Annotated in this window: 52 protein-coding genes (1 of these 52 running past the window's edge); 21 read left to right on the forward strand and 31 right to left on the reverse strand. The window is 32.0% G+C overall.

From position 1 onward, the window contains the following. From HNV10_RS06685 to uvrB, 3 genes are all read left to right on the forward strand, one after another. Positions 1-330, forward strand: a 330-nt coding sequence (locus HNV10_RS06685) for a T9SS type B sorting domain-containing protein (protein ID WP_173300567.1), incomplete at its 5' end; no start/stop codon positions are given. A gap of 73 nt (positions 331-403) precedes the next feature. Next, positions 404-2,752: a T9SS type B sorting domain-containing protein gene (locus HNV10_RS06690; protein ID WP_173300568.1), complete on the forward strand. Its 2,349-nt coding sequence runs from the start codon at positions 404-406 to the stop codon at positions 2,750-2,752. A 35-nt stretch (positions 2,753-2,787) separates the two neighbouring features. Next, entirely contained in the window at positions 2,788-4,791 is a 2,004-nt protein-coding gene (uvrB, locus tag HNV10_RS06695) for an excinuclease ABC subunit UvrB (RefSeq protein WP_173300569.1), read from the forward strand. Positions 4,792-4,882: 91 nt separating this feature from the next. Here the strand turns inward: uvrB and HNV10_RS06700 are convergent, their stop codons facing one another. Then, positions 4,883-5,284, reverse strand: coding sequence for a TerB family tellurite resistance protein (locus tag HNV10_RS06700; RefSeq protein ID WP_155090335.1), 402 nt, complete (start codon positions 5,282-5,284; stop codon positions 4,883-4,885). Positions 5,285-5,425: 141 nt separating this feature from the next. Here HNV10_RS06700 and HNV10_RS06705 point away from each other — a divergent pair, with 141 nt between their 5' ends. The 3 genes from HNV10_RS06705 (at position 5,426) to HNV10_RS06715 (ending at position 7,272) form a co-directional block, all read left to right on the forward strand. Then, positions 5,426-6,235, forward strand: coding sequence for an alpha/beta hydrolase (locus HNV10_RS06705; RefSeq protein WP_173300570.1), 810 nt, complete (start codon positions 5,426-5,428; stop codon positions 6,233-6,235). A 9-nt stretch (positions 6,236-6,244) separates the two neighbouring features. Further along, complete coding sequence (locus tag HNV10_RS06710) at positions 6,245-6,487, forward strand: DUF1456 family protein (RefSeq protein WP_173300571.1); 243 nt, start codon at positions 6,245-6,247, stop codon at positions 6,485-6,487. Positions 6,488-6,570: 83 nt separating this feature from the next. Next, positions 6,571-7,272, forward strand: coding sequence for a phosphoadenylyl-sulfate reductase (locus HNV10_RS06715; RefSeq protein WP_173300572.1), 702 nt, complete (start codon positions 6,571-6,573; stop codon positions 7,270-7,272). A 76-nt stretch (positions 7,273-7,348) separates the two neighbouring features. Here the strand turns inward: HNV10_RS06715 and sucC are convergent, their stop codons facing one another. Both sucC and HNV10_RS06725 read right to left on the reverse strand, forming a co-directional pair. Next, positions 7,349-8,539, reverse strand: coding sequence for an ADP-forming succinate--CoA ligase subunit beta (gene sucC, locus HNV10_RS06720; protein WP_173300573.1), 1,191 nt, complete (start codon positions 8,537-8,539; stop codon positions 7,349-7,351). 99 nt (positions 8,540-8,638) lie between these two features. Beyond that, positions 8,639-9,295, reverse strand: a complete 657-nt coding sequence (locus tag HNV10_RS06725; protein ID WP_173300574.1) for a hypothetical protein — start codon at positions 9,293-9,295, stop codon at positions 8,639-8,641. Positions 9,296-9,414: 119 nt separating this feature from the next. Here HNV10_RS06725 and lysA point away from each other — a divergent pair, with 119 nt between their 5' ends. Both lysA and HNV10_RS06735 read left to right on the forward strand, forming a co-directional pair. Then, complete coding sequence (gene lysA, locus HNV10_RS06730; RefSeq protein ID WP_173300575.1) at positions 9,415-10,620, forward strand: diaminopimelate decarboxylase; 1,206 nt, start codon at positions 9,415-9,417, stop codon at positions 10,618-10,620. A gap of 100 nt (positions 10,621-10,720) precedes the next feature. Continuing rightward, positions 10,721-11,746 carry an AI-2E family transporter gene (locus tag HNV10_RS06735; RefSeq protein WP_173300576.1) on the forward strand — a complete coding sequence of 342 codons (1,026 nt, stop codon included), beginning with the start codon at positions 10,721-10,723 and terminating at the stop codon, positions 11,744-11,746. Between the two features lie 46 nt (positions 11,747-11,792). On the opposite strand, the gene HNV10_RS06740 is transcribed toward HNV10_RS06735, so the two are convergent. The 11 genes from HNV10_RS06740 to HNV10_RS06790 all read right to left on the reverse strand — a co-directional run bounded on the left by HNV10_RS06740 (position 11,793) and on the right by HNV10_RS06790 (position 27,224). Next, on the reverse strand, positions 11,793-13,412 hold the full coding sequence (locus tag HNV10_RS06740; RefSeq protein ID WP_173300577.1) for a carboxypeptidase-like regulatory domain-containing protein: 1,620 nt from the start codon (positions 13,410-13,412) through the stop codon (positions 11,793-11,795). Positions 13,413-13,424: 12 nt separating this feature from the next. Next, a complete protein-coding gene (locus HNV10_RS06745; protein ID WP_206675990.1) occupies positions 13,425-13,994 on the reverse strand; it encodes a hypothetical protein in 570 nt (189 codons plus the stop codon). A gap of 10 nt (positions 13,995-14,004) precedes the next feature. Further along, positions 14,005-14,883, reverse strand: a complete 879-nt coding sequence (locus HNV10_RS06750; protein ID WP_173300579.1) for a PPK2 family polyphosphate kinase — start codon at positions 14,881-14,883, stop codon at positions 14,005-14,007. A 158-nt stretch (positions 14,884-15,041) separates the two neighbouring features. After that, positions 15,042-19,322 carry a T9SS type A sorting domain-containing protein gene (locus tag HNV10_RS06755; RefSeq protein ID WP_173300580.1) on the reverse strand — a complete coding sequence of 1,427 codons (4,281 nt, stop codon included), beginning with the start codon at positions 19,320-19,322 and terminating at the stop codon, positions 15,042-15,044. A gap of 631 nt (positions 19,323-19,953) precedes the next feature. Then, positions 19,954-21,117: a sigma-54-dependent transcriptional regulator gene (locus HNV10_RS06760; protein ID WP_173300581.1), complete on the reverse strand. Its 1,164-nt coding sequence runs from the start codon at positions 21,115-21,117 to the stop codon at positions 19,954-19,956. Between the two features lie 2 nt (positions 21,118-21,119). Continuing rightward, a complete protein-coding gene (locus HNV10_RS06765; RefSeq protein WP_241695467.1) occupies positions 21,120-22,010 on the reverse strand; it encodes a DUF6268 family outer membrane beta-barrel protein in 891 nt (296 codons plus the stop codon). A gap of 12 nt (positions 22,011-22,022) precedes the next feature. Then, positions 22,023-22,898 carry a mechanosensitive ion channel family protein gene (locus HNV10_RS06770; RefSeq protein WP_173300582.1) on the reverse strand — a complete coding sequence of 292 codons (876 nt, stop codon included), beginning with the start codon at positions 22,896-22,898 and terminating at the stop codon, positions 22,023-22,025. A 3-nt stretch (positions 22,899-22,901) separates the two neighbouring features. Next, complete coding sequence (locus tag HNV10_RS06775) at positions 22,902-24,215, reverse strand: ABC transporter permease (protein WP_173300583.1); 1,314 nt, start codon at positions 24,213-24,215, stop codon at positions 22,902-22,904. Positions 24,216-24,217: 2 nt separating this feature from the next. Further along, positions 24,218-25,144 carry an ABC transporter ATP-binding protein gene (locus HNV10_RS06780; RefSeq protein WP_173300584.1) on the reverse strand — a complete coding sequence of 309 codons (927 nt, stop codon included), beginning with the start codon at positions 25,142-25,144 and terminating at the stop codon, positions 24,218-24,220. A 360-nt stretch (positions 25,145-25,504) separates the two neighbouring features. Beyond that, on the reverse strand, positions 25,505-26,623 hold the full coding sequence (gene dnaJ / locus HNV10_RS06785) for a molecular chaperone DnaJ (protein WP_173300585.1): 1,119 nt from the start codon (positions 26,621-26,623) through the stop codon (positions 25,505-25,507). 49 nt (positions 26,624-26,672) lie between these two features. Further along, positions 26,673-27,224, reverse strand: coding sequence for a nucleotide exchange factor GrpE (locus HNV10_RS06790; protein ID WP_173300586.1), 552 nt, complete (start codon positions 27,222-27,224; stop codon positions 26,673-26,675). Positions 27,225-27,375: 151 nt separating this feature from the next. Here HNV10_RS06790 and HNV10_RS06795 point away from each other — a divergent pair, with 151 nt between their 5' ends. Both HNV10_RS06795 and HNV10_RS06800 read left to right on the forward strand, forming a co-directional pair. Continuing rightward, complete coding sequence (locus tag HNV10_RS06795; protein WP_173300587.1) at positions 27,376-28,029, forward strand: YceI family protein; 654 nt, start codon at positions 27,376-27,378, stop codon at positions 28,027-28,029. Positions 28,030-28,345: 316 nt separating this feature from the next. Continuing rightward, complete coding sequence (locus HNV10_RS06800; protein ID WP_173300588.1) at positions 28,346-28,732, forward strand: pyrophosphohydrolase domain-containing protein; 387 nt, start codon at positions 28,346-28,348, stop codon at positions 28,730-28,732. A 57-nt stretch (positions 28,733-28,789) separates the two neighbouring features. Here the strand turns inward: HNV10_RS06800 and HNV10_RS06805 are convergent, their stop codons facing one another. After that, the gene (locus HNV10_RS06805; RefSeq protein ID WP_173300589.1) at positions 28,790-29,857 is read right to left on the reverse strand and encodes a branched-chain amino acid aminotransferase; all 1,068 of its coding nucleotides are present in this window, start codon (positions 29,855-29,857) and stop codon (positions 28,790-28,792) included. Between the two features lie 117 nt (positions 29,858-29,974). On the opposite strand from HNV10_RS06805, the gene HNV10_RS06810 reads away from it, so the two are divergent. The 4 genes from HNV10_RS06810 (at position 29,975) to HNV10_RS06825 (ending at position 33,047) form a co-directional block, all read left to right on the forward strand. Continuing rightward, entirely contained in the window at positions 29,975-30,478 is a 504-nt protein-coding gene (locus tag HNV10_RS06810; protein ID WP_173300590.1) for a DUF4920 domain-containing protein, read from the forward strand. Further along, on the forward strand, positions 30,456-30,914 hold the full coding sequence (locus HNV10_RS06815) for a hypothetical protein (protein WP_173300591.1): 459 nt from the start codon (positions 30,456-30,458) through the stop codon (positions 30,912-30,914). Before HNV10_RS06810 ends, HNV10_RS06815 begins: the two co-directional genes overlap by 23 nt. A 1-nt stretch (position 30,915) precedes the next feature. Further along, positions 30,916-31,602, forward strand: a complete 687-nt coding sequence (mnmD, locus tag HNV10_RS06820; protein WP_173300592.1) for a tRNA (5-methylaminomethyl-2-thiouridine)(34)-methyltransferase MnmD — start codon at positions 30,916-30,918, stop codon at positions 31,600-31,602. A 539-nt stretch (positions 31,603-32,141) separates the two neighbouring features. Next, positions 32,142-33,047 carry a TIGR01777 family oxidoreductase gene (locus HNV10_RS06825; protein ID WP_173300593.1) on the forward strand — a complete coding sequence of 302 codons (906 nt, stop codon included), beginning with the start codon at positions 32,142-32,144 and terminating at the stop codon, positions 33,045-33,047. 260 nt (positions 33,048-33,307) lie between these two features. On the opposite strand, the gene HNV10_RS06830 is transcribed toward HNV10_RS06825, so the two are convergent. From HNV10_RS06830 to HNV10_RS06875, 10 genes are all read right to left on the reverse strand, one after another. After that, a complete protein-coding gene (locus HNV10_RS06830) occupies positions 33,308-37,504 on the reverse strand; it encodes a phosphodiester glycosidase family protein (protein ID WP_173300594.1) in 4,197 nt (1,398 codons plus the stop codon). Between the two features lie 9 nt (positions 37,505-37,513). Continuing rightward, positions 37,514-38,758 carry a glycosyltransferase family 4 protein gene (locus tag HNV10_RS06835; protein WP_173300595.1) on the reverse strand — a complete coding sequence of 415 codons (1,245 nt, stop codon included), beginning with the start codon at positions 38,756-38,758 and terminating at the stop codon, positions 37,514-37,516. A 226-nt stretch (positions 38,759-38,984) separates the two neighbouring features. Beyond that, positions 38,985-39,473 (reverse strand): AAA family ATPase, encoded by a 489-nt coding sequence (locus HNV10_RS06840; protein WP_173300596.1) that lies wholly within the window; start codon positions 39,471-39,473, stop codon positions 38,985-38,987. Positions 39,474-39,485: 12 nt separating this feature from the next. Next, positions 39,486-39,710 carry a hypothetical protein gene (locus tag HNV10_RS06845; protein WP_173300597.1) on the reverse strand — a complete coding sequence of 75 codons (225 nt, stop codon included), beginning with the start codon at positions 39,708-39,710 and terminating at the stop codon, positions 39,486-39,488. Positions 39,711-39,718: 8 nt separating this feature from the next. Then, entirely contained in the window at positions 39,719-40,234 is a 516-nt protein-coding gene (locus HNV10_RS06850; protein ID WP_173300598.1) for a hypothetical protein, read from the reverse strand. A gap of 68 nt (positions 40,235-40,302) precedes the next feature. Next, positions 40,303-41,028, reverse strand: a complete 726-nt coding sequence (locus HNV10_RS06855) for a tRNA-uridine aminocarboxypropyltransferase (protein WP_262887129.1) — start codon at positions 41,026-41,028, stop codon at positions 40,303-40,305. A 261-nt stretch (positions 41,029-41,289) separates the two neighbouring features. Continuing rightward, positions 41,290-41,577, reverse strand: coding sequence for a type II toxin-antitoxin system RelE/ParE family toxin (locus HNV10_RS06860; protein ID WP_173300600.1), 288 nt, complete (start codon positions 41,575-41,577; stop codon positions 41,290-41,292). After that, positions 41,570-41,809 carry a ribbon-helix-helix domain-containing protein gene (locus HNV10_RS06865; protein ID WP_173300601.1) on the reverse strand — a complete coding sequence of 80 codons (240 nt, stop codon included), beginning with the start codon at positions 41,807-41,809 and terminating at the stop codon, positions 41,570-41,572. Before HNV10_RS06865 ends, HNV10_RS06860 begins: the two co-directional genes overlap by 8 nt. A gap of 176 nt (positions 41,810-41,985) precedes the next feature. After that, positions 41,986-43,551: a phospholipase D family protein gene (locus tag HNV10_RS06870; protein WP_241695469.1), complete on the reverse strand. Its 1,566-nt coding sequence runs from the start codon at positions 43,549-43,551 to the stop codon at positions 41,986-41,988. Positions 43,552-43,801: 250 nt separating this feature from the next. After that, positions 43,802-45,838: a dipeptidyl-peptidase 3 family protein gene (locus HNV10_RS06875; RefSeq protein WP_173300602.1), complete on the reverse strand. Its 2,037-nt coding sequence runs from the start codon at positions 45,836-45,838 to the stop codon at positions 43,802-43,804. 89 nt (positions 45,839-45,927) lie between these two features. On the opposite strand from HNV10_RS06875, the gene HNV10_RS06880 reads away from it, so the two are divergent. Together HNV10_RS06880 and crcB are read left to right on the forward strand one after the other, a co-directional pair. Continuing rightward, positions 45,928-46,956 carry an SRPBCC family protein gene (locus tag HNV10_RS06880; RefSeq protein ID WP_173300603.1) on the forward strand — a complete coding sequence of 343 codons (1,029 nt, stop codon included), beginning with the start codon at positions 45,928-45,930 and terminating at the stop codon, positions 46,954-46,956. Between the two features lie 77 nt (positions 46,957-47,033). After that, positions 47,034-47,399: a fluoride efflux transporter CrcB gene (gene crcB, locus HNV10_RS06885; protein ID WP_173300604.1), complete on the forward strand. Its 366-nt coding sequence runs from the start codon at positions 47,034-47,036 to the stop codon at positions 47,397-47,399. Positions 47,400-47,448: 49 nt separating this feature from the next. Here crcB and HNV10_RS06890 read toward each other — a convergent pair whose 3' ends face one another. Next, positions 47,449-48,048 (reverse strand): DUF1684 domain-containing protein, encoded by a 600-nt coding sequence (locus HNV10_RS06890; protein ID WP_173300605.1) that lies wholly within the window; start codon positions 48,046-48,048, stop codon positions 47,449-47,451. 236 nt (positions 48,049-48,284) lie between these two features. Between HNV10_RS06890 and HNV10_RS06895 the strand changes: the two genes are divergently transcribed. The 3 genes from HNV10_RS06895 to HNV10_RS06905 are packed head-to-tail and all read left to right on the forward strand — an operon-like array spanning position 48,285 to position 50,857. After that, positions 48,285-49,496 (forward strand): MDR family MFS transporter, encoded by a 1,212-nt coding sequence (locus HNV10_RS06895; RefSeq protein ID WP_173300606.1) that lies wholly within the window; start codon positions 48,285-48,287, stop codon positions 49,494-49,496. After that, complete coding sequence (locus HNV10_RS06900) at positions 49,496-49,873, forward strand: VOC family protein (protein ID WP_173300607.1); 378 nt, start codon at positions 49,496-49,498, stop codon at positions 49,871-49,873. The genes HNV10_RS06895 and HNV10_RS06900 overlap by 1 nt, the downstream gene beginning before the upstream one ends. A 9-nt stretch (positions 49,874-49,882) precedes the next feature. Further along, on the forward strand, positions 49,883-50,857 hold the full coding sequence (locus HNV10_RS06905) for a YpdA family putative bacillithiol disulfide reductase (protein ID WP_173300608.1): 975 nt from the start codon (positions 49,883-49,885) through the stop codon (positions 50,855-50,857). Here the strand turns inward: HNV10_RS06905 and HNV10_RS06910 are convergent, their stop codons facing one another. Then, complete coding sequence (locus HNV10_RS06910) at positions 50,858-51,301, reverse strand: Lrp/AsnC family transcriptional regulator (protein ID WP_173300609.1); 444 nt, start codon at positions 51,299-51,301, stop codon at positions 50,858-50,860. A 118-nt stretch (positions 51,302-51,419) separates the two neighbouring features. Between HNV10_RS06910 and HNV10_RS06915 the strand changes: the two genes are divergently transcribed. After that, positions 51,420-51,815 (forward strand): hypothetical protein, encoded by a 396-nt coding sequence (locus HNV10_RS06915; protein ID WP_173300610.1) that lies wholly within the window; start codon positions 51,420-51,422, stop codon positions 51,813-51,815. Between the two features lie 4 nt (positions 51,816-51,819). Here the strand turns inward: HNV10_RS06915 and HNV10_RS06920 are convergent, their stop codons facing one another. The 4 genes from HNV10_RS06920 to HNV10_RS06935 all read right to left on the reverse strand — a co-directional run bounded on the left by HNV10_RS06920 (position 51,820) and on the right by HNV10_RS06935 (position 57,335). Beyond that, positions 51,820-52,434 carry a DEAD/DEAH box helicase gene (locus HNV10_RS06920; protein WP_173300611.1) on the reverse strand — a complete coding sequence of 205 codons (615 nt, stop codon included), beginning with the start codon at positions 52,432-52,434 and terminating at the stop codon, positions 51,820-51,822. Positions 52,435-52,492: 58 nt separating this feature from the next. After that, positions 52,493-53,032 carry a sigma-70 family RNA polymerase sigma factor gene (locus tag HNV10_RS06925; protein ID WP_173300612.1) on the reverse strand — a complete coding sequence of 180 codons (540 nt, stop codon included), beginning with the start codon at positions 53,030-53,032 and terminating at the stop codon, positions 52,493-52,495. A 243-nt stretch (positions 53,033-53,275) separates the two neighbouring features. After that, the gene (locus HNV10_RS06930) at positions 53,276-53,749 is read right to left on the reverse strand and encodes an OsmC family protein (protein WP_173300613.1); all 474 of its coding nucleotides are present in this window, start codon (positions 53,747-53,749) and stop codon (positions 53,276-53,278) included. Between the two features lie 148 nt (positions 53,750-53,897). Further along, entirely contained in the window at positions 53,898-57,335 is a 3,438-nt protein-coding gene (locus tag HNV10_RS06935; protein ID WP_173300614.1) for a methylmalonyl-CoA mutase family protein, read from the reverse strand. Between the two features lie 145 nt (positions 57,336-57,480). Between HNV10_RS06935 and purU the strand changes: the two genes are divergently transcribed. Then, positions 57,481-57,671 carry the beginning of a formyltetrahydrofolate deformylase gene (gene purU, locus HNV10_RS06940; protein WP_173300615.1) on the forward strand. It continues 664 nt past the right edge of the window, so only the first 191 of its 855 coding nucleotides appear in the window; its start codon is at positions 57,481-57,483; the stop codon falls past the right edge of the window.

Here is a 57,671-nt window from a genome sequence, read left to right on the forward strand (position 1 = left end):
TATAACTCCGTAACAATTATAGACCAAAACGGTTGTGCTGAGGTAACAAGAACTGTATTAGTCATTGATGCTCCAAAACACATGTCTCCTAACAATGATGGTGATTTTGATACTTGGCACATTGCTGGCGTAGAAACTCTTCCTGGTACTATTGTCAATATTTTTGACCGTAAAGGCAAACTAATTAAACAATTAAATCACGATAGTTTAGGTTGGGACGGCACCTATAATGGTAATAATATGCCTGCCAGTGATTATTGGTTTGTTGCTACAATTGTTCAAAATGGTAGAACTTTTGAGGTGACTGGTCATTTTGCACTACGTCGTTAAGATTATACGTTTAACATCTTTTATAATTTCACAATAGCTGAGTTGCTTATCTTTGCTAACCCTAAAATTAGAAATGAAACAAATTATACTTTTAGTTTTCACAATATTTTTCATAAGCGCAACTGCTCAGAATATAACAGTAGATAGCCAAAGCTATACTCCACAACAATTAGTAGAGAATATTTTAATAGATAGTGATTGTATTAACAATATCACAGTAACAAATGTTGTTGGAGGTGATTTTGGTGGTACTGATCAAAGCTATGGTTATTTTGATGCTACTGGTACCTCATTTCCTTTTCAAAGTGGTATTGTTTTAAGCACAGGAAGATTGAACAATGTACCTGGCCCAAATACAAGTTTAAGTGACGACAATGCTTCTAATTGGTCTGGTGATGCAGATTTAGAAGGCGCACTTAGCGAATCTGGAACCATTAATGCTACCATTTTAGAATTCGAATTCACCTCAGTTGCTCAACAAGTAAGTTTCAATTATATATTTGCTTCAGAAGAATACCAAGAAAACAATTCTAATACCTGTCAATATTCAGACTTATTTGGTTTTTTAATTAGACGTGTCAATAGCCAAGATCAATATGATAACATTGCTATTGTGCCCAATACCAACACTCCTGTAAAAGTAACAACAGTTACACCAGGTGTTACTGGTAGTTGTCCTCCTGTTAACGAAACCTATTTTGGTAGTTTTAACGACTCTAATGCTCCAATAAATTTTAATGGACAAACGGCTGTTTTAACTGCAACAGCTAATGTTATACCTTATGAAACATACCACGTAAAACTCGTAATTGCAGATGAGTTTAATTACAGATATGATTCTGCAGTTTTTTTAGAAGCAGGCAGTTTTGAATTATCATCAGACATCGGACCAAACAGACTTATAGCAACAGCAAATGCACTTTGCGAAGGCGAATCCACTATTTTAAATGCCTATCAAGAAGGAATGAATGCCTACGATTGGTTTAAAGATGATGTTTTAGTACAATCTGACCCAATGGGTTGTACAGACTGTGGAATATACACAGTAACTGAAGCAGGAAATTACAAAGTTGAAGTTTCATTAGCGGACGGTTGTATTGCCTATGGAGAAGCTATTATTGAATACGCTCAACTCCCAATAGTTGCAAATTCTGTTTTAGTAGAATGCGACCTTAATCAAGACGGTTTAACTACTTATGATTTATTTGAAGCATCAGGCGATTTAACCAACCAAAATCAAGATTTATCTATTGAAGCTTTTTTTGTTTTAGAAACCGATGCCATAGATAATATTAATCCCATTTCAAATCCCAATGCATTTGAAAACACAACACCTTTTCAAACTGTTTTTGCTCGGATTAAAAACTCGGCAAATTGTACTGATATTGCAGAATTAGAACTTCAAACATCAAATAACATAATTACTATTCCAGATTTAAAAGGTTGTGATGGCGATATTGTAGACGGCTATGCTACTTTTGATTTATCTGAAATTGAAACTTCAATTCTAGACCAAATTCCAACTGGTGCGGAAGTTAGTTATTTTGAAACTGAAGATGATGCCTTTTTTGAAACCAATGCCCTTGCTAATACTTTTATTAATACTATAGCTGATTCCCAAACACTTTACGTAAAAGTAAGTAGCAACAATCAATGTTTTAGCATTTCTACGGTAAATCTAAATGTACTTTACACTCCTTTACTAGAAGATGATGAAACCATTATTTATTGTATAACTGAGCCACAAGTACCATTAACTATTTTTGGAGGTGTACTGAATGACCTACCTAATAACTATTACTACCAATGGCAACTTAATGGCACTACAACAGATATAAACACCTTATTTTATGAAGTTACTGAAGCTGGCACTTACAATGTTATAGTTACAGACCCAAATGGTTGTTCTTCTAGTAGAATAATTACAGTTATAGCCTCAGAACCTGCTATTATTGAAAGTATTAATATTGAAGGCATAGCACCAAACAATACGGTAACCGTTACAATTCCTGATAATAGCAATTATGAAATTGCTATCGATGATGAAAATGGTATCTATCAAGATAATTTTGAATTTACAAATATTACCCAAGGGTTTCATACCATTTACATTAAAGACAAAAATGGCTGCAGCATTGTTGAAGAAACCATTTCCGTTTTAGGATTTCCAAAATTCTTTACACCAAATGGAGATGATGATAATCCTATTTGGATAGTTTCTGGTACAGAAGAACAATTTCAACAAATAACATCTATTGAAATCTATAATAGATATGGTAAATTAGTCAAACAACAACTATCTTATTACGATGGTTGGGATGGTCAACTCGATGGCATACCACAACCTAGTGACGATTATTGGTATGTAGCAAATTTTATAGATGGCACAACTTATACTGGGCATTTTGCCTTGAGACGTTAATTGTCTTACGTTAATCTTTATCGTAACTTTGTAAAATGCGATTTAAAATTGAGTCAGAATTTAAACCAACAGGTGATCAGCCACAAGCCATAAAAAAACTTGCTAAAGGCATTACTGATAACGAAAAGTACCAAACACTTTTGGGTGTTACAGGTTCTGGAAAAACCTTTACCGTTGCTAACGTTATTGAAGAAGTACAACGACCAACCTTGGTTTTAGCGCACAACAAAACTTTAGCAGCACAACTCTATTCTGAATTTAAACAATTCTTCCCAGAAAATGCTGTAGAATATTTTGTATCCTATTATGACTATTACCAACCCGAAGCCTACATTCCGGTTTCTGGTGTTTATATAGAAAAAGATTTATCTATAAATGAAGAAATTGAGAAGATGCGACTCAGCACTACCTCTTCCCTATTATCTGGTAGACGCGATGTAATTGTTATTGCTTCAGTTTCTTGTTTATATGGTATTGGCAATCCTGTAGAATTTCAGAAAAACGTAATTACATTAGAACGGGACCAAGTTATTTCGCGTACTAAACTACTACATCAATTAGTTCAAAGTTTGTATTCTAGAACCGAAGCTGAATTTAAAAATGGAAGCTTCAGAATTAAAGGTGATACTGTAGATGTATTTCCTGGCTATTCTGACCACGCTTATAGAATTCACTTTTTTGGTGATGAAATTGAAGAAATTGAAGCATTCGATTCTAGATCCAATGAAGTTATAGAACGTTATGATCGTCTAAATATTTATCCTGCAAACATGTTTGTTACCTCTCCAGATGTTTTGAATGGTGCAATAAAAAACATCCAAGATGATTTAGTAAAACAACACGATTATTTTAAAGAAATAGGAAAACACCTTGAAGCCAAAAGACTTAAAGAACGTACAGAATTCGATTTAGAAATGATACGTGAGTTGGGCTATTGCTCCGGAATTGAAAACTACTCAAGATACTTAGATGGTAGAGCACCAGGCACAAGACCTTTCTGTTTATTAGATTATTTTCCGGATGATTTTTTAATGGTTGTAGATGAAAGTCACGTAACCATTTCACAAGTTCATGCTATGTATGGAGGCGATAGAAGTAGAAAAGTAAATTTGGTAGATTACGGTTTTCGGTTACCTGCTGCCATGGATAACAGACCTTTAAAGTTTGAAGAATTTGAAGCGCTACAAAACCAAGTTATCTATGTATCTGCAACTCCTGCAGATTACGAAATGCAAAAAACAGATGGTGTTTATGTAGAACAAATTATTAGACCAACAGGTTTATTAGACCCTATTATTGAGGTTAGACCAAGTTTAAACCAGATAGATGATTTAATCGAAGAAATCCAAGATCGTGTTGAAAAAGATGAACGTACATTAGTAACAACACTTACTAAACGAATGGCAGAAGAACTAACAAAATATTTAACAAGAATTTCTGTTAGAACCAGATATATACATAGTGATGTAGACACTTTAGAACGTGTTGAAATTATGCAAGATTTAAGAAAAGGTGTTTTTGACGTTTTAGTAGGTGTCAACCTTTTACGTGAAGGATTAGATTTACCAGAAGTTTCGCTTGTTGCTATTTTAGATGCTGACAAAGAAGGATTTTTACGGTCGGCTCGTTCATTAACACAAACAGTTGGTAGAGCTGCAAGAAACCTAAATGGTAAAGCAATAATGTATGCAGATAAAATTACTAAAAGCATGCAAAAAACAATTGATGAAACCGAATACCGACGAGAAAAACAAATTGCGTACAACACTAAAAACAACCTTGTACCAAAAGCTTTAAATAAAAGTTTAGACAGCGCATTATCTAAAAATTCTGTGAGTACCTATCGTACCGAATTAGATGCACAAATTGCAGCGGAACCAGAAAGTGAATATTTAACTAAAGCCGAACTAGAAAAGAAAATTAGAGAGCGACGTAAGTTAATGGAACAGGCAGCAAAAGCTTTAGATTTTTTAGAAGCAGCCCGTTTTAGAGATGAAATTACAGCTTACCAAAATAAATTAGAGAAACTGAAATTATAATAAACAGAATTCAGTTTATTTATTGTATTATCTAATTAGTTAACATAACAATTTACTTCGCTACAAGTAATTTATAAATTTGGTGATTAACTTAATTATACTGAACCTTAAAAATATCTATTAAGAAATCTGGTGGTACAATTTTATTTGGAAAACTATCCATTAAATCTAACACACGATTGATAGACTCATGACTCAATCCCATTCTTAACCCAAAGTTATGAATTTTCACCAGTTGTTTTGGAGCTACTTTATGATCTAAATTCATGAGCAACACCAATCTATGAAACTGCACAATTCGCTCACTATGCGATTTTAAATGCACATAAGTTACAGGATGCTCAAAAAGATATTCAAAATCTTCTTTAGAAATATCTAATTGTTTAGCTATACTGAATAAAAAGTTATATTCAATAGATTTAATGTTTTCATCTGTTTGAGCAAAAGCAATCATTTCTGATAATAAGCTCAATTTTTCAGCACGATTAATCATGGTTGAGGGGAATTAATTTACATTGTAAAGTTAATAAGGTTGTTTATTTTATTGTCGTTGATATAATGTATCTTGTCGAAAAATTAAATGTACTTAGTCGGAAAATAATAACGTTTGTCATTAAACTTATTCTGTTATAGCATGAAAATTACGCTCATATATTTATTACTTTCTATATTTTTACTCAACAACGCAACAGCACAAAGCACTGCATCTAAACAAGTTACAACACTAAAGATTGCCGCTCCACAACTTGATACCGTAAAAACTATTTGGGTGTATTTACCAAGTGAATACCAAAACACAGAAAAAAGATTCCCTGTAATTTATATGCATGATGCGCAAAATTTATTTGATGCAGAAACTTCTTATGTTGGTGAGTGGGAAATAGATGAATATATGGACAGATTAACTAATAATAAGAGTATAATTATTGGTATAGAACATGGAAATGAGAAAAGAATTGATGAATTGACACCATTTATGCACGAAAAATATGGTGGAGGAAGCGGTGATTCTTATATAAGTTTTATAAAAAACACATTAAAACCAAAGATTGATTCTATCTACCGAACAAAACCAGAAGCCAAGGACACTAGCATTTTTGGATCTTCATTAGGTGGGTTAATCTCATTTTATAGTGTTATAAAATATCCTGAAACTTTTAGTAAAGCTGGTGTATTTTCGCCTGCATTTTGGATAAATCCAGAAATTTTTGATTTTGTAAAAACATCCGATATACCCGAAAGTTCAAAATTTTACTTTTTAGCTGGTACTGATGAAGGAGAAACCATGATACCAAAATTAGAAGAAATGATAACACTATTGAAATCTAAAGGTGTCAAAGAAACGCAATATAAAAAGCATCTAGTTAAAGATGGAAAACACAATGAGCAACTTTGGGCATCTAATTTTGGTAATGCCTATCAATATTTAACAACTAACGATTAATATTTTAATATGACAAACAATGATATTTTCAAAAAATTAAGAGTAGCACATAAGCTTAGAGATGACGATATTGTAAAAATCCTAGAATTGGTGGATTTCAGAATTTCAAAAAGTGAGCTTAACGCTATGTTTAGAAATGAAGACCATCCAAAATTTATGGAATGTGGTGATCAAATTCTTAGAAATTTTCTTAATGGATTAATCATTCATTTAAGAGGTCCAATGCCAAAACCTCAAAAAAAGAAGACCTAGTTTACAAAGTTCGCAAAACTTTTACACTTATTTTTTTGTTAATAGATAACCTAGTAAATTTGTTATCTTGAATAGATTAATCTATGTTTGAAACTACTTCAAAAATAAAACCTCAACCCAGTTTTTCTGCCGAAGAAATAAAATCTTTAAACAAAAAATACAAATCGCTTACGGCAAGAGAGCGCATTACACAGTTGTATACAGATTTTAATGAAAAAGACGTAATGCTTACAAGTTCTTTTGGTGCAACCTCTGCTTTTTTGCTAAAGTTAGTTTCAGATATAAATAAAAATCAAGAAATTCTTTTTATAGATACAGGTAATCATTTTGATGAAACCATGAACTATAAAAACGAACTTACCAAAAAATATGGTATTAAGGTTTCGTCGATATCAGCTACCAAAGAAGAGCGAGATTTCATCACAAAAGATGAAACTTGGAAGAAAAATCCTGAGTTTTGTTGTTCAATTAACAAAGTAAAACCATTGGAGTTAGTTAAACAAAACTATAAAATCTGGATGTCTGGTTTAATGGAATGGCAATCAGACCATAGAGCAACATTAGATGTTTTTGAACTAAGAGGTGATATTTTAAAATTTTATCCATTATTAGATGTTTCTAAAGAAAATAGAGAAGCCTATTTTAAAGAACATCAATTACCGCTTCATCCATTAGTTTCAAAGGGCTATAGTTCAATTGGATGTAAACATTGCACTGTACCTGGTGATGATAGAAATGGTAGATGGAATAATAGTCCTAAAACAGAATGTGGATTACATTTGTAAAAAAAATAAATATATCTATATAATAAAAAAGCTCTCAAATTGAGAGCTTTTTTTATTGGTATTTACTAAAAAGATTTTATCCTAAAACCTCTTGAACTTTATCTGCTGCTTCTTGGAATTCAGTAGCACTCATTACATCTAATCCAGAATTATCAATTAATTCTTTTGCAATGTCAGCATTTGTACCTTGTAAACGTACAATGATTGGTACATTAATATTACCCATGTTTTTGTAAGCATCTATAACCCCTTGTGCTACACGATCACATCTTACAATTCCACCAAAAATATTAATTAAGATAGCTTTTACTGCTGGATCTTTTAATATAATCTTAAAAGCTGCTTCTACTCTAGCTGCATCTGCAGTACCACCAACATCTAAAAAGTTAGCTGGCTCACCACCTGCTTGCTTAATTAAATCCATAGTTGCCATTGCTAAACCAGCTCCATTTACCATACAACCAACGTTACCGTCTAAATCTACATAGTTCAAACCTAAAGCACCTGCTTCAACCTCAATAGGATTTTCTTCACGTAAGTCACGTAATTCTGCTAAGTCTCTGTGTCTGTACAATGCATTTGCATCTAAAGTTACCTTAGCATCTACAGCCATTATTTTACTATCACTAGTTTTTAAAACTGGATTGATTTCAAATAAAGAGGCATCCGATTTGTCATATGCTGTATATAAAGCAGTTACAAATTTTGTCATTTCTTTAAATGCTGTACCAGATAACCCAAGGTTAAACGCTATACGACGCGCTTGAAAAGGTAAAATACCTGTTGCTGGGTCTATCTCCTCATTATGTATTAAATGTGGTGTTTCTTCAGCTACTGTTTCAATATCCATTCCACCTTCAGTAGAATAAACAATCATGTTTCTACCATTAGCACGATTTAATAGTACAGACATGTAGTATTCGTTTGGTTCTTCAGCACCAGGATAATAAACATCTTCAGCAACTAAAACTTGGTGTACACGTTTTCCTGCTGCAGAAGTTTGTGGTGTTACCAAATCCATTCCTATGATTTGTCCTGCAATTTCTTCAACTTCTTTAAGGTTTTTGGCTAATTTAACACCGCCACCTTTTCCACGTCCACCTGCATGAACCTGTGCTTTAATTACATGCCAACCTGTTTCGGTTTCAGCTGTTAATTGCTTTGCTGCATCAACAGCTTCTTTAGCACTTTGAGCTACAATTCCGCGTTGGATTCGTACTCCAAAACTGCTTAATAATTCTTTTCCTTGATATTCGTGTAAATTCATTTTTAATCAGAAGTTTATTAGTGAAACAAAAATAAGCATACTAATAGTTTCTACCAATTGTTTTTATTATTGATTTAACTAACCGCTATTAAAATCAATTTATTCAATTAATCTTTTTATAGCAGAAAACGCCTTATCTACTAAGTAATCTTCCACCACTATGGTAAACTCATTGGTAGTAGAAACCACTTCATATAAGGTAATATTTTCCCAAGCTAAACGTTTAAATATTTGATAATATAAACCTACAATTTTAGAATTTCCTTTAGGTAAGTATATACTTATAGCAGATAATTTTTCTTGCAAACCTATTTGAGTTTCGTCTTTAAATGCCCTTAAAATACTATCCCGTTCTGATGTAGATATAATAATATTACTCTCAAACATACCACGTGTAAAGGCATAAAAAATCTGATGATTGCTACTAATTTTATCTAATATTTGAGCGTGACTATCTATTAAGGTTTTAGAGTTTTGAAACGTAAAATCACTTAAGTTTGAACGAACTGTAATATCACCCAATTGATTAAATGCTTGCTTTAAATTTTTAGAATTCTCTAGTTTTAAAGGCTGCTCGTATCGACGTAAGGCCATCATAATGGCACCTTCTTTTACTGGTTTTCGTAACATTTTTGAAATTGGCTCATTTAAATCCTTAGCCAAAGCAGAAAAATTAATAATCTGACGAGACAAGCCTTCTTCTAAAAAAGGACTAGCAACAATAATCTCTTGAACGCATGATGCAATAGTTTTCATATTGTTAATTATTTAACATTTTGTGTAAAAATAACAATTTTTTTACATTTATATGTTTATTATTAGGATTACATCTATTTTCGAACCTTGAATTAAAAATAAACTTTAAGAATAAAAAAATGACAGAAAACACCTTATTAAAAATAGCTAAAGATTTTGGAAGTCCTGTATATGTTTATGATGCTGATAAAATTGAATTTCAGTATAAACGATTAACGAAAGCTTTTGGTAAGGTTAAACAATTAAAATTGAACTATGCTGTAAAAGCACTTTCAAACATATCAATTTTAAAATTGTTTAATAAATTAGGTTCTGGCATTGACACTGTTTCCATACAAGAAGTACAGTTAGGTATTAAAGCTGGTTTTAAACCAGAAAACATCATATTTACTCCAAATGGTGTATCGCTTGAAGAAATTGAGAAAGCCGCAAAATTAGGTGTACAAATTAACATAGACAATCTTTCTATATTAGAGCAATTTGGCACAAAACACCCAAAAGTTCCTGTTTGCATTAGAATTAATCCACATGTAATGGCAGGAGGAAATACTAATATTTCTGTAGGACATATTGATAGTAAATTTGGAATTTCAATTCATCAAATCCCTCTATTACTGCGTATTGTAGAAAACACAAAAATGAATATTAATGGTATTCATATGCACACAGGAAGCGATATTTTGGACATTGATGTATTTTTATATGCGAGTGAAATTTTATTTGAAACGGCAAAGAATTTTAAAGACCTTGAATTTATAGATTTTGGCTCAGGGTTTAAAGTGCCTTACAAAGCTGGAGATATTGAAACAAATATTGAAGAATTGGGTGAAAAATTATCGAAACGATTTAACGAATTCTGTAAAGAATATGGTAAAGACTTAACCTTAGCTTTTGAACCTGGAAAATTCTTAGTGAGTGAAGCTGGTGTATTTTTAGCTAAAGTTAATGTTGTAAAACAAACCACCTCAACCATTTTTGCTCAGATAGATTCTGGTTTTAATCATTTAATTAGACCAATGCTATATGGTTCTCAACATGATATTATTAATATATCTAACCCTAAAGGACGCGAGCGTTTCTACTCTGTTGTTGGCTATATCTGTGAAACTGATACTTTTGCAAATAATAGAAGAATTTCTGAAATAAATGAAGGCGATATTTTATGCTTTAAAAATGCAGGAGCCTATTGCTACTCTATGTCTAGCAACTACAACTCGCGCTACAGACCTGCAGAAGTTTTGGTTTATAAAGGAAAAGCACATCTTATTAGAAAGCGTGAAGTTTTTGAAGATATATTACATAACCAAGTTGAGATTGCTTTGTAGTATATTAGAAATTTTGATGTAAATGAGTTAACCTTTTAAGTGATAGTAGCAACTTAATAAAGTGATGACTATTATTTTTGACAAGTAATAAAAACTTAAAATGACTCAAATTGCACCTAAAATAATTCGTCAAATATTTGTTTTACTATTAATTATACTCTTTGGAAGTTTGATTTTTAGTGAAATGTTACCTTATTTGAGCGGAGTCTTAGGTGCAATTACGTTTTATATTCTTCTAAGAAAACCAATGAAATATTTGGTCAATAAGTATAAATGGAAATCTAGTGTAGCTGCTTTATCGCTAATGTTAGGTTCTTTTATTGTTGTTATGATTCCGCTTACAGGATTTGGGTTTATGTTAGGAAACAAAGTTTCTGATGCTGCAGCTAACAGCGAAAAAGTAATTGATGCTTTTAAAGATCAAATTGGCAAAATAAAATTTAAAACAGGTATTGATATCAACTCCCAAATTGATACCGCCTCTATAACCTCTTGGCTTTCTGAAAGTATGCAAAGCATGGCCGGAAACACTTTTAACTTACTCATCGCTATAGGTTTAATGTATTTTATGCTCTATTTTATGTTAACTAACCGTAAAGAATTAAGGCAATCTCTACGCGATTATATTCCTATGGACAATGAAAATATCAATAAAATAGGAAAAGAAGTGCAAACCATGGTAAAGTCTAATGCTATAGGAATCCCGTTAGTAGCATTAGCCCAAGGACTAATTGCTTTAATCGGTTTCTTAATTTTTGGTATTGAAGACCCTTTATTTTGGTTTGTAATTGTAACCATTGGCTCTATGATTCCGTTTGTTGGTACTTTGGTTGGCATTCTGCCTGTTTTTATTTTAACTTTATCTACTGGTAATAGTTTTCAGGCTTGGGGAATTTTAATTTATGGTTTTGTTGTAGTAGGCTCTACGGATAACTTAATTAGATTATTCATCCTAAAGAAATTAGATAATGTTCATCCATTAATTACCCTTATAGGTGTAATTGTTGGTGTACCTCTTTTTGGGTTTATTGGATTGGTTTTTGGACCTTTACTGGTAAGTATGTTTATGGCTTTGACAAAAATATATAAAGAGGAATATGGAAAATCCTCGGAATTTTCATCTTAAGATTACACCTTATAATTCACTATATACTACTAAATACTAATTTTCACTAACGCTTAACCTCTTCAGTTTGCTGTAATGGAGAATTAACCCAATATTTATTAGCATCGAAGTTTTTACTATTTAATTTACTTGAATACAACGGTAACGTTTTATTTACAAATATAACATCTTGAGGTAGAGATTTATTTTCAAAAATTTCTTGAGTAAAAAACTCTCTAAACTGAAATCCTAAAAGTTTAGACGCCTTATAAATAGTCATTCCTGAAATATCTTTTATTCGCTTTAATTTATAGGTAAAGTCCTCTGGTTTAGTATCAGCTATTTCTGTTTTAGTACCAGCTGCCCAATCTAAAACACTAACTTTAATAGTCTTTTCATCTATTAACTTAATATTTCTTATAATTAATTTATTAGTTCTAAAATATAATTTAAATCTACTTTTCCTTTTAATTGAACTTTCGTCAACAGGCTTATTAAATGTAAAATAAAATGCGTTTGTATCTGAATCTAAATCAAAAGTTTCTTCCTTAAAAGGATTAGGTTCTTTTATTATAAATCGATTATTAAATGTCATATAATTCAAATACATTTTTCCAGCAACTTCTTTATATTCAATATTAATTTTAAAAAGGGTATTAGACTCATTATCAGCTTGCTCATTAGAACCAAAACTCATTTTCCTTTTTCTATTTACAATATAATTTTCGTTTTCGTAGACACGATAGTCTAATTTATAAATAGCATAATTAGATTTTGAAACGTAAATTTTTCCTTTAGCTTTAAATTTTGATTGTATATCCTCCTTGGTTTTAAACTCAATTTCATACAAAAGTATGTCATCCAGAAAAATACCTTTAGGTATCATAAAGTCATGATTATTAATAAAATCATCTTTTAATACATAAATAAACGAAAAGCTAGATTTATTGTAATTCCTTATTGGATTATGAATATTTAAAATCTCTAATTCATTTCTAATATCTGTTTCCAACTTTGCATCTCCAAAAGCATCTAAAACTTTAGATTTTCCATATATACTATTGAGCAACAATGTATCTTGGTTAAAATTATTATTTTGACTGTATGAATAAAGTACAGTTTGATTATCCTTATACTTTATCTTATTGGTTTGAAAGCCAGAATCAAAATCCTCTAAAATTCCTTCGTTAAGGTTATAATATTGCCCATTTACAATTTGATAATCTCTGTAATAACCCATATAAGCATGAGGTTGATTAGGATAATTTAACGGTATCTTACTTATAGCTTTATTTATAATGGTTAGCGAAGACTCCTTAGTAATTTGATTTGTTTTACCTGATGTTATAAAAACAGCATCTAAATTTTCTATTTTTGGTTTTAAATAAATGATATTTATTGCTTTATAAGAAAACGTATTAACTTCAATAATTTGTGTTTCATACCCAATTGAAGAAATTATAATTTGTTTGTTTTTTTGTTTAAACATTGCTGGAAGCCTAAAACTTCCCTCAGCATTGGCAACAAGTCCATTTGCCTCACCTTTAAACTGAACAGTTGCAAAAGATACAGGGTATTTATTTTCACTATCCACTATTCTGCACTCTAACTGATCAGCACCTTGAGCGCAAATCACAGCAGTACAAAAAAATAAAATCAAATAAGTAACAGTAAGTTTTTTAGACATAAATTTTATAAGTTATAAGCTAACTTTCCCCGTAAAATGATTCACTTTTGGGTTTATTGGGTTACCAGTATTACGACGATAAATCACCAATTGTCCACAATGCCAAATTGAATCTGCTATTGGACCATTAATCTGATTCCAAAACGGAATTTCACGATCTCCAAAAATAATTTTGTACTCAGAAACATCTTCACTTTCCCTCAAAATATCTGCTGCTATTTTTAGATTATGCAGCGTTTTTACTCTTAATTCAATGTAACTTAATTCTTCTTTTTTATTTGAATTTGGCTGCTTTAATGTAGAATTTACTATGATTTTAGATAAGTTATAAATATGCTGAATCGTTTCTAGTGAAGTTCTACCAGCTTCATTAGCTTTATATGCTAAATCTTTTTCTGTTAAACTATCGGAAGCCCAATAAAACCTAAAACCTAAAGCATCAACCATCCTAGCTGCCATTGTACCAGCAGTAAATTTTTCGGAATACTCAGGAACTTCATAATACGGAAGTTTCTCTTCATTTAGAGATTGAGCAGAGGAAGAAAATCCAATTGAGAGTATAAACACAAGTTTTAATGACATTAATTTAATCTTATTCATTTTCTAATTGAGCCTTGTATAAATCTATATTTGCCTTTTGCTTAGCAGGTAATTCTGGTTCTTTTATATCCTTATATTCTTTTAAAGTATCATATAGTATTTTTGCCACAACATATCTCGCGGTTGGTTTATCATCTGCAGGAATATTATACCATGGCGCATGCGCTTTGGAAGTTCTGTTTAAGGCGTCTTCATAATACGTTTGGTAATCATCCCAACATTTACGCTCGTCTAAATCGTCTGGTGAAAATTTCCAGTTTTTACTTGGTTTATTAAGTCTGCGTAATAATCTATTTTTTTGTTCGTCTTTAGAAATATTAAGAAAAAACTTAAATACAATAGTTCCGTTATCGGCAATGTGCTTTTCAAAATTATTGATTTCGTTAAATCGTTTGTCCCAAAAAGCGTCATCAATATCATCTAGACTATTAACATTTGGCATGTTCTCATACATTAAATATTCTGGATGCACTCTTGTAACCAACACATTTTCGTAATGAGTTCTGTTAAAAATCCCGAATTTTCCTCTTGCAGGCAAAGCAATAACATGCCTCCAAAGGTAATCGTGTTTTAATTCTAATTCCGTTGGTTTTTTAAAACTATGCGCAACAATTCCTCTTACATTAAATTCTTTAAAAACCTCTCTTATTAAACTGTCTTTGCCTGCTGTATCCATGCCTTGAATACACATTAAGACTGCATATTTTCCATGTGCATACATGGTGTTTTGTATGTCTGCCAAGTTTTCACTCACAGTTCTTAACTCACGTTCAATGCTTTTTTTATTAACACCTAAATCTATTGAGGTTGGTAAATCCTTAATCTTAATTTGCGAAGAAATTTTAAAATCTTCTATCGTAATTTTTTTCATATTATTATTTATCTTCTAAAGATAGTAAAGATTTTATATTTTTTATAAAGACCGAGTTCTATCTTCAAATTCAATAAACATTTTTTCATTTTTGCTAATTATGTTAAAAAATAAAGGCTGACACAAAGCCAGCCTTTTATTCATATTATAATTAACTACTAATTATTATAAAAAATCACTTTTTGAACTTTTGACACATTAGCACTTGTAATTTTAGTGACAAAAATGCCAGACTTAAAATTGCTAAATTCAATTTCTTGAGAATTTACATTTAGCTTTAATTCTTTAGTTTCAACTAGTCTTCCCTGAACGTCATATAAATCTAAAGTGGTCATTTCACTAAGCAATCCATTTAGTTGTAAAACATTTGAATTTGGGTTATTATATAGCACCAACTCATTTAATTCTGGATTTTTAATAGACAATGCACTAGCTTGTATGTTTAAGTAAAAACGACCAGTACCGCTAATATTAGAACTAGGTGTAATTATATAGTCTGCATTATTTAATAACGTAGTTGTATTTGTTTCGGTATCTTGTAAATATACTTCTATACCATTTGGCAATGTAGACTCCTCTATACTTAAAGTCAATGTTTCACCTGCATTAGCATGTACACCAAGAGGTATAGTTACATTATTTAAATCTGTATCATTTAAAGACTGAATTGCCATTGGTTTTCCTTCATTATTTTCTACCAAATTAGAATATAAAGAGAAACTAGGTGTTTCATTGTTCCATGTTGTAGAATCATATCCATAATCTAAACCTAATGTTGAATTAGAATTGAAATAAAAATCAGTATGATAAGAATTATCCGATGCACTAGCTTTTAGTTTTAAGTACGTTAATTCAGTAGTGCTGCTTCTGCCTGCAATAAAATCATCAGAACTTCCAACAGTACGCATTGCTGGTGTAAACTTTATAGTTGCAGATACATTTGGATCAGTTGCTACAAAGAATCCTTGACCAGGAGTTATTAAGGTAGAAGCTGTGGTATTGGCTAAGTTATAAATAACCCAATCATCATGAGCAGTACCATCATAGCCATAGATTCCGAAATAAAATCCACTATTCATTGCATCTATATTGCTAGTTTCATTAAAAAACTCTTGTACACTTATATATGAAGGATAAGGGTTTCCAATTAAATTCCAAATATCACCATTAGATACAATAGGCGTTATTACTTCTGAGGTTTCAACATTTCCTGTAAATGTATATGTACCGTTATCTGTAGAACCTGTTCTATAACCAATACCTGCATCTAAAGTAGAAGTATCATCACTTGGACTATAGATAGTGTATGAAAAAGTACTGTTTTTAAAAGGACCAAATAAAAAAGCTGGACTACCTCCTATTGTACCAGACAATATATTAGGGTTTGCTGCTCTAAAATCTCCAAACGTTTGGCCAGTTAATGGCGCACTAATAAGGTCATTAGCTGCAGTTGATTGACCAGATGGTGCCGCTTCATTAATATGTCTGTCATAAAATACATCACCAATAATTGAACCATCTAAAATTAAACTTGAATAACTTGTAGATATAGATTCTAATTGCACCTTACAATTTGCTGTTAATGTTGCAACAGCATCAATATACAGACTAGCACCTGCTTTTACTGTAATACTATTTGCTTTAGCACTACTCGTGGTAATAGACATGTTAATACCTGTTGGAATAGTTACATTATCTGTTGCACTTGGTACACCAGCTGGAGACCAACTTGCCGCTGCATCCCAATCTGTACCAACTGCTAATTTAGTTGAACTTAATCCTATAAAAGTAAAGTAAGTACCATCTGCAAAATCTATACCTGCTGGTAATTCCCAATTTGTACCATTTAAAGTTAATGGTATTTCTGTTGCATCTATTGAAAAATCGGCATCACTGCTTTTTGTAATTAAGCTTAAATCAGTAATACTTGCTGGTAATTTACTATTTGCTGTACTACTGTAATCTGGAATAGAAAGATATACTGTACCTACTGTCCCAGTCTCATCTATACGCCAAACTCTATCTAAAATTTGCTTGTCACAAGAATCAGAATCATATGAAGACCATTGTATGGTTTCATTATTATTTCCCCATGTCATAAAACTTAAATCGGCACTATGCTCTGTACTTCTTGTTGTATAATCTGTATTTAATGCTTCAAAATCATTATCTAGCGCAAAAGCGATTAAAGCATCATCATTTCTAGATTTTGAAATACGTTGGTCTAAACCTGTCTTTGTATCTAAGCCAATACCTGCAATATCATTATTGTAACCTACATTTTCAGTAGCATCCCAAGAAACACTTCCTGTTGCTCCGTTCCAATTACTTGCGTAATAATTTGTTGGAGTAACATCTTGATTTAAGGTAATTCCGTATTTTAAAGCAAGGTAAGATTCTATAGTTTCAATTTTAGAAGGCTCTAAAGTGACATTTTCAAAATAAATAACTTCAGAAATATCACCTGAATAGTATATGTTATTTCCGGCAGAATTAAAACTACCAGCTTCAGAACCGTCACCTAAATACCCATAACGTCTAGTAGAACTATTTAAAGCAACATTGGTTAAGTCTGCGCTAATTTCTTCTGTTCCGTTTAATCTTATTGTTGTTTCATTTACCTCAGAAGTATTAAACACATAACCTCCAATTTGAGGAATTCCGGTATTGGTTACTGTTGTTCCTTTTACATCTACGATATTTGAACCCGATGGATGATAAGAAAAACCTAAAGTTCCGTCTCCTCCAACAGATGTACTAAACCATTCGCTTCTATCAAAATCTAAAAATGCCCAGTTTTTATTATCATAAGAACTTGAAGTACCCGATAAATCCGTATATGATGTAGAATATACTGTCCATACGTACACTTGGTTTAAATTATCTGAACTCGTGTAGTTTAAATTTTCAATTGGCAATCTATCATTAGTTCCATCAAAAGTAAATGTTGGATTATAGTTCATTGCGTTAGCAGCAGAAGGACGATTATCAGCACTAGCTTGTGTCATTTGATAACCATTACCTGCCTGATTAGTTACATTCTCTACGCTACCATCTGTTTGTGTAACACCTTGGTCTGCTTTATACCATAGTTTAGAACCAAAAACACCACCTGGAGTTACTGGATTTTTTTCAATAAATGTTACACGGTCGCCATCAGTTAAGTTTAAAGAAATGTAAAAATGAGTTGAATCTTGGTTTAAAGTGTAACGTACATCACTTGCATCAAAAGTATCATCATTACTTACTATTACATCTACTTCATTACTTATAAAATTAGATTTAGGCATTGCTAAATACACAGTACCTGTTTCTCCTATTTCTTGAAAATACCATTTTCTTTTATTGATATATTCATTGTTTGCAACATCATATTCTTCTACTTCAAAATCATTTCCATTATGACCAAACATTAAAGAAGTTCCTAGCGGAAAATCTGTTCTTGTGGCATCGTTATTAAGTGACGTATAATCATTGCTTGAAGAGATAATTAACCCATTATTACTGTTTGATTGTGCAACCTTTTGATTAATTGCTCCTACGCTACTATCATTTATTACACCTGCAACATCATTCCAATATGCTGTATTGTTCCAAATTACTGTATTAGAAGAATTTACATAACTACCAATATTTTGATTTAACGTAATTCCATATTTTACAGCTAAATAAGATTCAATCTTATGAATTTCTTCAGCTGTTAAACTATTTTCTTCGTAAAAAATAATCTCAGCAATTTCACCATCGTAATTAACATTGTTAGCAGTACCATTTTCTGTTGCTGCCTCTGAACCATCACCAACAAAACCATACCTATTACTTGTTGTTAAAATAGGGTTAGTTGTAACATCTTCTGAGTAATCTACATTTCCATCTAAACGCATTACAGACTCATTGGTCTCTAGATTATTAAAAATAAATGTTCCTATGTGAGCCGAATTATCGTTAGATGCAGTATTAGCTACTAAATCTTGTATACCATCAGATTGATAGGACATTGCTAATCTTCCATCGCCATGCACATAGAAATTAAATGATTCACTTCTGTCAAAATCAACAAAAGACCAATTCCCATTAAAACTAGAAGAATTAACATCTGTTTTATAAATAACAAAACCATAAAGCTGATTTATAGTTGTATTAGATGCATAATTTAAATTTGATATTGCTAAACGATCATCTGCACCATCAAAAGTAAATGTGCTATTAAAATTAATTGCACTACTTTGAGTAGGTTTAGAGTCTGCAGTAGATTGATAGAGCTCATTTCCGAGACCACTATCATCTGCCCAAGTTAATGTGCCATTATCATTGACACCAAAGTCTCCTCTTACCCACATTGACATGTCGGATTTACCAACACCTCCTGGTGATTGTGAAAAACTGATTATACTGCAGCTTATAAATAAAGAACAGAAGATTAAGGTTTTTAAATTCATAATGATTTAGGGGTTTTAATTTATTAAAGGTTTTTATTTGCTGCTTATAGAATATCATCTATATCTATAACCAACAGTTAGATTATTATGGCTCAAAGGTACCAGCAAATTGAAGCTACTTTTCTCTAATTCGATGAGCTTCTATCTACATAAGTTGAATTACTTTTAAGTGTCGATGAATGGTTTTTACCTTACCGCAAAGGCATATTAGCGTATTGCATTACACCGAGATTTTCTTTAAATCATCGACATAAGTCCACGCTCGGTAAAACATTTAAAAATGTTTAGCAATGGTGTTTATAAAGCAATTTTAGAATTGACACTTAAGAGACAAAGTATCTTCTAGTAAGGAGAAATATAATCTATAAAAACAATTTGCATGAAGAAAATAAACCTTTTACATTTAATTAGGCTGATTAAAACTGAGGTAAAAAACAGCATTAAAAGCTAATGACATGACTATCATAATTCTTAAGGGTTGAATATGAAACTAAGGTTTAAGTTTTTTTTAAACACATACTTTATCCGATAAAAAATACGATTTATCGGATAAAATTATAATTTAATCTAATTAATTAGTTTGAAGGTATCCTCAAAAAACATAAAGTTAACCTATATTAATCAGTTAATTCTATTTTGTAGCAAAGGCTTTAACATCACTTTCACTCACTTCTTTTTCACCTAAAATAATTAAACGTTCAACAACATTACGTAACTCACGTATGTTCCCTGTCCAATCATAATTTTGAAGTAATTTTATGGCCTTGGTAGAAAATGCTTTTTTTGCATTGCCTTGTTCTTTAGAAATCTTTTCGGCAAAATAGTTAATTAACAAAGGTATATCTTCTCGTCTATCATTTAGTGCTGGCACTTTAATTAAAATAACAGCTAATCTATGGTATAAATCCTCTCTAAATTTACCCTCTTCAATTTCCTTTTTTAGATTTTTATTAGTGGCTGCGACAACTCTTACGTTTACTTTTATGTCTTTATCACTTCCTACACGCTGAATTCTGCTCTCTTGCAAAGCACGCAATACTTTAGCTTGTGCAGATAAACTCATATCTCCTATTTCATCTAAAAATATGGTTCCTCCATTTGCGGCTTCAAACTTACCAGCTCTATCTTTGGCTGCAGATGTAAAAGCACCTTTAACGTGTCCAAATAATTCACTTTCAATTAATTCTGAAGGAATTGCAGCACAATTCACCTCAATCATTGGTCCTTTAGAACGTTCGCTTTTTTGATGTAACCAATGCGCAACAAGCTCTTTACCTGTGCCGTTTGGCCCAGTAATTAATACACGTGCATCTGTTGGCGCAACTTTATTAATCATATCTTTTATACGAGCAATGCCCTCACTATCACCAATCATCTCATAGTTTTTGCTAACTTTCTTTTTTAGCATTTTGTTTTCGACTACGAGTTCTTTTCTATCTAAGGCAATTCTAACTGTATTTAACAATCGGTTTAAATCTGGTGGTTTAGAGATATAATCAAAAGCACCTAAACGCATTGTATTAACAGCTGTATCTAAATCTCCATGACCAGAAATCATTACCATTGGTATTTCTGGTTTTATCTTTTTTACAGCTTCTAAAACCTCAACACCATCCATTTTTGGCATTTTAATATCACAAAGTACTAAATCAAAATCGTCTTTTTTTATTTTTTCAATTCCTACTAATCCGTCTTCAGCTTCTTCAACTTCATAGGTATCATTTTCTTCAGAAAGTATTTTAACTAATACTCTTCGGATTGCAGCTTCATCTTCTATTATTAATATTTTTGGCATAATTATATTTTAAATTTTATTCCACTTCTAAAATAGAAAGCGTTTAAATCATTTAGACTATATATATCATCTCTATTATCATCTCTTAAGTGATTACTTAACCTAATTGTATAGCCAATATAAGAATAAGCAATTAAATGTTTTGTAAAACAATACTCATATCCAATTCCTCCTATTACAGCAGAAAGCGAAATATTGTCTGCAACTTGTCCGTTAACAACCATTGCTTTTTGAACATTTGCAAAGTAACCATCGAGACCTGCAAAGGTTTGCAATATACTATTTTCACTTAAAAAGTACTTTAGATTAGATTTTGGCACGCCAAGACTAAATGACCATTTATCATTAACTCGTCTGTAGTAACTTATAAATGGCAGTGGAAACGGTACACCTGTAGTTGTATTATAGGTAAGTCCTAAAATTAATCGATAAGGTCTATCTATATCTGTTGCTACAGTTCTGTCCTTTATAGCAAAAACACCACCATTTATAAAAAAATCATCTCCAGAAAGCTTACCCGTTAAGGTTGATGCTATTCTTGGTGTTATTTTTAATCCTAACCTCCAAGTATCACTTGCTTTAAACGTATAACCTAAATTTAGATCAATGACGTGTAATTTTCTTAAAGAACTAGTATTAAATGGGTATTCATCTTCTAAATTAAGTATAATTCTATTGTATTCTCCTCCTAGAATAAAGTACTGTTTGTTTTTAATTTTAATAGGATAATTTACCGTGGCTTTCAGTCTTGTATATTGATCTTCTGATTTACTACTTGGAATAAATGAATATTCTAGTCTTGCTAAATCTGTAAGCTGAGCATGCAAAGTATGACCACAACTTACAAGTGATATAACTATAATTGTAAAACATTTTGAAAACGATAAGGTCATACAATTAAATTTCTATTTTTTAATAATATGAATATCGCGTTGTGGAAAAGGAATTGAAATATTATTTTCTCTAAAAAGTCGATCTATTTCAAAACGAATTTCACTTTTTGGGAATTGAGCTCTAAAACTATCACCAATTGTAAACACCAATTTAAAATTTAATGAACTCTCACCAAAGTCGGTAAATATAACAACTGCTTCTGGACTATGTAAAACGTCTTCATTAGTACTTGCGGCTTGCAAGAGCAACTTTTTAACTAATTGTACATCACTACCATAAGCCACTCCAACCTCAACGCTCTCCCTTGTAGACATTCCGTTTTGAGTCCAATTATACAGGCTATTCTCTAAATATAAATGATTAGGAATTACTAAAACTTTATTATCAATTGTAACAGCTCTAGTCGTTCTCAACTTTATCTCTTCTACCCTACCAACTTTACCATTTATTTCAATAATATCGCCTACATGTACTGATTGATCTATTAATATAAATATACCTGAAATAATGTCTTGAAATAAGGTTTGAAGCGCCAGACCAACACCTATTAATAAAGCCGCAGATGCTGCAAAAACTGCAGTAATATTAACACCTACACTATGAAGGGTAATAAGTAAAATAATGATATAAACTAACCATCTAAAATAACCATACACTACACTAAACTTACCTTTATCTTCATTTGGTAATTTTCTTGTAATAACTTTAAAAATAACTCTTAAAATAATAGTTGTTATAAAAATAGACGTTATTACAACGAGTATATCTAAAATAGATATACTAATGTCATTACCAATGTCCATATGTAAGCTCAAGAAATCCTTAGATTTCTCCCATACTGAACTTTCAGTAATTGTATCTTCTATTTCACTAAAATCTTGAATCATTAATTAATACTTCAACCATTTAAAAAGTTCTTTATAAGTTGGTTTTTTACCATACATTAAAATACCGACTCTATAAATTTTAGCAGCAAACCAAACAGCAAAAATAAATGTCCCAATAAGCAATAATAACGATAATCCTTGCTGCCAAAGTGGAACACCAAAAGGAATTCTCATCAACATAACTACTGGAGATGTTAAAGGAACAAATGAAAACACAGTTGAAACCGTACCATGAGGGTCCTCAATTACGGTAAATACTCCAACATAAACTGCCAATATTAAAGGCATTAAAATTGGTAGCATAAACTGCTGTGTATCTGTTTCGTTATCTACTGCTGCACCAATCGCTGCGTATAATGAACTGTAAAGTAAATAACCTCCAATAAAGAAAAATATAAATGCAATAATTAAATTAGTTAGAGGTAAATTTCCTATTGCTGTAATTAAATTCTCAGCCATAGCTTGTGCACCTTCTGCTTGCATAGCTTGATTCATCATTTCTTGTTGTGGTGTTTTTACCTGAGTTAAATCAATACCAAAAATCGTAGAAACAATAATCATTAATATACCTCCTAAAATTACCCATATTACAAACTGGGTAATTCCGGCGAGTGATGTACCTATAATTTTTCCCATCATTAACTGAATAGGTTTTACAGACGAAATAATAACCTCAATGATTCTGCTTGTTTTTTCTTCTATAACACTTCGCATTATCATATTGCCATAAATAATAATAAACATAAACAACAAATAACCTGCTGAACCACCAAATGCCAGTTTTACTATGTTATCTATTTTAGAGCTCTTTTCACCATCAAAACTTTCTTGTTGTATTTCAATATTTGTTTTTGAAGCTTCAATTTGGGCAATAGTAACACCATCTTTTTGAAGTTTCATTTCCCTCAAACGTTTTTCAATTTTTTGCTCTAAACCTGTCATTATAGTTAATGATGGTGATTCTTCAGAATAAAATTTAACATTATCAGAAAATAAATCAAGAGAATCAACTGCAGAAATATATAATAAACCATAATCCTTTTTATCCTTAACCAAAGCTATTGCCTTATCAAATTCTAATCCACTTAAATTGGTATAAGTTGTATTATCTGTATTTTGAAAGATGTCTTTTAAGTATCCCGTTTCATCTAAAATTGAAATTGTACGCTGTTTATCATTATTCAATTGAGACAAATATGCAACAACAGCAATCAAGGCAATCATTATTAACGGACTTAAAAATGTCATTATCACAAAAGACTTATTCTTCACTTTTGTAAAATATTCACGCTTTATGATTAGTGGTAAATGATTCATTTTTAGTTATTTTTTATAGTTTGAATAAAAATATCGCTAGCCGAAGGTATAACTTCTACAAAGTGATGTACTTCTGCTTTTGATGTTAAAAATGAAAGCAAATCGTTAGGAGATGTTTGATCGCTTAGTTTAATATTTAACTTAATATCATCATTTAAGTTTTTAAAGGTTGCCGGAAGCACTTCAAATCTATCTTTAATTTCGGCAAACACTTTATCTTTATTTAATGACTCTAATCCTACCTCAAATGTATTAGTCTTGTATTGACGCTTAATATCATTTAGCTTTCCGTCTAACACTTTATTTGATTTATGAATTAACGCTATATGATCACATAATTCCTCAACAGATTCCATTCTATGTGTAGAAAAAATAACAGTTGCGCCTTCTTCTCTTAGCTGTAAAATTTCGTCTTTAATTAAGTTGGCATTTATTGGATCAAACCCAGAAAATGGCTCATCAAAAATCAACAATTTAGGTTTATGCAGCACAGTAACAATAAATTGTATTTTTTGAGCTTGCCCTTTACTTAATTCTTGAATTTTTTTATTCCACCAATCACCAATCTCTAACTTATCAAACCAATATTTTAATCGATTTCTTGCTTCTGTTTTAGTAAGCCCTTTTAGTTGTGCTAAGTATAAACATTGCTCGCCAACTTTCATAGATTTATATAAGCCTCGTTCTTCTGGTAAATAACCAATGTCTCTTATATGCTCTGCCTTTAATGGCTGACCATCTAAATGCACAGAACCTTCATCTGGCATTGTTATTTGGTTAATAATACGTATTAATGTAGTTTTACCTGCTCCATTGGGACCAAGCAAACCAAAAATACTACCTTTTGGGACAGCTATAGATACTTGATTTAGTGCTTTAAATTTTCCGAAATTTTTAGAAACGGAATTAGCAACTAATAAGTCATTCATAAAAAACGATATTTAAGTGTTTGGGATATTACGTAAAGATATTAAATGTAATAGATTTTAAATAAATAAACCATACTATTTCTGCGAAATAGAATTATTAAAAAAAATTGATAATTAACTCTAGTATGATTAACATTTATTTGAGCTAAAAATTGCGAATATCAATCAAAAAAATAGTAATGTCACTAGCTACAAAAAATGTTTTATTATCATCTATTAAGTTTACAATCAACCTAAAAAACAAAACCCACCCTTATGGTTAGACAAGGATGGGAAAAAATTGCTATGAAAAAGAAAAATTATCGCTAATTAGAATTAACGATAATTCAAATATAGTATTTTTTATTAAAAATAACGTCTTTATGAAAACATATCTTTTACTTTTTCAAAAAAAGATTTATCCGAGCTTTCTGGTTTAGGTTCAAAATGTTCATCCTCTTTCATACTTTCAAAAAAGGCCTTTTGTTTTTTATTTAAAGTCTTTGGTGTCCAAACATTTACATGCACCAACAAATCACCTTTACCATAACCATTAATACTAGGAATACCTTTACCTCTCAATCTTAAAATTTTACCAGATTGTACACCTGGTTCAATTTTAATTCTCACTTTTCCGGTAACTGTATCTATTTCTTTTGAGTTTCCTAAAACAGCATCTGGCAAACTCACATACATGTCATAATGTAAATTATCACCTTCTCGTTTTAGCGTTGCATGCTCTTCTTCTTGGATGGCAACTAATAAATCACCAGCAATTCCATTTCCTGGTGCATCGTTTCCTTTTCCTGTAACTTTAAGCTGCATACCATCAACTACACCTGCTGGTATTTTTACAGTTACAGTTTCTTCTGCTATTTTTAAACCTTGCGCATCTGCATCAGATGGTTTTTTATCAATTATTTGTCCTGCTCCACCACAAGTTGGACAAGCTGCAGATGTTTGCATACGACCTAAAATGGTATTTGTTACACGTGTAACTTGGCCTGCTCCATTACATGTTGTACATGTTTTATAAGTTGTACCTGGCGCCTGTATTTTACGTTTAACTTTAATCTTCTTTTCTACACCATTAGCAATATCTTCTAGAGATAAAGTGACACGAATACGCAGATTACTTCCCTTTACCACACGTTGTCTACCGCCTCCGCCAAAGCCGCTAAATCCACCTCCACCGAAGCCTCCTCCAAATATATCTCCAAATTGGCTGAAGATGTCGTCCATATTCATTCCACCTCCACCGAAGCCTCCTCCATTGCCATCAAAAGCTTGTTGACCAAACTGATCGTAACGAGCTCTCTTATCTGCATTACTTAAAACTTCATAAGCTTCAGCTGCTTTTTTAAATTTTTCTTCAGCACTTTTATCATCAGGATTTTTATCTGGATGATATTTTAAAGCCATCTTACGATATGCTTTCTTTATTTCTGCTTCAGTAGCTCCTTTGCTTATACCTAGTACTTCGTAATAATCTTCTTTCATCAACTTTATATTGTTCGTTTCACAAAACTCGAAACTTGCATTCTAATTTTTATTGCCCTATCACTACTTTAGGAAAACGAATTACTTTGTCTCCTAGTTTATAACCTCGTTCTACAACATCAATAATTTTACCTTTTAAATCATCAGATGGTGCTGGTATTTGTGTTATAGCTTCATGATCGTCTGCATTAAAAGTATCTCCTTTATTTACCTCAATTTTTGATAATCCTTTTTGTTCTAAGGTATTTACTAATTTATTATAAATTAACAACACTCCTTTTCTTAATTCTTCTGCTTCTTTGTCATCTTCTATATACATTAGGGAACGTTCAAAATCATCTAAAACTGGCAGTAGAGAAACCATTACATCTTGACTTGCTGTTTTAAATAGCTCTATACGCTCTTTAGTTGTTCGTTTTTTATAATTTTCAAATTCTGCAAACAAACGCATAAATTTATCTTTCTCAGCAACCAATTGATCTTGCAACTGCTCTTCTGGTGTTTTTGTTTCTTGCGTCTCTACCTCTGCCTCTGTTGTTGCGGCAGCCTGATCTTCAACTTGAGGATCTTCAACTTTTGTATTCTTATTTTTTTTACTCATTTTGAGTTCTTTTTAAATCTTTGATTTAGAATTGGCAAAAGTACTGCCATTATTATAAAAATGTCAAAATGTCATTAACATTTTTTTATCATTCTTTAATCGATGTATTACTTACCTTTACAAACATAAATTAAACTCTAAAAACACTAACATGAAAACGAAATTTTTAAAAACATTTACTCTAGTTGCATTGGTTACTTTTGCAAGCTGTGGAGACAAAGCAAAAGAAGCTGAAACCAAAGAAGCTGAAACAGCCGCTGTTGCTGAAGTCAGTGCAGTTACCTATAATGTAAATACAGACAACTCTACTTTAGAATGGAAAGGTTTTAAACCAACAGGTTCTCATACAGGAACTATTGCAATTAAAGAAGGAAGCTTAAGTATTAACGATGGTGTTATTGAAAGTGGAAATTTTGTAATTGACATGAATAGCATTGTGGTTACAGACATTCCTGCAGAAGAGGAAGGTAACGGAAAACTAGTTGGCCACCTTAAAGATCCTGACTTTTTTAATGTAGAAGCACATCCAACAGCTACTTTTGAAGTGACAGGTGTAGAAACGACGGAAGGTAAAACAATGCTTTCTGGTAACTTAACGATTAAAGAAAAAACAAATAATATCAGTTTCCCTGTTGCTCTAGACATTAAGGTTGATAATGTTACATTAACAAGCGAAACGTTTACAATTGACCGTTCTAAATGGAATATTGAATATGGTTCTAAATCATTTTTTGATAACTTAGGTGATAAATTTATTAATGATGAAATTGAAATGAAAGTTTCATTAACAGCAAGTAAAGCCTAAATTGAAACAAAAAATAAATTTAAAAAGCAGTCAAATTTTGGCTGCTTTTTTTATTAGAATAGCCAATAATAAAAGTCATTAAACTTATATTACATAAAAATAAATTTTATAGCAGCAATCATACCTATAAAGCCAATAAATGCAATAAGAATCCAAATAGTACCTTTATAGTATTTTTTATGAAGTTTTAAGTCTCTTCGGTACTGATAGGTAATAACAATTACGAAAGCGATAAAAAATAATATTCCAAAAATCAATTGACCAGTACTAAACATCTTCTTATTTTTATGCAAAAATAAGGATTAAAACAAGAACTATGCAAGACAAAATCAATGCTGTAAAAGCATTTCATACAGCTTTTAAAATAGGACATCGAGAAACACCTAAAGCCAACCTGGGAATAGAAAAAAATATGCTACGCTATAAATTGATGCGCGAAGAAAATGAAGAATATCTTGAAGCAGCAAATGATAATGATTTAGTTGAAGTAGCTGATGCCTTAGGTGATATGTTATACATATTATGTGGCACCATTATAGAACACGGTATGCAGCACAAAATTGAAGAAGTTTTTGAAGAAATACAACGCAGTAATATGAGTAAACTAGGTGCAGATGGCGAACCTATTTACAGAGAAGACGGTAAGGTTTTAAAAGGTCCAAACTATTTTAAACCACATATAAAAGAAATTTTAGAATCATAAAAAAAGCAGCCAATTGGCTGCTTTTTTATTACTATATAAATCTTAATTTCGTATTAATTACTTCACTTCATGTCTCCAGCCATGTACATCTTCAGAAACATTATACTGAATATTCAGTAACGTTTGTTTAAACAATTTTGCATAAGAATCCTCCGCTCCAGAAATCTCAAACAGCTCATCTTTATGCTGAAAAGCAGAAATTTCACTTATTACTGCAGCCGTACCTGCTCCAAAAACTTCCTTTAGACTACCATCTTTTGCAGCCTTTTTAATTTCTTCGACTTTAACAGGTCTAACTTCACATGTAATTCCTAAATCTTCAGCCAATTGAATTATACTTTTACGGGTAATTCCATCTAAAATACGATCACTAACAGGAGCTGTAATTAACGTATCATTCACTCTAAAAAATACATTCATTGTTCCTGCTTCTTCTAAGTAGGTATGCGTATCAGCATCGGTCCAAATAATTTGCTGAAATCCTTCTTTTTGAGCCAAGCTTGTCGGATAAAATTGCGCTGCATAATTACCAGCCGCTTTAGCCGCACCAACGCCTCCATTAGCAGACCTACTATAATGCTCCGCTACTAAAACTCGAACTGGAGAATTATAATAAGATTGTGCTGGCGAACAAATAATCATAAATCGGTATGTATTTGCAGGCGAAGCAGAAATTGCAGGTTCAGTAGCAATTACAAAAGGACGTATATATAAAGAATTCCCTAAACCTGGCTTAATCCAATCGTTATCTAATTTTAATAAATTTTCTAATCCTGTAAAGAAGTAATCTTCAGGAAAAGCAGGCATCGATAATCGCTCGGCAGACTTATTGATTCTTTCAAAATTCTGTTTTGGTCTAAACAGAAACACTTTACCTTCATCATCTTTATAAGCCTTCATACCTTCAAAAACAGCCTGTCCATAATGAAAAACACGAGCCGAAGGTTCAAATGTCATTGCTTGGTATGGCATAATTTTAGGTGCTTGCCATTGGCCATTTTCATAATCGCAGACAAACATATGATCAGTAAAAACTTTTCCAAAGTCTAACTTACTAAAATCTACACTGTTAATTTTTGTAGATTCAGATTTTTCAATACTGATTTTCTCGGTTGGTTTAGCCATAATTGCATGATATTTCTAGACAAAAGTACATAAACGGTAGCTTTAAAAAAAAGTAATATTCCTTAAAATTGTGTAAATTTGCAATTCAACAATAATTCAATTCAAAAACTATCAATAATGAAAAAATCCATTTTACTTTTAGCAATTAGCTTGGTTGTATTTTCTTGTAAAAACGAGAGTCAAACTACTGAAGACAAAGCTCCAGAAGCAAAACAAGAAATTGCTTATGCAAATTTCGGAAAAGAAATAAATGATACTGATGCTATAGATGCTAAGGAAATGATGGATCAATACCTATCAATGAAAGCTGGTGATACTATCAATTCTAAAGTAAGAGGTAAAATCATTGAAGTATGTTCTGCAAAAGGGTGTTGGATGACTTTAGACATGGATGGTAATAATGAAGTGATGGTAAAATTTAAAGATTACGGATTCTTTATGCCTTTAAATGCTGAAGGAGAAGTTGTAATTAACGGTAAAGCATTTGTATCTGAAACTTCAGTTGACGAACTTAGACATTATGCAGAAGATGCAGGAAAATCTGAAGAAGAAATTGCAGCAATTATAGAACCAAAACGCACCTATTCTTTTGAAGCTGATGGAGTTTTACTTAAACAATAAATATCTAAGCATTATTGCTTTATCATTTTTATGCCTTACAGGTTGTAAAAACGAAGAAAAAACAACTGAAGAACCCATTAAGACAGTTGCTGAATACGACATGTATCAACCTTCTGAAATGGCGAATTTCATGAATGCTATGTATGCCTATAATTTACAGATTAAAAAGGAAATTTTGGCAGGTAAAACTCCAGCTACATTGCCTTTAGATTTAATGACCTTGCATTCTGCCGAAATGACCAAAGAAAACGGGAGAACACCAGCTTGGAATAGTTTTGTAAATGTTTTTATTGAATCCCAAAAAACAGTAATTGATACACTTTCTAATATAGAATTAAAAGAGCGTTATAATGCTGCAATTAATAATTGTTTAGGATGTCATAAAACTGAATGCACAGGACCAATTCCTAAAATTAAGAAACTACTTATTCAATAATTTGAAACGAAAAATAATTACCACCTCAGATGGTTCTAAAACCATTCAAATTGAAGAATGGAACGAGCAATACCATTCTATTCATGGTGCTATACAAGAAGCAAACCACGTGTTTTTAAAACATGGTTTGCTTTTTTATTCTGAATTTGTTTCAGAATCTAAACCCATTTCCATTTTAGAAATTGGTTTCGGTACAGGTCTTAATGCGTTTTTAACCTTAATTGAAGCCGAAAAATTGAATTTAAAACTCAATTATACAGGTGTAGAGGCCTATCCTGTTCAACTTGAAGAAATCAATCAACTTAATTATGTGGAGTTAATTTCTAAACCTCACGAAGCTGTTTTTAATACTTTACATAGCACGTCTTGGGAAACACCACACGATATCACTCCAGATTTTAAATTAGAAAAACAGGAAAAATTCTTCAAAGATATAACAGCTGTTAATGCTTACAATATCATTTATTTTGATGCTTTTGGTGCTCGCGTTCAACCCGATTTATGGACTGAAGATATTTTTAAAATAATGTATAACGCCTTACAAGACAATGGTATTTTAGTAACCTATTCTGCCAAAGGAAGCGTAAGACGTGCCATGCAAGCCGTCGGATTTATTGTTGAACGTTTACCTGGACCTCCTGGAAAACGTGAAATGTTGAGAGCAACGAAACATTCAATGAACGAATAGTGAATTAAATGTTGAGAGCAACGAAACATTCAATGAACGAATAGTGAATTAAATGTTGAGAGCAACGAAACATTCAATGAACGAATAGTGAATTAAATGTTGAGAGCAACGAAACATTCAGTGAACGAATAGTGAATTAAATGCTGAGAGCAACGAAACATTCAGTGAACGAATAGTGAACTAAATGTTACGAGCCCAAAAAAAAGTGCGAGTAACATTCGGCTTCATCACTTCACGTGGAATTCCCTTTTTAAAATTCTGTAACGACAAGTAAATCGATTAAGAAGGTTCTAGATACAATTTTTTCGTGCCTCTAAAATCACAAGAACTGACGTTAGAGGTATATCAAAAACAGCTTTCTTTTTCAAGTTAAAAACTTTTCAACCTTTCAACCTTTTAACTTCGCAACTTCGCATCTTTGCATCTTTGAAACTTTCAGACTTTCCAACTTCCCAACAACATTAACACCCAAACGTTAAATCCTATCTAAATCTTACTCAGAACCTTTACGCCTTTCGTATCTTTACATAAAAAAGAAGATGACCGTTTTAATAACAGGTGCAACAGGGTTAATAGGACAAGAAATTGTAAAAAAGTGTCATACTGAAGGCATTAATGTACATTACTTAACGACTTCAAAATCTAAACTCAGTACAGAAGACAATTACAAAGGTTTTTATTGGAATCCGAATAATAACGAGATAGACCATAATTGTTTTGAAGGTGTTTCTGCCATTATTAATATGGTTGGTGCTTCTATTTCTAAACGTTGGACAGAGGATTACAAAACACAAATCTTAGAAAGCAGAACGAAAACTGCAAAGCTGCTTCAAGACACAATAAAAACACATAATTATAAAATTGACCACGTGGTTTCTGCCAGTGCTATTGGCATTTACCCAACAAGTTTGGTTAACTATTACGAGGAAACAACTACTGAAATATCAGATACCTTTTTAGGAAAAGTGGTAAAAGAATGGGAAGCTGCAGTGGATGGATTTAAAGCTTTAGGTTGTAAGGTTGCTAAAATAAGAATTGGCTTAGTTTTAGCAAAAGATGGTGGTGCTTTACCCGAAATTGTAAAACCTATAAAGTTTGGTGCTGGTGCTGCTTTTGGTAGCGGAAAACAATGGCAAAGTTGGATTCACGTTAAAGACTTAGCGTCACTCTTTGTCTTTGCGGTACAACAAAATTTAGAAGGTATTTATAATGGTGTCGCGCCTAATGCGGTTACTAATAAGGAACTGACTAAGGTTGCTGCTAAAGTGTTACATCGTCCGTTGATTTTACCTAATATTCCAAAATTCGCTATGAAATTAGTTTTAGGCGAAATGCATATTCTTTTATTTGAAAGTCAACGTGTCAGTTCTCAAAAAATAGAAAGTGAAGGTTTTAATTTTCAGTTTGCTAATTTGAAACCTGCATTAGAGGATTTGTTGGGATAGATGGTTGATGGTTGATAAGTTTCAAAGTGGCAAAGTTTCAAAGATGCAGAGAAGCCTGTTTTTAATTTACCTCTAGCGTCTGTTCGAGTGATTTTTGAGACACGAAAAAATTGTATCGAGAACCTTGGTTAGTAATAAAGCTTCTTGATACAAAATTTCTAAAAAACGAAATTTCACTCGAAGTGACGTTGAGGAATAAATTGAATATAAAAAGAGGCAAATAGTAATATTCACCTCTTTTTAGTAATTAGTATTTCAGGTTAATCTTCAATCCAACCCATAATGGCATTGGCTACAAATCTAGGTTCTGGTGGTAAAGCATAAATGTCTTTTTCGTAATTTTTATTGTATGGTGAAATATTCATAATATTTCCATCAACAACCAAAGTACTACTTCCTCCTGGGTCAAAGCCCATTGCTTTATCCATTCCGTATTTTAGTAAAATATCTACCATATCAAAATGTGTAGCGCCTACAGATTCTCTAATACGACCGTTTACCATCAATACCATTAATTTACCTTCTTTGGTAATACCAACCGCAATTTTTGGACCTCGCATATCTGTAAAATCTAATCGTGCTGCTTGTGTTTTAATAGAGTTTGTGGTTTTCCAACCTTCGTCTTCCATGTTTAGAATTTGCTTGCCTTTGTCAATTAACATTGGTCCTGCTTCAATAGCATAAGAAATCTCATTCCATTTATAAGGATTCGCTTCTGGCTCTAATAATTGAATTGATAATGGCTTACCTTCTTCAAACATGATGTCTGAAAATAAAGCTTCAGGAATAGATAATGTAATTCCAACAGGAATCACTTTCACATCTACTTTAGGCTTTGTTTTTATAATTTCTTTTACCGTATTGCCTGCAATTCTTACAATCACATTGCCGTCGCCAACATAAGATTCTTCAGTATATGACAAATCATAAAAACATGGTTCTGTTTCGCTATGTGTATTATAATTGGTACTCGTAAATGTTAGGTCTTTTGTTTTTCCTTTAACGGTTAAACCTGCTTTACTATTCACTTTTCTAATATCTACATCGCCATTTTTATAAATGATAAAAGCAGGTTTATTAAAAAGTGGCGGACAAAACACTTTGTTGTCCATAATTAGTAAACCTAAAGGCGAACCAATATAGGTTTCTGGCAGTCCGAGTTTACCAACCAATTCCGGATTTAAAATATAACCGCCATTCCAAGCCAATTCAATTTTATTCGGGTTTTTACTTTTCTTCTTGTACTCTTTTACAAGCGCTGGTACATTTTTAGGTTCTTTATTGGCAATATGTGCTGCGAATTTCCAATGGTGTTTCTTCGTATCAATTTCAGCTAAAACACCACTCCAAGGCAAACCATCTTCATAGACGCCTCCTGCATACGATGATTTTACTTTCTCTTCAGATTTAGTAAGTTTTAAATCTTCTTTTATTTGAAGCAATAGCTTTTCAATTGGTGTGCCGTTTTCAATAGCATCTTTAGTGATAATACTTAACAATTCTTTTTCGCTTAACGTGTCTTTTAAATCTTGATACAAATCACTTTTTAGAATGATATCAAAATCTTTAGCGGTTTGTATTGGTGTAGGATAAGCTAAGGTTGTGCGCACACCTGCTGGCACAAACTGAATGAAGCCACTACCTTTAGGAATTCCCATGATTTTAGCTGTCATTCCATATAACACTTTTCCGATATGGAAATGGTCTATTTCAATAATATCTGTCATCATTGCAGCCGATTCTCCATTGGTAATTAAGAAGCCATTCGCTTCTTTAATATCACGTAAAATCTTAATGGCTTTTGGTCCCATTTGTGGAAAATGTACACCTTCTGACCATTGTTTCGTTTCTATAATCTGAACAACACCTGCTTTATACAACAAGCCTAATTCTGGCTCTTTTCCGCTTTCTAAATACTCTTTAATATCTGCACTAGAGAACCATTTTGTAATTCGTGGTTCGTGAATAAAAATGTAGATTTTTTCTAACTTATCTACATTGGCTTCCAATATTTCTGATGTTAACTCTTGTTGTATGGTTAAATTTAATTGTGCACGTATTGGTTGTAGTACAAAATACTCTAATTCATGTTTAATATAACGACCAGGAAAATACCCTTTAGGCACATTCTTTTTTAAATTTTTGGTTAATATTTTACGGTCATCAATACCTAAATATTTACTATTGGTTAATTGAAAAAGGGCTAATTCCCAATCGGCAAAAAACTGTGGTGCCAAGGTTAAATCTGGTAAATGTTCTGGTTTAAAAACATCTGTATAAATCATATTTACCAAACCTGTAATCTCCTGAAGTGTAAAGGCCTGATAAGCATACGACTTTTTATTTCTATGACGATACGCCAAAGCATGGTCGTGACGAATAGAAATTTCGCCATCTACATATTTAAAAATATCATCAATGGCATTGTAGTATTTATGAATCACTTCAAGATTGGTATTTACCAAATCTGGAATATCATTTTCCATGGATCTGGCATAACGCATCACACGACCTTTAACCAATTGTTCTTCAACTCTAAAGAAACTTGGGTCTATCAGCGATTTTAAATAATGCATAAAAGACAAACGGCCATAACCAGGTAAATAATGTCTTGTTTTTTTATTGAGAATCGCATTAAGGTCGTCGTTTTCAAAATCTACAGACGCTTTATATTGTTTCAATAAATTAATCACTTGCGGATTATCTTCAATAGAAACCGACACCAATTGATAATACATACGTTGTAAAATATAGCGTATATTTTTCTCTAAAGCTTCTAGGCTGTATCGCTTTTTAATAACGCTTCTATTATGCGTTACATCTACCATTCTGTTCTGTGGATAAAAGACGTGGTCGCAAATACGCTCTGCCAGTTTCTTTGGTACTTTAGAACCTTTAAATTCTAAAACATTAAGACGAAGCGATTCATCTAAGTGTCTACCAATAACCTCATCATACACTTCTCGTGGCTCATATTGTCTACAGAAAATTGGTGTTCCACATGCAGCGGCTTCTATAATTGGCAGTCCACGTCCTTCGGTTTGACTTGGCAATAAAATAAGTGACGCTACATCAAAAAGTTGTTTGATATCTAATGGCTTTTTATGCTTCTTTTTAAAATCGTTTTTATCGAATTCACTAAATAAAAACCCAAGTAACACGCGCGATTTAAATTCTTTAGGAAGGTCTTTTAAGAATTTTTTGAAATCCTTTTTTAAGTCGTGATAATAGTTTTGTTGACCATGCGGAATTGGTCCTGAAACTATTAAGGATAACTTTAATTGTGGATTAGTGATGAATTTTTCAGCAAAAGAATCATAGGAAAATAATCGTTTAATAAGTTTAAAATTCAACTCAATAGACTTTCTACTAATAACACGTGTTGGTTGTAAGAAGACAATGTTGTTGTTTACAAAATCGAATTTCTTAATGGTTTTATGACCTAATAAAATAGGTTTTAAAGAGCGTTTACTTTCTGTATGATGTGCCGCTGTGTGTACTGTAATCGTCTCTTTTTTATTGGCAAAAATCGTTGAGACTTGCATAAACGCTTTAATAATATCGCGCTTACTCATAGCATGTAACTTGGTATCTACTGCTGTACCTAATAAGGCGACGTTTGCAGGATTATGACCATTAACATTGATTAAATGGTCTTGCTGAATTCTGTTGATATTCACGTTCATCCAAGAGCGACTTTCCCATGGATAAATGGTTTCTATAATTGAGAAAAATTCGCCAACATGTGCGTTATGAAAAAAGAAATCTCTTGGTCCCTTTTTAAGGCCTTTCTTTTTAATTTCTACTTCTCTATTACCACCTTCCCAATAAAAATCGTGATTATTATTAATAACAGGAATGCCTAAATATTCTGAAATTAAAACTGTTGCTAACGCCAAAGAGACGTTACCAGGATTAGAACAGACATTAATAAGGTATAACATAGAAATGTTATTCTCCTCAATATAACTTCCTAATTTTTCTACAAGCACTAAAACCTCAGCCCAAAACTTACCAATAAGATTATTGTAAGCTTCACTACCACGTTCCATTTTAATTTTGAAGAAATCCTCGTACAATGGCCAAGCATCAAAAGCTTCCATTTCTGGAATTACTTTTTTGAAGGCCGTTTTTGGAATTAACTCATCTGCTTCCTCTTTTATTTCGCCTGCAATAAAATGTACCGGAATATTAGGATAGATATTTTTGAAGGTTTTGGCATACTTTTCGGTTTCTACCGTAATACCATCTATGGTAAAATAGAAGGTTAAGAATGCGATACCTCCTTTTTCTATATGTGTATCAAAAGTGGACGCATTGCCTTTAAAAGCAGCTGTTTTTTTCTGCTCTTTAAATTTATCCATGAATAACCCTAAATCAAACCAGGTATTTATTTTTTCATTTTTAAGCGTATTTAAAATCGTTGTAATTTTTGTTGTTTTCTTATCAGTCGTCATGTTTTAATTTTAAAATGTAAATAATTGGCTTAACTTTTCTTCTAATACTTCATATGAAAAGTGTTTTTTTCCAATTTCAAAATTGTATTCTCCAATCTCTAAACAGCGTTTTGGGTTATAAATAATATCAGACATTTGCTGTACACTTTCTGGTGTAAGATTGCTATCTGAAATCATTACAGTTTCAAAGCCTTTGTTACCAATATCTTGACTATAAACCGGTTTATAATCATTCACAAAAATTGGTTTTTTAGCTAAAACGGTTTCCACAAAGGCATTACCAAAACCTTCATAAGTACTAAAGTATGTAGCAGCTCTTCCATGCGCATAAACATCAGATAAATCTTTATGATCTAAAACTTTATGCGCTGCAAATATGATCTGACTAGAGAGGTTTAATGCGTGTATTTGGTCTATTAACTCATTGTAATACTCCTTGTTCTCATCGTCATTATTATTACCTGTAATAACTAATTTCAGTTTCTTATCATTTAATTGATCTATTAAAGAAATAGCGGTTTCAATACCTTTACGCCTTACAATACGTGTTACTTGCAGTAAAGCAATTTCATCTTCTAAGACACCAACATCTCTAAGAAAAAACTCATTCTCTGGTGTTGGCACGCCATACACACGATTAAAATCCATAACATTGGGCACCAACGTAGCATCAATATCAAAACGATTCTTAAAGGTTTCTACTCCAAACGTATTAATAACAGCATGTCTAACATCTGGAAGCAATAAGGGGAAATTATCATCTACATACTTATTTATTTCTGGATGCACAGAGACGTAACGTTGACCGCGTTCCCAATGAAAATCGTGATCATGGGTTACAATTGGTAAACCTGTAGATTTTATTAATTTTTTAATTGCAACACCCATTGATAAATGGCATGGTAACGCTGAAGCATTTTCTGAAAGCACAACTTCTATGCGCTTTTCTAAAACCCAAGCTTCCATGGCTTTATGAATCATATTAGAAGCCTCCTCAACATGCTCGAGCAAAGGGTATGGTTCTTTATCTGGCTCGTAAAAAGCTTTGCGTTGTCCCCATTCTGCTTCTACGGAAAAGAAAGATAGTGGTGGATACAAATAATGATGTTCGTAATCCATTTCCCAGGATTCAAATTCACCAGACATAATAAAGACTTCATGTCCAAGTTTTTTTAATACATCTATCCATTTTTCGGTTTCGAGAGCTACACCATCTACACCTCCAATTCTTCCAATAATAATTCCTATTCGCATATGATATCTAAAGTTTTGAGTTCTTTAAATATAGAGAATAGAAAAGTGTATTGAAAGATTTTGAAGTGCTGTATTTGCAGATTTATGACTTCAAAAATTTAAACGATATTAAATTATGTGTAATATAATTTATGCTGTAATTCTTAACGAAATGATAATACAAGAATATATTGACAAGGCCAATTTAGGCTTTAATTGTGATTAAAAGCTAGATTTAATTCTTATTTTATTCTGAAATTACAAAAGCGTCTTTCAGTTCTTTTTGCGTTGGTTTCTCAAACCAAGTTTCCATAAAATCGAAGTTTTCTTTAGTGACTTCAAACTCAAAAGTAGCGCCTTTTTCTTCGTTACGTTTCATTACACGTTCTAAGCGTTTGGCTTTAGGCACGTCTAGAAAATGTAATTTTATCTCATAGTTATTTATCTCTGCGAATTTTCTAAACTTTTCTCGATGGCCAATTTTAGCCAATCCTAAATCTAAGATAGCGTCAATCTTAGACGCTTCGAGTTGATGAATTAAATCTAACATTACACGCTCTGAACGTTCTATGCGCTCTAAAAACCAATCTAAACCATCCGTTACTTTTTTGTCTGGCATAAACAGTACGTTATTCCACACATCAATAGAAAATACCAAACCGTTAATTCTTCTTTTTAACTCGTTAGCATAAGTGGTTTTACCAGAACCTGTATTACCTACAATCAGATGAATCATTTTGTGTGTGTTTTAGTCTATGATTTCGTAATCAATATCTAATTTACGTAAGGCTCTTAATGCCGAACCCGAATTTTTATCGCCTACCTCAATATCTACAGCATCGCCTTCTAAAAGGATTTCTGTGAGCTCATTAGACAAAGACGAATTTCCTGTTAAAGAAATTTCAGTAATACAGTTTGCAATGGCTCTTTTGTCTGGTCGTTGTGCATCGCAGGATAATAAGTTAAGTTTCATGATACAATTTATTTTAATTGATCAGCAACCCACTCATTCAATTCAGATGCATCCATTTTTATTAATTTCTCAATACGTTTATCCTTTTTTAAGCCATCACCCTTATTATCCGAATATACCTTAATAATACTATTAATACCAGAAATATTACCAGCTTCAACATTGTCTTTATCATCTGGATTTTCGATAGCATATTTTATCCAGCCACCTATAAAAACAATTAAAAGCTCAGGATTTTTAGTCGTTAAATCTACCTGAAATGATTGCATAGAAATTGTAACCGTTGGTGTACCAGTTGCCCATTTCATTAAATAAGCATTTGCCATAAGCCTTTTATCCGCTTCCTCACTCATTGGTGTATTTTCTAACCAATTGATACACTCTAAAATGCGTTGCTCGTGTTTTACGTAGTCTTCTGCAACTTCTAATTTTACATTATCTGGAATTTCAAAAGTTTGAGACCCACTTAATTGTGCAACAAAAATGGAAAATACGAATGTGAAAATGATGTTTTTTAATTTCATGATATTGGGTTTAGTTAAATTATAAATTTCTTTTTAATTAATATTTTACTGTATGCTACAAAACACTGTTAATACTCTTGCTCAAAAATGGTATTTCTTTCCGTGTTTTTCTTGTACATAGTCTTTTCTGCAAGCTCAAAATTTACTTGAGAACTGTAATTTTTATGGTTTGGATTGCGCATATAATCTAATTGATATGCTATCATTTTTTGAAATGGCAACAAGAAATTAGAAGTGTCGCAATCTTCTAATTCGCCTTCTTTAAGTAAGTTTAAAACCGTGTAAACCGACTCAATAGTGCTTAAACAAAGTGGCTCTGGTTGTTGTTTAATGATAAATTCTGATTTAATGGTGTTATCAAAACTCACGCGTTTTAAGGCTTGTAAATTTTTACTCAATTTAAGCATTTTGCGTGCACAAGGCCAAGTACCATCTAAAATAAAGATGTGTGAACTTTTGCCTAAACCTATCTTAATCTCAGCAGTACTCCTAACCGATAAATTGAAACTTGCTTTACCTGGATACAATAAAAAACAATTTTCTTGCGTGGTTAAAATCTCATTAACTCGTTTATGTGTTGTAAAATCGACGCCAACTATAATTTCTGAATTTTGAAGCTGAAGCTTCGTCATGTGGCCTGTTCCGTTTTTCTCTTTTTTGTACTCCTTTGGATGCATCAAAATAATAAAACGGGTTTGCGTTTGTACAGAATTTATATGACTACAAATACAAGTGCTTTTAGGACTCATACAGTTGTAGCAGGTTAGTCTTGGGTTTATTGTTTTTGGTTGCAAATTGAGGGTTTATGTGCTTTTCTAAGGTTAGCGTACATCAATTAATATTTAAAAGTACAATAATACGCTTATTGTTGTGCGCAAATAACGAAAAGAATTAGTTGTTAGATGTTCATACTCTTATCACATGTTTAGTACACGTGCCTAGTTGTGTGGATTAAGCACTAAAAATCGAATAGAAAATCAGAAAGGATTTTTGTAACCAGGCTTAAACTCTCAATAATATACATACCATATTGTTAACAGTTTTTATTATACAGATTAAAGTATTTCGTTTAAATCTTGTCTTCCAACAATTGCCATTATTTCAACGACGTTGTTATTTATTTTATAGAAAATACTATCTATTCCACAAACACATCTCCTGTAGTCTTTTCTTATATAATCAACTGACTCGAATGAAAAAGGTCTTTGGGTAATAATTTCAAAATATTTAAAGAATGATTCAAAATATTTATCCGCTTGAGTCATTCCAAATTTTTTAACTCCATAGTGATGAATTCGGATTAAGTCATTTTTAGCTTCATTACTTAAGCGATATTTAGCCATTTAGTTGAGTTTTAGATTGGGCTAAAATTTCATTTTTTGATTCGCTTGTAAATCCGCTATTTTCAGCTTTTTCCAGCTTAGTTCGTACCCAATCAATTTCGACTTGTTGTTTTCTAGCTTGTCTAATTAAATCGTTTACTAATTCGCTTTTGCTTGAATATTCTTTTGAATTGACTTGGGCTTTCAGCCATTCATCGTTAGGTTCTGTAAATGATATACTTTGTCTTGACATAATTTAATTTTTTGGTGTAAATATACATCAATTACGAATCATTTCCAAATTGTTGCTAACTGCTTATATCGTTATCAAACTTGTTCAAATTCCAAAATTAATTCAGAATATGAACAACAAAAGTTATCTTTTACATTTTATAAATTCAAAATATTTGAAAGAAGAAACAAATTGCATTACAAAATAGAATTAGGTAGAATTTTCCGTGTCCACGTTTTTAAACGTTTGTAGTTACCTACCTCAGCATCTGGATTAAAATCTATTGTGGTTTCCCATGAATTTTCAGGTTTAAACTCTATTTCCATACCTTTTAAAACGCCTTCTGCTATTTGTGGTGAGTTAACAATTACAACACATTCGGTATTTAAATTGGCACTTCTTGGATCTAAATTGAAAGTACCGACTACTGTAATTCTGTTATCTACAACCATGGATTTGGCGTGTAAGCCAAAAATGGGTTTGTGCTCTAAAGTGGCTTGCAATTCGCCTGTCATTATTTTAGTGCGCTCTTCTGCATCTGGTCTAAATTCAAAAATACGCACGCCTGTTTTCAGTAAAGTTTCCCTATCATTTTGATAGCCACTAAAAGCCTCTAAATTATCGGTTGAGGCCAAACTATTAGTTAAAATTCTAATTTTAACACCACGCTCTGAGGCTTCCTTAAACAACTTTTGAGATAAGCTACTTGTAATTAAATATGGTGATTGTATCTCTATGGATGATTTCGCGTTTTTTACCAGCTCTATTAATGCTGTGGTAGAAAATCCGCCTCCTCCAAGTCCGTTTTTACCATCATTTTTTCCTGGTTGGTCAGATATAAATTGTACATCTTCTAACCAGACCAAATTACCTGAATCTTTAATGGCTTTAAAGGTATTTGGTAAGTTAGCGATGCGTTCTCTTACTTGAGGCCAAAAATTTTCGGGATTACAAGCATATTCATGCAATTTATCAAACTTGTTTTCTGCAGTAACGTTGGCTGGTATATCTTTAATAATGGTTGTAACATCTTTACTTAGGTCATCATTCCAAAATTCATTAAATGAGCTATTAACCGTTTGAGACGTTTTGCCCAATAAAAGGATGTCTCTGTCTCTAAAATTATACTGATGATCGTAATCAAAATATTCATCTGCAATATTACGACCGCCTGTAATTACTACTTTACCATCTACGATAAAGGTCTTGTTGTGCATACGTTGATTGGCAGCTCTAAAATCGGTTGTGAATTTCTTAATTTTATGAAATAGGTTTTTTCCTAAATTAACACCTGGATTATAGATTTTTACGGTAATATTTTCGTGCGAAGCAAAGGTTAAAATATCTTCAATATCTGCATCTACCATAATGTCATCAACAATAATACGTACTTTTACACCACGATCTGCCGCTCTTATGAGATAATCACAAGCAATGAGCCCAACATTATCCATTGAAAAAATAAAATATTGAATATCTATAGTTTCTTCCGCATATTCGCTAAGCCAAGCTCTAGCAACCATAGAGCCACTTCCGTCTTCTAAAACATATACACCTGTTTGGGTTTCCATTTTTGCATTGAGCGATGCGAGTTCTTGAGATAATGAGGTGCTTTCGTCTCTATGAATAGTGGCACAAAAATCGGTTTCTGGTGCTGCTTTTTGTGTGTTATTACAAGATGCAAAAATAATGGAGAGGAATAGAAAAAACATATGGATTTGTTTTCCTTTAAGCCTTATATAATTTTGTAATATATTCTGCATACTCATTGATTTGGTTTACCATTATACACTCCTAAAAGTTCTCTCAAGATGAAATTCTATCCTAAGGGTTTTACACACAAATTCTTCTACTCTATACTAATATTACGGATTTCAATAGTAAGATACACTCGAGTTAACAATTTCTATAAAAATCGATTTATAAAGAGAAGGCAAACCGTTATTCTGTAAATATAAAAAAAGCACCTACATTTCTGCAGGTGCTTTTTTAAAATATTATAAATCGAAGTTATTAATTCACCGAAGGCAAATGACTATAATTTTTACTATAGTATAGCATTTGCTCAGCAAATGCATTTGGTTGTGTTACTTTGATTGCAGTAATCTCACCAGCATCATTAGTTTCTGGTACTAAGACTGGGTTTACAAAACCACTGTATGGTGGTGATGGAAATTGCTTATTGCGTTCTAAAACCTCAGCATGTAATGCTTGGTCTACTTTTACACCATATCCTTCAACTAAGGCTTCTACAGCTTCAAAATCACCTTCAGACTTAATACGTTGTGTTTCTCTTAATAATTGGCCAAAAAGTTCATGTAACTTTTCGTAATCGTTAATATTAAAATACGTTTTTCCGTCTCTTGTAATTTTCTCTATTACGTTATCTGCTTTTCCTTTTTCAAAAGCCCAAGCAGAAACCCATTGCCTGTTTCTCATATGCGCTTCTTCAACATCGTCTCCAAGATCTAAACGAATTAATTGTGTCATTAAACCGTTTCTAATGTAACCATCGTAAGCTGCCATTCCAACCTTTCTCCAGTCTTCAACTAAGCCTAATTCTTGTAATTTAGAATCGTATAAATAGTATAAACCTACTAAATCAGCACGACCTTCTTCTAAAGTAGAAGCGTAATTTTTTAATGTTTCTTTTGTTTCGCCAACTCCAGGGTTTAATTGCCCAGAAGCATGCCCAATTACTTCGTGTAATGCTGTGTGTAATTTATCTGCTAATTGTCCGTATTCTTCTTCTAATTGAAGCTCTTCTTCATCATTTACAAATTCTTTTAATCTTCCTGTTCCACCTGCATTATTGTATGCATGGATAATATTACCCAAAGAAACTGATTTACTTCCTACGGCAGCTCTAATCCAGTTAGCATTTGGTAGGTTAACTCCTATTGGTGTACTCGGAGAAGAATCTCCTGCTTCACCTGCAACGTTTACTACTTTGTAAGTTACTCCAACTACATTTTTCTTTTTGTGCTCGTCCATTAAAGGTGAATTATCTTCAAACCACTGCGCGTTTCCAGATACCACAGCCATTTTTTTAGACATATCAAAATCATTGATTTGTACAACTGTTTCGTAAGACCCTCTATAACCCATTGGGTCGTTATACACTTCTATAAAGCTATTAATGTAATCAATGTTTCCCTCTGTTGCTGCTGTCCATGCCACGTTATAATCATCCCAAGTTTGTAAATCGCCTGTTTTATAATATTTAATTAGTAAACCTAATGCATCACCTTGTGCTTGGTTTTCTGCAACACCTTTTGCTTTTTCTAACCACATTACAACTTGGTCTATGGCAGAACCATAAAGACCTCCTGATTTATAAACACGTTCTTTTAAAACACCATCTTCTTTTACTAACTGAGAATTTAACCCATATGATAAAGGTTTCTTTGGGTCTGGTGATTTTTTAGTTTTATAGAAGTCAGCAACATCTTTATTTGTTACATCTGGACCATAAAAATTAACTGCAGATTCTAGCACGTTATCTACTCCTTTGGCTTGATTAACTTTTTTAGAATCCTTGTTGTTAAAAATAACGTCTAATGCTTCACCTTCTAATTTTGTATTGGTTGAAGCTAATATGTCATTAAAATATTCTTTAGAAAATTCTGGTACTAACTTAGCATTAGAGTAGTGATGGTGTATTCCGTTACTAAACCAAACACGTTTTAAGTATGTTTCAAAATTTTTCCAATCTGCTGTAGATTTATCGCCATTAAATTCTGTGTAAACATGCTCTAAAGCTTTTCTAATAGTTAGATTATGTCTATAGTTTTGATCCCACATTATATCTCTACCAGCAAGACCTGCTTCCGTTAAATAATATACCAATTTCTGTTCTTTTAGAGTTAAATTATCCCATCCTGGAATTTGATAACGCAACACTTTAATGTCTGCAAACTCTTCTACATTAAAACTAAAATCTTGCTCAACGGTTTCTACCATTTCAGCAACATCTGGCTTTGTTTCATTCTTACATGCCACAATTAATAAGGCAAAAAGGCAAATTTTAAATAATGATTTTATATTCATGTTATTGTTTTTAGTTGAAACCAAAGATAAGATTAATATCACATATCATAAAATGACTATCTTTGATAAACACAAAATAATTCTCGAAGATGAAAGCTATTAAATACATACTATTCTTATTACTCATCCTTATTATTGGATTATCAATTTATGTAGCCGTGCAACCCAACGATTATAAGTTTAGTAGAAATCGAATCATTGAAGCTCCCGTAAGTATCATTTATAATAAGGTTAATGATTTTAAACAATGGCCAGAATTCTCTCCTTGGTTAGAGCAAGACAAAGAAGCTACGCTAACTTATTCTGATAATTCCGTTGGAAAAGGTTCTAGCTATAGCTGGAATGGAGCGGTTTTAGGAGAAGGCTCTATGACAACTCTAAATACAGATGTTAATTCTTTAATTAACCAAAAAATTGAATTTATAAAACCTTTTGAAGCTAATGCAGATATTGACTGGACTTTTGAACCTTCTGGTAAAGACACTAAAGTTACGTGGCAAATGAAAGGCAAGTTAGATTTTGTAACTAAAATTTTTACAATGTTTTCTGGTTCTATTGAATCTAATACAGGACCAGATTTCGAAAGAGGATTATTTAAATTAGATAGTGTTGTACAAGCAGAAATGAAAGTTTACAGCATAAAGACAGAAGGTATAACACAACACAGTGGTGGTTATTATTTATATACCACAAAGTCATGTAAATTCAGTGATTTTGAAAAAAACATGACAGCAATGCTACCTAAGGTTGGTGCTTATGCGATGACACATAATGTAACAATGGCAGGACCTCCTTTTATTCTATATCACAAATGGGACGAAGAAAATGACACGGTAATGTTTTCTACTTGTGTGCCAACAAACTCTAAAGTAACGACTGATGAAGAAGAGATTTTAACTGGTAAACTAGACTCTTTTAAAGCTGTAAAAACTGTATTAACAGGAAATTATTCTAATTTAAAAGAAGCATGGGAAACTACCATGAAATATATTGCTGACAATAATTTAGAAATGGTTGAAACTGGCTCTATGCTCGAAACGTATTTAACCGATCCAATGAGCGAATTGAATCCTGCAAAATGGGTTACTGAGATTTATGTTGAAGTAAAGGAAGAATAAACATCTAGCTAAGCAGCATAGACTCAAAGCTTAAAATACCTATAGACTAACAACAATCTAACGACTTAACAAAAACATTGAAACAAATAATACTCGTATTTCTTGGTGGTGGATTTGGAAGTGCCTTACGTTTTATCATCGGAAAATGGCTTAATAATTCTGAAAACGGAATTCCATACGGCACTTTTTTAGCTAATATTTTAGGTAGCTTACTAATAGGTGTAATACTTGGACTTGCTGCAAAGAATGAAACGTTATCTCAAAGTCAAACATTACTCTTAGCTACTGGCTTTTGTGGAGGTTTTACAACCTTTTCAACTTTTGCTTATGAAAACCATATGTTTTTAAAATCCGGAGATTTTATGAGTTTTGCTATTTACACTATTGCCAGTTTTGTCGTAGGATTTTTAGCTGTTTTCGCAGGCATGTATCTTGCAAAATGATTATAAGAAAATAACAAACCCAAAATAAGTTAAACTTAATTACTAAAACCTATTTTTTAAAAGCCTTCACTCCGGCTTTAATTTCTGTTGCTAAATAATTTTCGCTAGGCACAATAGGACAAGAATATTTCTCATTATAAGCACAATACGGATTATAAGCTGTATTAAAATCTATAATTAGCGTATCGCCTTCGGGAATTCTTGCTTCTGTGTAACGTCCTCCTGCATAACTTCCGTTGCCGTTTGTGTTATCTAAAAAAGGAAGAAACAAATAATCCTCGTAACCTTCTTTATCCATTAAGCCAAGATTCTGATAAATATTAAGACTGTACTCTTCTCCTTTTAATGTAAACGTTACAACGGCATACTGTACGTATTCTGGTCGTCTTTCTGTAGTGGTTTTCATTTTAAAAGGCGTTGCATCTGGTGTCCTTTTAAAAGTGGCTTTAACAACATATGCAGAATCGAATTTATAGAAATCTAAGCCTTCAAATTTCTTTAGGTCTTTTTCTTTTAATGGTGATTTTGTAGCGTCTTTAAAATCTGCATTCATCTCTTTTTGCCATTCCGTTTCTCCGTTTAAAACTTTCTTTTCTTGAGCACAACTCAACGAAAAAACCATTAAAAAAAGTAGTGTTAAATTCTTCATCTTAAATTATTTTGGATTTCAAAAATACAACATATCAAAAAAAATTGTAGCTTTGAATCAGTAATTAAAATAAAAATAATGTTTAATACAATTAGATATACAAAGCAAACCTGTGTGATTTCTTCGGAAATTGTCTGGACGCATTATCTATTGTAACTATTCTCATATACCATATTAACAATATTTAAAAGTCCGACGATAACGTCGGACTTTTTTATTTTATACCAACCACCAAAATGAAAACATTATATAACAACTACATCAATAACTTTAAAGGACTATCAAAAGAAATTTGGTGGCTCGCTCTAATTACACTAATAAACAGAGCAGGTACCATGGTTATACCGTTTTTGTCTAAATATCTAAAAGAGAATTTAGAATTTTCAATATCCGATGCTGGTACAATTTTAATGTTCTTTGGCATTGGCTCATTTATTGGCTCTTGGTTAGGCGGAAAATTAACAGATAAAATTGGCTTTTATAAAGTGATGTTTTACAGTTTACTTTTAACTGGCATTGGCTTCATTATCTTACAATACATCACATCTTTTTGGGGTTTATGCATAGGTATTTTAGTTTTAATGAGTGTTGCTGACACGTTTAGGCCTGCTCTATTTGTTTCATTAAAAACTTATAGTCAACCTAAAAACAGAACACGCTCACTTACTTTACTCAGATTAGCCATAAATCTTGGTATGGCATTTGGGCCAATGCTAGCAGGTTTTATAATTAGTATAGATGGTTATTCTCTATTATTTTGGATAGATGGTATCACTTGTATTTCAGCAATTTTACTATTTAAGTACTTAATAAAGGAAACAGTTATAAAAGTTACAGACGAAGAAAAAGCAATTAATAAACAGAATAAAAATGCTGCTATAAAAGATAAATCGTTTTTAATATTTTTTGTTATTAGTTTTTTAATTGCATTGTCGTTTTTTCAACTTATTACATCCATACCAATTTATCATTATGATGAATTCTGCTTAACAGAATTTGAAACAGGTATAATTATGTTTATAAACGGTGCACTCATTGTAATTTTTGAAATGCCTCTCATTGCCTTATTAGAAACAAAAAGCATTTCTCACGTTAAACTTATTTTAATTAGCGCAATCCTATTTGCTCTTAGTTATTTTGTTTTATTATTTAACATTTGGGTTGGTATTCTTGTTGTAAATATCATCTTGTTAACTTTTGCAGAAATGATAGGTTTTCCATATACTAATGCTTTCGCTTTAAGCAGAGCCAAAAAAGGAAGCGAAGGGAGCTATATGGCATTATACACCATGTCTTTTGCTTTAGCCTTTATAGTTGGACCTAAAATAGGTATGGATATTATTGATAATTATGGCTACCGAATAAACTGGATAATTACAGGCACATACAGTTTATTAGCTGTTGTACTTTGCTTTTGGCTACAAAAACGAATAAAAAATAATCTATAATGAATTTAAACCAAATTACTATTTCATCCTTGGACACTAGAAAATCCGTAAGATTTTATAAAAAATTGGGACTAAAACTTATTGTTGATGCTTTACCACGATACGCACGTTTTGAATGTCCTGATGGAGACACTACGTTTTCAATACATCAAACTGAAGATTTAATTATTAATAAAGGAGTTACACTCTATTTTGAAGTTAAAAATCTTTCTAAAACCGTTTCAGACCTTCAACAAAAAGGTATTATTTTTAATTCTGAAATTTTAGAACAATCTTGGCTTTGGCAAGAAGTGCATTTAAAAGATCCAGATGGAAATCCAATAATCATTTATCACGCAGGAAAAAACAGAAAAAGCCCACCTTGGCGAATCAATTAAAACTAAAAAATGAAAACTGAACATAAAGACGTAATAATTATAGGTGCAGGACCAATAGGTATTGCCTGTGCATTAGAATGTAAAAAGCGTAATTGGAATTATACTGTAATTGAAAAAGGCGCCTTAACCAATTCCTTATTTAATTACCCTATAAATATGACGTTTTTTTCAACCTCAGAAAAATTAGAAATTGATGATATTCCGTTTATTAGCAATAACCCAAAGCCTACCAGAAGCGAAGCTTTAGAATACTATAGACGCGTTACAACTTCAAATCAATTACACATTAATTTATTTGAAGAAGTACAGACGATTAAAAAAACAAGCAAAGGATTTACTGTGAATTCAGATAAACGTAACTATCAAACAAAAAAAGTAATTATTGCTACAGGGTTTTATGACATACCAAATTTGCTAAATATTCCTGGTGAAAGCTTACCAAAAGTACGTCATTATTATAAAGAAGCACATCCTTACACCTTACAAAATATAGCCATTGTTGGTGCTAGTAATTCTTCGGTAGATGCTGCTTTAGAAATTTACAGAAAAGGCGGTAATGTCACTATGATTATAAGAGGAGAAGCAATTGGAGAACGTGTAAAGTATTGGGTTCGTCCAGATATTATAAATCGAATAAAAGAAGGTAGTATTAACGCGTATTTTAATGCTGAAATCACAGAAATTAAACCTAGTGAGATTATAGTAAAAACTTCGGGTAATGAAATCACTATTCCAAATGATTTTGTAATTGCTTTAACAGGTTATAGACCAAATTTTCAGTTCTTAGAAAAAGCTGGACTTGAATTTTCCCAAGACGGAAAACAAATTCCTGTTTATAATTCAGACACCATGGAATCTAATGTTGAAGGTATTTATCTGGCTGGTGTTATTTGTGGTGGATTAGAAACCCATAAATGGTTTATAGAAAACTCTAGGATTCATGCCAAAATAATTTCAGATCATATTGAAAACAACCTAATCTAATTATTTTAAAGGTTTTACCTCACTGTATTTAATAACATGAGACAATACAATTTGAGTCTTTGTTTCTCCAAAAATTATTAATTGGTCAATAAAGGTTTGAAGATGACGTTGGTTTTTTAAAACCACTTCCATAACTATGTTTTCATTACCTGTAATTCTATAACAATTTACTACTTCATCATAAGTTTTTACCTTTTCTAAAAAGGGCTTTAACATGCCCATAAAAGCACTTAGTGTAATGAGCGCTTTAAACTGATAACCAACCTCTAAAGGTGATACAAAGGTGGTATAACCCTGAATGATTTCTGCATCTTCTAACTTCTTTATTCGCTCAGAAACTGCTGGAGAGGTAACACCAACACGCCTACCAATCTCTGCATTAGACATTCGCGCATTTTCTTGAAGACACTTTAAAATCTTCCAATTTAGCTCATCTACTATCATTTTTAATTATAAAGCTATAAATAATATAATTATTAAAGCAAATATACAGTTTTACTTTAATAATTAAAGTTAGCTTTAAAATTTAGTGCTTAATTTCGTGTGTATTGCTATTACAACTATGAGTTACAACTTACCATCACATTTTTCTTATTTGCCTGTATATCAAAAGGCAATGGATATTATTGTGCTTTCTCGTAGCATCTCAACATATTTAATACAAGACCTATCGTATTTAAATGCAGACGGATCAGAGAATAATAGTATTTATTTCACTGGTGACATTATACAACAATCCACCTGTCTTGCACCACAAATTATAAATGCAGAACAAGAACCTTGTTCTGATAAAAAAAATAAGCATTTAGAAAGATTAGACCGTTTAACAACAAAATTGTACAGTAATTGTAGACGCTTAGAAAAATCAAATAGTAATGGTAGAGATTACTTACCTATTTTACGTGGTGAATTAAAAAAGTTTAGAAAGCTGAAGCATCACTGGATGATGACATTGTAAACTATTATTTCTGCTTTACCAATTGTGCATTACTCATAAATGAATTCTGGTAGTTCTTAATTTTAGAATTTAATTCATCTGCAATAATTACAAACTGACATTTAGTAAGACTTTCAGATAACCTTAATATATGATTATAACCATTATTTCTTGCTAAAAAATCAGCATCTTCTATAGCAAAAAGTTGAATCTCTCCTAAATGAATACCATTTAAAAAATAAAGCTTACTTAATCTAGAAGGCGTAGCGATAACAATATCTTGTCCGTAATACACTTCTGTTTTCTGCTTTTCAATATCATACTCATCGTAAAGCGCATAGACTCTTAAATCTGTAGGATACGTAAACTTTTCAAACTCTTCTTTTAAATTTAGGGCATCTTGCTTATCGTTAACAACAATTATAGCTCTTGGTGAATCTTCAAAAGCGGCTGCTTTTAATTTATGAATCGTCGCTATAATCAATGCTGTAGTTTTCCCTTGGCCTTTTGGCGCTATTATATACGCGTTTGAGCCACCTTTTAAAACAGGTAATACTTTTTTCTGAAATGCATTTGAAGTTTCAAAACCTGCATTTTCTAAAGATTCTTTTAATAAAGGGTGTAGTTTTTTGAAAGACATGGTACTGAATATAAAATAGCCTGATTAATAATTTAAGCTTGAAGCTTCAAAGATAGTATTAATGACAAACTTTACAGTCTGCTTTGTCTTGAATTTCGCCAACCAAATGCCCTTGGTCATTCATTACAAAACCACAACAGTCCATAAAACCTTGTGCTATTTGTTTTCTAGCACGTTGAATTTGAGATTTTACAGTTGGTAAGGATAGTTTTAATTGGTTAGCAACCTCTTGTTGTTTTAGGCCTTTGATGTCAGACAAAAACAAAGGGTCTCTATATTTTTTTGGTAAACTTTTTATGATGCCTCTTAAGCAATCTTGCTCAGAATGTTCTTTTGGTTCTGGGTCTGCTTCTAGTTCTAAATCTTCAACTTGAAGCACATGTTTACTTGTTCTAAAATAATCTAAAATTGTATAACGTGCTATGGAAAAAAGCCAAGGTTTCAGCTTAGTCTCATCTTTTAAAGTATGAAGTTTGGTATGCACTTTAATAAAAGTTTCTTGCAGAATATCTTCTGTAATTGACGCATTCTTCACCTTACTTAAAATAAAGCGTTTAACATCTTCTGCATAAATTCCCCAAACCTCTTTTGTAGTCATATTCTAAATTAATTAAAATTAGTTCGGACACAAAATTTCATATCCGAACTAACACTAATTTAACAGTTACAATTGGTACATGTACAGTCTTCACATGTACAGTTGTTGCAATTTCCTTTTGAGCAACCTTCGCAGCTGCAGCTACATTCTATATTTTTCATGATAAATGATTTTATTGTTCATATAATAGACGTGGAAGTTTCAGAAAAGATGCAAAAAAAGAGGTGATTTTTTCAAATTGAATTATTTCACAACAATAGTGGCTTCATGCGAAATAGGAAAATTACAAGAATTGGCAATAAAACAAAGTGCATTAGCTTTAGTATGAAGACTTAATGCTAAAGCCTTTTGGTTGGCATCTTTGATCGTTACCACTGGATTTAATCTAACAAATTTAAAACTTCCACTTCCTGAAGCTATTACTTCCAAATCCCCTTCAGCATCATCGCTGTAACTTAAAACTTCAATATTATGTTGCGAGCAAACATATAAATAAGACATCATGTGGCAAGACGCTAAAGCCGACAATAATAAATCTTCTGGATTGTATAATGTTTCATCTCCTCTAAAAGATTTTGCTGCAGATACCGTTAAACCCGAAACTTTGTTAGCTATAGTTACATTATGATTTCTGCTGAAAGTGCGCGGATTACCTGTACTTTCTCCTTCGTTAATTTCCCAATTGACTTGCGCTTTAAACGTGTGTTTTAATGACATATCTTTTTTATTGAAATTAAAAAAAGCGTTTCGAAAAATGAAACGCTTTTTGTTATAATTATAATTACAGTGGTTCTAAAGATACCTCGGCTGCGCTCAGTATAAGTGATTCGCATCATTTTTCAAAAAATAAAAATGAGCTCTCTAATTACATATTTCGGCGATACTGACCTCCTACTTCAAACAACGCTGAAGTTATTTCTCCTAAACTACATACTTTACAAACTTCCATTAAAGCTTCAAAAATATTCTCGTTATTAATGGCTTTGTGTTGCAAATCTTTTAGCATTGCTTTAGTATCATTTGCTTTATGTAAATTCTCTAAAGTTTTAATCTGGAATTGTTTCTCTTCTTCCGTAGCTCTAATCACTTCAGCAGGAATTACTGTAGGCGAACCTTTAGAACTTAAAAACGTATTTACTCCAATAATTGGGAATTTTCCGTTGTGTTTCAAGGTTTCGTAATATAAACTCTCCTCTTGAATTTTACTACGTTGGTACATGGTTTCCATAGCTCCTAAAACACCACCACGTTCTGTAATTCTGTCAAATTCTTGTAATACTGCTTCTTCAACTAAATCGGTTAATTCTTCAATAATAAAAGAGCCTTGAATTGGGTTTTCGTTTTTATTTAATCCTAATTCTTTATTAATAATTAACTGAATTGCCATGGCACGTCTAACCGATTCTTCAGTTGGTGTTGTAATAGCCTCATCATACGCATTGGTGTGTAATGAGTTACAATTATCGTAAATAGCATATAAAGCTTGAAGGGTTGTACGTATATCGTTAAAGTCAATTTCTTGAGCGTGCAAACTACGTCCAGAAGTTTGAATATGATATTTCAACATTTGTGCTCTTGCATTTGCACCATACTTGTGCTTCATTGCTTTTGCCCAAATTTTACGCGCCACACGACCAATTACAGCATATTCTGGATCAATTCCGTTAGAGAAAAAGAACGATAAATTTGGACCAAACTTATTGATGTCCATTCCACGACTTAAATAATATTCCACGTAAGTGAAACCGTTAGATAACGTTAACGCTAATTGTGTAATAGGATTTGCTCCTGCTTCTGCAATATGATATCCAGAAATAGAAACAGAATAGAAATTACGCACATTATTTTCAATGAAATATTCTTGTACATCTCCCATTAATCGCAATGCGAATTCCGTAGAAAAAATACAGGTATTTTGTGCTTGATCTTCTTTTAAAATATCTGCTTGAACGGTTCCTCTTACTTGCGCAATCGTATTCTTTTTAATCTCTGCATACACATCTGCTGGTAAAACTTGGTCACCTGTAACTCCTAAAAGCATTAGGCCTAAACCGTTATTTCCTTCTGGTAAATCGCCATTATAAGTAGGACGTTCTTTACCCTTATAAAGCTTCGCTATTTTTGCTTCTACTTCTTTTTCTAGGCCATTTTCTTTAATGTAAAACTCACACTGTTGGTCAATAGCAGCATTCATAAAGAAACCTAACAACATAGGTGCAGGCCCATTAATGGTCATACTTACCGATGTCATTACATTGGCTAAATCGAAACCAGAATATAGTTTTTTAGCATCGTCTAAACAGCAAATTGAAACACCTGCATTTCCGATTTTACCGTAAATATCTGGACGTAAATCTGGATCGTTTCCGTATAATGTAACACTATCAAAAGCGGTAGATAAACGTTTTGCTGGCAAACCTGCACTTACGTAGTGAAAACGTCTGTTGGTACGTTCTGGTCCACCTTCGCCAGCAAACATACGTGCTGGATCTTCTCCTGTTCGTTTAAATGGATATAAACCTGAAGTGTATGGAAATTCTCCTGGTACGTTTTCTTGTAACGACCAGCGTAATAAATCTCCCCAAGCTTGGTACTTTGGCAAAGCCACTCTTGGAATTTGTAAGTGAGACAATGACTCAGAATGTGTTTCTATTTTTATCTCTTTATCTCTTACTTTAAAGCTATATATTGGATTTTTATATTTATTTACTTTTTCGTCCCAACTTGTAATGATTTCCCAATTGTAAGGGTCTAAGTTTAATTTTACACGATCGAATTCTGCAATAAGCATTCTAACAAAATCTTTATTGTCATCTTTTATTTCAAAAGAACCCGAAGCTATTCCTGCTTTATCTAACTCTGGCTTTACTTCTAAAACAGATTCTAAAGTTTTATAAATACCATATAGTTTTTGAGCAACTTCAACTTGTGTGTTAGCTGTTTTATCGTAAGCACGATTATTTTCAGCTATTTCAGATAAATAGCGTGTTCTATTTGGTGGAATAACAAAAATCTTCTCGCTCATTTCTTTAGAAATCTCGAATGTCGATTTTAATTCTGAATCTGCTTTTTCAACCAACTTATCCATAATGGCCTTATAGAGCGTATTCATTCCTGGATCGTTAAATTGTGAAGCAATTGTACCAAAAACCGGTAATTGATCTTGAGGAATATTCCACAGATTATTGTTACGCATGTATTGTTTTTTTACATCACGTAAAGCATCTAAAGAACCACGTTTATCAAATTTATTAATAGCTACTAGATCTGCAAAATCTAGCATATCAATTTTTTCTAATTGTGTTGCAGCACCAAATTCTGGCGTCATTACATAAAGAGAAACATCTGAATGTTCTATGATTTCTGTATCCGATTGTCCAATTCCAGATGTTTCTAAAATAATTAAATCGTATTCGGCAGCTTTTAAAACCTCAATTGCCTCATTTACATGTTTAGATAAAGCTAAATTAGATTGACGTGTAGCTAAACTACGCATATAAACTCTTGGTGAATTAATAGCATTCATTCGAATACGATCTCCCAAAAGTGCACCACCTGTTTTACGTTTTGATGGATCTACTGAAATTAAGCCAATTGTTTTTTCTGGAAAATCAATTAGAAAACGACGTACTAACTCGTCTACCAAACTAGATTTTCCTGCACCTCCAGTTCCTGTAATTCCCAGAACTGGAACCACTTCTAACTTCCCCAAAGGGGAAGAATTCTTACTCATTTGAGAAAACAACTTCTCAAACTCATCATGTTGATTTTCTGCAAAAGATATTAATCTAGCGATCGTATTAACATCTTTATCTTTTAAGCTCTGCGTAACTTCCTTTCCTTTGGGAAGGATTAAGGATGGATTAAGGTAATCCGATTGCTGAACCAAATCATTAATCATACCCTGTAAACCAAGTTCTCTTCCATCATCTGGTGAATAGATTCTGGTAATCCCATAATCCATCAATTCTTTAATTTCTTCAGGAAGAATAACACCTCCACCTCCTCCAAAGATTTTTATATGACCTGCGCCTTTTTCATTTAGCAAATCATACATATACTTAAAATATTCATTATGTCCACCTTGATAAGAGGTTAAGGCAATGGCATTGGCATCTTCTTGGATGGCTGTATTAACAACTTCTTCTACACTTCTATCGTGACCCAAATGAATCACTTCTACTCCTGTAGATTGTATAATACGACGCATAATATTAATAGCTGCATCGTGTCCATCAAAAAGTGATGCGGCTGTAACTATACGTACTTTATATTTTGGTTTATAAGGTGCAACTTGTTCCATTCGTAAAATTATTGCTATTTTGTGCGACAAATCTAAGGAATATTCAAAAAAATCACGCATCAATTGACAAATATCTAAAAAGCAAAGAAAACAAAAAAAAGTCTCAATTTTAATTACTTTTAACAATTGAATTAAGACAAAATATATGCAAAAAATAACACTACTTATTCACTGTGAAGACCAACCAAATATTATTGCTTCGGTTACCAATTTTATGGCGTCTAACGATGGTAATATTGTATATATAGACCAACATGTAGACAGAGAACAGAATATCTTTTTTATGCGTTTAGAGTGTGAATTTGATTCTGATATATTTTCGCTTGAAGATTTTAA

Source organism: Winogradskyella litoriviva (assembly GCF_013249065.1).
Classification (GTDB): Bacteria; Bacteroidota; Bacteroidia; order Flavobacteriales; family Flavobacteriaceae; genus Winogradskyella; species Winogradskyella litoriviva.

Coding starts and splice junctions, on each gene's coding strand:
- HNV10_RS06690 (WP_173300568.1), top strand. CDS start 404: ATGAAACAAATTATACTTTTAGTTTTCACAATATTTTTCATAAGCGCA.
- uvrB (WP_173300569.1), top strand. CDS start 2,788: ATGCGATTTAAAATTGAGTCAGAATTTAAACCAACAGGTGATCAGCCA.
- HNV10_RS06700 (WP_155090335.1), bottom strand. CDS start 5,284: ATGATTAATCGTGCTGAAAAATTGAGCTTATTATCAGAAATGATTGCT.
- HNV10_RS06705 (WP_173300570.1), top strand. CDS start 5,426: ATGAAAATTACGCTCATATATTTATTACTTTCTATATTTTTACTCAAC.
- HNV10_RS06710 (WP_173300571.1), top strand. CDS start 6,245: ATGACAAACAATGATATTTTCAAAAAATTAAGAGTAGCACATAAGCTT.
- HNV10_RS06715 (WP_173300572.1), top strand. CDS start 6,571: ATGTTTGAAACTACTTCAAAAATAAAACCTCAACCCAGTTTTTCTGCC.
- sucC (WP_173300573.1), bottom strand. CDS start 8,539: ATGAATTTACACGAATATCAAGGAAAAGAATTATTAAGCAGTTTTGGA.
- HNV10_RS06725 (WP_173300574.1), bottom strand. CDS start 9,295: ATGAAAACTATTGCATCATGCGTTCAAGAGATTATTGTTGCTAGTCCT.
- lysA (WP_173300575.1), top strand. CDS start 9,415: ATGACAGAAAACACCTTATTAAAAATAGCTAAAGATTTTGGAAGTCCT.
- HNV10_RS06735 (WP_173300576.1), top strand. CDS start 10,721: ATGACTCAAATTGCACCTAAAATAATTCGTCAAATATTTGTTTTACTA.
- HNV10_RS06740 (WP_173300577.1), bottom strand. CDS start 13,412: ATGTCTAAAAAACTTACTGTTACTTATTTGATTTTATTTTTTTGTACT.
- HNV10_RS06745 (WP_206675990.1), bottom strand. CDS start 13,994: ATGTCATTAAAACTTGTGTTTATACTCTCAATTGGATTTTCTTCCTCT.
- HNV10_RS06750 (WP_173300579.1), bottom strand. CDS start 14,883: ATGAAAAAAATTACGATAGAAGATTTTAAAATTTCTTCGCAAATTAAG.
- HNV10_RS06755 (WP_173300580.1), bottom strand. CDS start 19,322: ATGAATTTAAAAACCTTAATCTTCTGTTCTTTATTTATAAGCTGCAGT.
- HNV10_RS06760 (WP_173300581.1), bottom strand. CDS start 21,117: ATGCCAAAAATATTAATAATAGAAGATGAAGCTGCAATCCGAAGAGTA.
- HNV10_RS06765 (WP_241695467.1), bottom strand. CDS start 22,010: ATGACCTTATCGTTTTCAAAATGTTTTACAATTATAGTTATATCACTT.
- HNV10_RS06770 (WP_173300582.1), bottom strand. CDS start 22,898: ATGATTCAAGATTTTAGTGAAATAGAAGATACAATTACTGAAAGTTCA.
- HNV10_RS06775 (WP_173300583.1), bottom strand. CDS start 24,215: ATGAATCATTTACCACTAATCATAAAGCGTGAATATTTTACAAAAGTG.
- HNV10_RS06780 (WP_173300584.1), bottom strand. CDS start 25,144: ATGAATGACTTATTAGTTGCTAATTCCGTTTCTAAAAATTTCGGAAAA.
- dnaJ (WP_173300585.1), bottom strand. CDS start 26,623: ATGAAAGAAGATTATTACGAAGTACTAGGTATAAGCAAAGGAGCTACT.
- HNV10_RS06790 (WP_173300586.1), bottom strand. CDS start 27,224: ATGAGTAAAAAAAATAAGAATACAAAAGTTGAAGATCCTCAAGTTGAA.
- HNV10_RS06795 (WP_173300587.1), top strand. CDS start 27,376: ATGAAAACGAAATTTTTAAAAACATTTACTCTAGTTGCATTGGTTACT.
- HNV10_RS06800 (WP_173300588.1), top strand. CDS start 28,346: ATGCAAGACAAAATCAATGCTGTAAAAGCATTTCATACAGCTTTTAAA.
- HNV10_RS06805 (WP_173300589.1), bottom strand. CDS start 29,857: ATGGCTAAACCAACCGAGAAAATCAGTATTGAAAAATCTGAATCTACA.
- HNV10_RS06810 (WP_173300590.1), top strand. CDS start 29,975: ATGAAAAAATCCATTTTACTTTTAGCAATTAGCTTGGTTGTATTTTCT.
- HNV10_RS06815 (WP_173300591.1), top strand. CDS start 30,456: ATGGAGTTTTACTTAAACAATAAATATCTAAGCATTATTGCTTTATCA.
- HNV10_RS06825 (WP_173300593.1), top strand. CDS start 32,142: ATGACCGTTTTAATAACAGGTGCAACAGGGTTAATAGGACAAGAAATT.
- HNV10_RS06830 (WP_173300594.1), bottom strand. CDS start 37,504: ATGACGACTGATAAGAAAACAACAAAAATTACAACGATTTTAAATACG.
- HNV10_RS06835 (WP_173300595.1), bottom strand. CDS start 38,758: ATGCGAATAGGAATTATTATTGGAAGAATTGGAGGTGTAGATGGTGTA.
- HNV10_RS06840 (WP_173300596.1), bottom strand. CDS start 39,473: ATGATTCATCTGATTGTAGGTAATACAGGTTCTGGTAAAACCACTTAT.
- HNV10_RS06845 (WP_173300597.1), bottom strand. CDS start 39,710: ATGAAACTTAACTTATTATCCTGCGATGCACAACGACCAGACAAAAGA.
- HNV10_RS06850 (WP_173300598.1), bottom strand. CDS start 40,234: ATGAAATTAAAAAACATCATTTTCACATTCGTATTTTCCATTTTTGTT.
- HNV10_RS06860 (WP_173300600.1), bottom strand. CDS start 41,577: ATGGCTAAATATCGCTTAAGTAATGAAGCTAAAAATGACTTAATCCGA.
- HNV10_RS06865 (WP_173300601.1), bottom strand. CDS start 41,809: ATGTCAAGACAAAGTATATCATTTACAGAACCTAACGATGAATGGCTG.
- HNV10_RS06870 (WP_241695469.1), bottom strand. CDS start 43,551: ATGCAGAATATATTACAAAATTATATAAGGCTTAAAGGAAAACAAATC.
- HNV10_RS06875 (WP_173300602.1), bottom strand. CDS start 45,838: ATGAATATAAAATCATTATTTAAAATTTGCCTTTTTGCCTTATTAATT.
- HNV10_RS06880 (WP_173300603.1), top strand. CDS start 45,928: ATGAAAGCTATTAAATACATACTATTCTTATTACTCATCCTTATTATT.
- HNV10_RS06890 (WP_173300605.1), bottom strand. CDS start 48,048: ATGAAGAATTTAACACTACTTTTTTTAATGGTTTTTTCGTTGAGTTGT.
- HNV10_RS06895 (WP_173300606.1), top strand. CDS start 48,285: ATGAAAACATTATATAACAACTACATCAATAACTTTAAAGGACTATCA.
- HNV10_RS06900 (WP_173300607.1), top strand. CDS start 49,496: ATGAATTTAAACCAAATTACTATTTCATCCTTGGACACTAGAAAATCC.
- HNV10_RS06905 (WP_173300608.1), top strand. CDS start 49,883: ATGAAAACTGAACATAAAGACGTAATAATTATAGGTGCAGGACCAATA.
- HNV10_RS06910 (WP_173300609.1), bottom strand. CDS start 51,301: ATGATAGTAGATGAGCTAAATTGGAAGATTTTAAAGTGTCTTCAAGAA.
- HNV10_RS06915 (WP_173300610.1), top strand. CDS start 51,420: ATGAGTTACAACTTACCATCACATTTTTCTTATTTGCCTGTATATCAA.
- HNV10_RS06920 (WP_173300611.1), bottom strand. CDS start 52,434: ATGTCTTTCAAAAAACTACACCCTTTATTAAAAGAATCTTTAGAAAAT.
- HNV10_RS06925 (WP_173300612.1), bottom strand. CDS start 53,032: ATGACTACAAAAGAGGTTTGGGGAATTTATGCAGAAGATGTTAAACGC.
- HNV10_RS06930 (WP_173300613.1), bottom strand. CDS start 53,749: ATGTCATTAAAACACACGTTTAAAGCGCAAGTCAATTGGGAAATTAAC.
- HNV10_RS06935 (WP_173300614.1), bottom strand. CDS start 57,335: ATGGAACAAGTTGCACCTTATAAACCAAAATATAAAGTACGTATAGTT.